This window comes from Marinilabilia salmonicolor, from assembly GCF_003003035.1.
Taxonomy (GTDB): Bacteria; Bacteroidota; Bacteroidia; order Bacteroidales; family Marinilabiliaceae; genus Marinilabilia; species Marinilabilia salmonicolor_A.
On the sequence record NZ_PVTS01000001.1, the window covers coordinates 1 to 57,671 of the forward strand.

The 57,671-nt window shown below is 43.6% G+C and carries 41 protein-coding genes (1 of these 41 running past the window's edge); 19 read left to right on the forward strand and 22 right to left on the reverse strand.

Features of this window, described 5'->3' with window-relative positions; translation table 11 throughout:
• Positions 1-224: 224 nt before the first annotated feature.
• The 5 genes from BY457_RS00005 to BY457_RS00030 all read right to left on the reverse strand — a co-directional run bounded on the left by BY457_RS00005 (position 225) and on the right by BY457_RS00030 (position 10,435).
• Positions 225-1,892, reverse strand: a complete 1,668-nt coding sequence (locus tag BY457_RS00005; RefSeq protein ID WP_106151295.1) for an arabinan endo-1,5-alpha-L-arabinosidase — start codon at positions 1,890-1,892, stop codon at positions 225-227.
• 84 nt (positions 1,893-1,976) lie between these two features.
• Positions 1,977-3,752, reverse strand: coding sequence for a RagB/SusD family nutrient uptake outer membrane protein (locus BY457_RS00010; protein WP_106151296.1), 1,776 nt, complete (start codon positions 3,750-3,752; stop codon positions 1,977-1,979).
• A gap of 23 nt (positions 3,753-3,775) precedes the next feature.
• A complete protein-coding gene (locus BY457_RS00015) occupies positions 3,776-7,012 on the reverse strand; it encodes a SusC/RagA family TonB-linked outer membrane protein (RefSeq protein ID WP_106151297.1) in 3,237 nt (1,078 codons plus the stop codon).
• A gap of 44 nt (positions 7,013-7,056) precedes the next feature.
• Positions 7,057-8,760, reverse strand: coding sequence for a hypothetical protein (locus BY457_RS00020; RefSeq protein WP_106151298.1), 1,704 nt, complete (start codon positions 8,758-8,760; stop codon positions 7,057-7,059).
• A 955-nt stretch (positions 8,761-9,715) separates the two neighbouring features.
• The gene (locus BY457_RS00030) at positions 9,716-10,435 is read right to left on the reverse strand and encodes an RDD family protein (protein ID WP_106151299.1); all 720 of its coding nucleotides are present in this window, start codon (positions 10,433-10,435) and stop codon (positions 9,716-9,718) included.
• Positions 10,436-10,655: 220 nt separating this feature from the next.
• Here BY457_RS00030 and BY457_RS00035 point away from each other — a divergent pair, with 220 nt between their 5' ends.
• The 6 genes from BY457_RS00035 to BY457_RS00060 are packed head-to-tail and all read left to right on the forward strand — an operon-like array spanning position 10,656 to position 16,767.
• Positions 10,656-11,648 carry a stage II sporulation protein M gene (locus tag BY457_RS00035; RefSeq protein WP_106151300.1) on the forward strand — a complete coding sequence of 331 codons (993 nt, stop codon included), beginning with the start codon at positions 10,656-10,658 and terminating at the stop codon, positions 11,646-11,648.
• Entirely contained in the window at positions 11,629-12,486 is an 858-nt protein-coding gene (locus BY457_RS00040; RefSeq protein ID WP_106151301.1) for a hypothetical protein, read from the forward strand. The genes BY457_RS00035 and BY457_RS00040 overlap by 20 nt, the downstream gene beginning before the upstream one ends.
• A complete protein-coding gene (locus tag BY457_RS00045) occupies positions 12,486-13,217 on the forward strand; it encodes a hypothetical protein (protein ID WP_106151302.1) in 732 nt (243 codons plus the stop codon). The genes BY457_RS00040 and BY457_RS00045 overlap by 1 nt, the downstream gene beginning before the upstream one ends.
• The gene (locus BY457_RS00050) at positions 13,214-14,416 is read left to right on the forward strand and encodes a DUF4350 domain-containing protein (protein ID WP_106151303.1); all 1,203 of its coding nucleotides are present in this window, start codon (positions 13,214-13,216) and stop codon (positions 14,414-14,416) included. The genes BY457_RS00045 and BY457_RS00050 overlap by 4 nt, the downstream gene beginning before the upstream one ends.
• A gap of 2 nt (positions 14,417-14,418) precedes the next feature.
• On the forward strand, positions 14,419-15,423 hold the full coding sequence (locus tag BY457_RS00055) for an AAA family ATPase (RefSeq protein ID WP_106151304.1): 1,005 nt from the start codon (positions 14,419-14,421) through the stop codon (positions 15,421-15,423).
• Positions 15,424-15,435: 12 nt separating this feature from the next.
• Positions 15,436-16,767 carry a DUF58 domain-containing protein gene (locus tag BY457_RS00060; protein WP_106151305.1) on the forward strand — a complete coding sequence of 444 codons (1,332 nt, stop codon included), beginning with the start codon at positions 15,436-15,438 and terminating at the stop codon, positions 16,765-16,767.
• 770 nt (positions 16,768-17,537) lie between these two features.
• Here the strand turns inward: BY457_RS00060 and BY457_RS00065 are convergent.
• The gene (locus BY457_RS00065) at positions 17,538-18,944 is read right to left on the reverse strand and encodes an amidophosphoribosyltransferase (protein ID WP_106151306.1); all 1,407 of its coding nucleotides are present in this window, start codon (positions 18,942-18,944) and stop codon (positions 17,538-17,540) included.
• A gap of 459 nt (positions 18,945-19,403) precedes the next feature.
• Here BY457_RS00065 and BY457_RS00070 point away from each other — a divergent pair, with 459 nt between their 5' ends.
• From BY457_RS00070 to BY457_RS00095, 6 genes are all read left to right on the forward strand, one after another.
• Positions 19,404-20,618, forward strand: a complete 1,215-nt coding sequence (locus BY457_RS00070) for an ATP-binding protein (protein WP_106151307.1) — start codon at positions 19,404-19,406, stop codon at positions 20,616-20,618.
• A 501-nt stretch (positions 20,619-21,119) separates the two neighbouring features.
• Complete coding sequence (locus BY457_RS00075) at positions 21,120-21,314, forward strand: hypothetical protein (protein ID WP_106151308.1); 195 nt, start codon at positions 21,120-21,122, stop codon at positions 21,312-21,314.
• Positions 21,314-21,586 (forward strand): type II toxin-antitoxin system YafQ family toxin, encoded by a 273-nt coding sequence (locus BY457_RS00080; protein WP_106151309.1) that lies wholly within the window; start codon positions 21,314-21,316, stop codon positions 21,584-21,586. Before BY457_RS00075 ends, BY457_RS00080 begins: the two co-directional genes overlap by 1 nt.
• A 963-nt stretch (positions 21,587-22,549) precedes the next feature.
• Positions 22,550-23,077 (forward strand): hypothetical protein, encoded by a 528-nt coding sequence (locus tag BY457_RS00085; protein ID WP_106151310.1) that lies wholly within the window; start codon positions 22,550-22,552, stop codon positions 23,075-23,077.
• A 22-nt stretch (positions 23,078-23,099) separates the two neighbouring features.
• On the forward strand, positions 23,100-24,911 hold the full coding sequence (locus BY457_RS00090; protein WP_106151311.1) for a tetratricopeptide repeat-containing sensor histidine kinase: 1,812 nt from the start codon (positions 23,100-23,102) through the stop codon (positions 24,909-24,911).
• Between the two features lie 3 nt (positions 24,912-24,914).
• On the forward strand, positions 24,915-25,673 hold the full coding sequence (locus tag BY457_RS00095; protein ID WP_106151312.1) for a LytR/AlgR family response regulator transcription factor: 759 nt from the start codon (positions 24,915-24,917) through the stop codon (positions 25,671-25,673).
• 95 nt (positions 25,674-25,768) lie between these two features.
• Here the strand turns inward: BY457_RS00095 and BY457_RS00100 are convergent, their stop codons facing one another.
• The 14 genes from BY457_RS00100 to lysS form a co-directional block, all read right to left on the reverse strand.
• The gene (locus tag BY457_RS00100; protein ID WP_106151313.1) at positions 25,769-26,365 is read right to left on the reverse strand and encodes an AidA/PixA family protein; all 597 of its coding nucleotides are present in this window, start codon (positions 26,363-26,365) and stop codon (positions 25,769-25,771) included.
• Positions 26,366-26,778: 413 nt separating this feature from the next.
• Complete coding sequence (locus tag BY457_RS00105; RefSeq protein WP_106151314.1) at positions 26,779-29,037, reverse strand: patatin-like phospholipase family protein; 2,259 nt, start codon at positions 29,035-29,037, stop codon at positions 26,779-26,781.
• 107 nt (positions 29,038-29,144) lie between these two features.
• Positions 29,145-29,672, reverse strand: a complete 528-nt coding sequence (locus BY457_RS00110) for a shikimate kinase (RefSeq protein WP_106151315.1) — start codon at positions 29,670-29,672, stop codon at positions 29,145-29,147.
• Between the two features lies 1 nt (position 29,673).
• Positions 29,674-32,319, reverse strand: coding sequence for a DNA gyrase/topoisomerase IV subunit A (locus BY457_RS00115; protein WP_106151316.1), 2,646 nt, complete (start codon positions 32,317-32,319; stop codon positions 29,674-29,676).
• A gap of 2 nt (positions 32,320-32,321) precedes the next feature.
• Positions 32,322-34,154, reverse strand: coding sequence for a DNA topoisomerase IV subunit B (locus BY457_RS00120; RefSeq protein WP_106151317.1), 1,833 nt, complete (start codon positions 34,152-34,154; stop codon positions 32,322-32,324).
• 173 nt (positions 34,155-34,327) lie between these two features.
• Positions 34,328-35,749: a rod shape-determining protein RodA gene (gene rodA, locus BY457_RS00125; RefSeq protein ID WP_106151318.1), complete on the reverse strand. Its 1,422-nt coding sequence runs from the start codon at positions 35,747-35,749 to the stop codon at positions 34,328-34,330.
• Positions 35,733-37,586 (reverse strand): penicillin-binding protein 2, encoded by a 1,854-nt coding sequence (mrdA, locus tag BY457_RS00130; RefSeq protein ID WP_106151319.1) that lies wholly within the window; start codon positions 37,584-37,586, stop codon positions 35,733-35,735. The genes rodA and mrdA overlap by 17 nt, the downstream gene beginning before the upstream one ends.
• A gap of 21 nt (positions 37,587-37,607) precedes the next feature.
• On the reverse strand, positions 37,608-38,126 hold the full coding sequence (gene mreD / locus BY457_RS00135) for a rod shape-determining protein MreD (RefSeq protein ID WP_106151320.1): 519 nt from the start codon (positions 38,124-38,126) through the stop codon (positions 37,608-37,610).
• Positions 38,119-38,949 carry a rod shape-determining protein MreC gene (mreC, locus tag BY457_RS00140; RefSeq protein ID WP_106151321.1) on the reverse strand — a complete coding sequence of 277 codons (831 nt, stop codon included), beginning with the start codon at positions 38,947-38,949 and terminating at the stop codon, positions 38,119-38,121. The genes mreD and mreC overlap by 8 nt, the downstream gene beginning before the upstream one ends.
• Positions 38,950-38,969: 20 nt before the next feature.
• On the reverse strand, positions 38,970-39,992 hold the full coding sequence (locus tag BY457_RS00145; RefSeq protein WP_010663400.1) for a rod shape-determining protein: 1,023 nt from the start codon (positions 39,990-39,992) through the stop codon (positions 38,970-38,972).
• Between the two features lie 14 nt (positions 39,993-40,006).
• The gene (gene purH / locus BY457_RS00150; RefSeq protein ID WP_106151322.1) at positions 40,007-41,533 is read right to left on the reverse strand and encodes a bifunctional phosphoribosylaminoimidazolecarboxamide formyltransferase/IMP cyclohydrolase; all 1,527 of its coding nucleotides are present in this window, start codon (positions 41,531-41,533) and stop codon (positions 40,007-40,009) included.
• A 173-nt stretch (positions 41,534-41,706) separates the two neighbouring features.
• On the reverse strand, positions 41,707-43,050 hold the full coding sequence (locus BY457_RS00155) for a glucose-6-phosphate isomerase (RefSeq protein ID WP_106151323.1): 1,344 nt from the start codon (positions 43,048-43,050) through the stop codon (positions 41,707-41,709).
• 70 nt (positions 43,051-43,120) lie between these two features.
• On the reverse strand, positions 43,121-44,116 hold the full coding sequence (locus BY457_RS00160) for an NAD(P)H-dependent glycerol-3-phosphate dehydrogenase (RefSeq protein ID WP_106151324.1): 996 nt from the start codon (positions 44,114-44,116) through the stop codon (positions 43,121-43,123).
• 125 nt (positions 44,117-44,241) lie between these two features.
• Positions 44,242-45,966: a lysine--tRNA ligase gene (gene lysS / locus BY457_RS00165; RefSeq protein WP_106151325.1), complete on the reverse strand. Its 1,725-nt coding sequence runs from the start codon at positions 45,964-45,966 to the stop codon at positions 44,242-44,244.
• Between the two features lie 749 nt (positions 45,967-46,715).
• Here lysS and lipA point away from each other — a divergent pair.
• From lipA to recJ, 3 genes are all read left to right on the forward strand, one after another.
• Complete coding sequence (lipA, locus tag BY457_RS00170) at positions 46,716-47,582, forward strand: lipoyl synthase (protein ID WP_106151326.1); 867 nt, start codon at positions 46,716-46,718, stop codon at positions 47,580-47,582.
• Entirely contained in the window at positions 47,582-48,289 is a 708-nt protein-coding gene (gene lipB, locus BY457_RS00175) for a lipoyl(octanoyl) transferase LipB (RefSeq protein WP_106151327.1), read from the forward strand. The genes lipA and lipB overlap by 1 nt, the downstream gene beginning before the upstream one ends.
• 121 nt (positions 48,290-48,410) lie before the next feature.
• Positions 48,411-50,129: a single-stranded-DNA-specific exonuclease RecJ gene (recJ, locus tag BY457_RS00180; RefSeq protein ID WP_106151328.1), complete on the forward strand. Its 1,719-nt coding sequence runs from the start codon at positions 48,411-48,413 to the stop codon at positions 50,127-50,129.
• Between the two features lie 217 nt (positions 50,130-50,346).
• Here recJ and BY457_RS00185 read toward each other — a convergent pair whose 3' ends face one another.
• Entirely contained in the window at positions 50,347-51,153 is an 807-nt protein-coding gene (locus BY457_RS00185; RefSeq protein ID WP_106151329.1) for a T9SS type A sorting domain-containing protein, read from the reverse strand.
• Between the two features lie 286 nt (positions 51,154-51,439).
• Between BY457_RS00185 and BY457_RS00190 the strand changes: the two genes are divergently transcribed.
• Together BY457_RS00190 and BY457_RS00195 are read left to right on the forward strand one after the other, a co-directional pair.
• Positions 51,440-52,279 carry a hypothetical protein gene (locus BY457_RS00190; protein WP_106151330.1) on the forward strand — a complete coding sequence of 280 codons (840 nt, stop codon included), beginning with the start codon at positions 51,440-51,442 and terminating at the stop codon, positions 52,277-52,279.
• Between the two features lie 139 nt (positions 52,280-52,418).
• Positions 52,419-55,547: an ATP-binding cassette domain-containing protein gene (locus BY457_RS00195; RefSeq protein ID WP_106151614.1), complete on the forward strand. Its 3,129-nt coding sequence runs from the start codon at positions 52,419-52,421 to the stop codon at positions 55,545-55,547.
• 279 nt (positions 55,548-55,826) lie between these two features.
• Here BY457_RS00195 and BY457_RS00200 read toward each other — a convergent pair whose 3' ends face one another.
• Positions 55,827-56,018 carry a cold-shock protein gene (locus BY457_RS00200; protein WP_010663389.1) on the reverse strand — a complete coding sequence of 64 codons (192 nt, stop codon included), beginning with the start codon at positions 56,016-56,018 and terminating at the stop codon, positions 55,827-55,829.
• A 250-nt stretch (positions 56,019-56,268) separates the two neighbouring features.
• Between BY457_RS00200 and BY457_RS00205 the strand changes: the two genes are divergently transcribed.
• Complete coding sequence (locus BY457_RS00205; RefSeq protein ID WP_106151331.1) at positions 56,269-57,129, forward strand: sugar phosphate isomerase/epimerase family protein; 861 nt, start codon at positions 56,269-56,271, stop codon at positions 57,127-57,129.
• Between the two features lie 143 nt (positions 57,130-57,272).
• Positions 57,273-57,671: the beginning of a Na-K-Cl cotransporter gene (locus BY457_RS00210; protein ID WP_106151332.1), read on the forward strand. Its footprint extends 1,764 nt past the window's final position; only the first 399 of its 2,163 coding nucleotides appear in the window; it begins with the start codon at positions 57,273-57,275; its stop codon lies off the right edge, out of view.

The following is a 57,671-nucleotide window of genomic DNA, read 5'->3' on the forward strand; positions in this document are numbered from 1 at the left end:
TATGCAGTAGAAATTACAGATCCCTTAACTGGCAATACTTACACAGAAACTTTACTCTTAAACGAGGAACAAAAAAGACTTGCAGATCTCTTTGGATTTTAATTTGGGTGTCCCAGTGCGGAACTCAGGAGACAATCTATATAATAAAAGTGGGGAGTGGTTTTCGTTCAACTGAAAACTACTCCCCTCTTTCTTTTGAGGTAACCTTTACTTTGTATTCAACATTACCTGGACTTTTTACCCCAGAAAGTTGCGTTCAGGTTTTTCTCTGTTCCTGCATAAACGAAAGTTACTCGTCTTGGGGTAGCTTCCCAATCCACTTCGCGTTCAACACAGACAATGACATTGCCCAGTGTGAGTTGCTTTTTTTCTTCATCGTAACTCCAATTTCCTGTTAGGGCGCCGGACATTGTGCCATCGGCATTAAGGGTGAGTGATGAGGCAGTGTTTTGTTGGGCGTATTTGTATTCAAGTTTGATGTGTTCCCATTTCCCAATTAGTGAATCTCTGGTTATGGTACCGTAATCAGGTACTGCAGCATAACGCTGAGGCAGAGCCAGGGGCCACAGGTTATCGGGCTCACTTGCAGAGGCCGGACACCATACAATCTTGCGGACGTGTCCCATCATTAGCGCGTTGGATGCAGGAATGCCCGGGACATCTTTTGGCAGTCTTCCCTGCGACATATAGAACCATTCATCCGTATCTTCATGTTGAAAAATGGCGCAATGTGAGATTCCTACCCATCCTGGGCTGAGATTGAATTTGTAGGGGTGGGTTACAATGGGGTAACTGTCTCCCCGTCCGTTGGTAAAGTTGCGCCCTGTAATGTCGTAATACGGGCCTTCTATGTTTTCGCTTCTGACCACGCGTGTATTGTAAGGTACATCAAGACCATCATAAGCCATAAACAAATAGTAATAGCCATCCTTGTAAATCACTTCAGGTGCTTCGCTGGCCTGCCAGCGCGAAGAGGCTGTACGCGTGCCAATTCTTTGTCCATATCGGGCTGTCAACTCACTTACACTGTTTGCATAAGGTGCACCCAAAGTGTTCAAGGGTTTTCCAGTTGTTGCATCTACTTCCAATAGTGCAAAACCACTGTGCCAGGAGCCGTGTATCAGGTAATGTTTTCCTTCGGGGGACACAATGTACGTTGGATCAATGGCGTTGTAGTAAAAATAAGCACTCCAGTCATTTGTGCTGGAGCGACTGTAGTCCAGACCAAGGTCAGAAGAGGACGTTGTAACAAACCCTTTGTCTTCCCATACTGCACCGGCCGGGTCGGTTGATTCGCACATTCCAATAAAGGCCCGTTCTGTCCAGCTTCCATCAAAAGCGGATGTTGTGGGATTTCCGGTTTTAATGTAATTATGAATAACGATGCTGTAGTACATGCGTAATTTTTCCTGACCACCTACATTGACTCGCCGGACAACCGGTGCCCAGTAACCGTATTGGATTTCTTCTTCGGGGATGGCATCCAATCCCATTCCTGAGCGTATAGAATTGAGGGAATCGGCTACCCAGGAAGGGGGATCATAGAATGGTCCGCCTACCCATTGCCAGTTTACCAAATCTTTGGAACGTTTTCCCTGAAAATGACCATGCCCTTCATGTTCATTGCCATATGAGGCATCAGTGCCATACATATAGTAGTAACCGTCGTAATAGGCAACGGAGGGGTCATGAACATTGGCCAGATTCCACTCACTTCTGTTCGCCCATGATGCTATTGGTGAATAGTCGTCGGCGTAAGTGGGGATGGACCATTCGGTTTCAGTCTCAGTCCCGTTTTCATCATCTCTGGGGTCCACTTCGTCGTCTTCGCACCCTGCAAATAACAGTGTCGTTAGGATGGCAGACAAAAACAGTAAATACTTCAATCTCATGATAAAATGTTTTTGGAAAAAAACTTCCTTATCAACGTTTACTGGTAAGTTGATAAGGAAGTTTCTAAATTAAGCAGATATTTTCTACTCTAACTCAACAACCGGTCGGATGTTGTATTTCTCTTTGAAGGCAGGTGCATTATCTACGCTCTTGTTTGCTGAGTTTCCTTCAAGATTTGGATTGGCATTGAGTATGTTTTGGAAAAGCGGGAAATATTCATGTCCCGGGTTGTAAGACTGGAATGATGAACCACTGGCTGTTTCAGCTGTAACAACATCTGTGTTTGCGATGATGTCGCCTGCTTCATTCTTTGGAGCCAGCATGTAATATCCATGTTCAATTAGTTGATTCAGTCTTGATTGATCGTAAAAGAAGCCCCAGCGGATCAAATCGATTCCCCGGCCGTTTTCGCAACCGAATTCTTTCGGTCGTTCTACGTTGGCTATTTGTTCGAACAGATGATCGGCAGATGGAAAATCTGACAGTTCAAGATCCGGTAAAGCTACGCGGCGACGAACCTGATTAATATAATCGATGGCTGTCTGTGTGGGGCCATTGATTTCGTTTTCGCATTCTGCTGCCCGCAACAGAACATCACTGTAACGCATCAGACGCAGGTTGACTCCGCACTGCAACCCGTTGGTAATGTTTGGATAGATATTGTTCCTTGCATTGGTCCATTTTGCGATGGAGATACCGCCCTGGGCACTGTTGGACAATGGCGTTTTGGTGATCTCTTCCTGATAAACAATATTACTGCGGGGATCTCCGTTGGGATAGGCATCGGTCGCCTGGTCGGTATAATTGCTGTACTCGTCTTCGTAGGTAACCAAAGTCCAGTATAATCGAGGATCGAGTCGGCCATCAGTGGAGGTTTCTTCTTTAAACAGATTGTACAACCAGGGAGATCCTGCCAGGTCACCCCAGCTACCCAGCTCCTGAGAAGCGTAGTTGCTTTCCACAGCATGCCCCTGAGTTGCTTCTGAACTGATATTTACCGGAGTCCATTCTTCGTCGGTACCTCCTGTCCCGAAATCCATAAACTGAACTTCGAAAAGGCTCTCAGCATTGTTTTCCGTATCTTCCTTGAAGTTGTCACCATAGTTGTTCATCAGCTCATAATGTCCATATACTCCGGCAATGATGTCTTGTAGTATGGGATATGCTTCAGTGAATTTGTGACGGAACATGAGAGCACGGGCCATATATCCTGCAGCGGCACCGGAGGTGGCACGTCCTTGAGCCCATTCGCCACCTTCATCGCGTGATGGCAGCATGTCCATTGCCTTTGAAAGGTCGGCTTCTATTTGGTCAAAGATCTCATCCTGAGTGCTGTTGGATGCAAACATGGTATTCATGTCTGAATAAGATTCATAGTCCGTAATCAATGGCACAGTCTGGTAGTAGGTGGACAAATGATAGTAGGCCAAAGCTCTGAGGAAAAGTGCCTGTCCGGCTATCTGATTATACGAATCTTCAGACATTTCAACATCATCAACCTTTGACAATATATAGTTTGTACGATTCACTACATGGTACCAGTCGCGATAGGGCCACATGTCACCAATTTCGTTAGTGCCGGGAGAATTCAGCCGGTCGTAGTCGATATACCATTGTTGAGAGGAATTCCAAACTTCGTCTCCACGCACTGCATCCAGTGTGTAACCGACACGGGCAAATGAGCCTTCAAGACGAATTCGGTTATAGGCAGCGATAACAACTTCCTGCAGTTCTGATTCAGAATCGCCAAAATCGACAGTTGTCTGTTCGTTCGGGTTCGTAACATCGAGCTGGTCATCGCAGGCTGTCAGTCCTCCGATGAGTGCCAATATTAGAATGAATATATTTAAATTTTTCATGTTGATCTTATTTTAGATTGTTTTTAGAAGGACAAGTTAACCCCAAACATAACGGTTCGTGGTGTTGGATAAGAAGCATAGTTGTAACCGGGCGTAAATGTTCCTCCGGCGAAATCAACGTTATATCCTTTGTATTTAGTTATGGTAGCCAGGTTTTGTCCGGTTGCATATACACGGACATTGCTGATATAACCATTAAACCACCTGTCCGGGAAGTTATATCCTAAAGTGACGTTAGCAATTTTCAGGTATGATGCATCCTGGATGAAACGTTCGCTGAACATATCATTGGTGATGGCAGCATCGGCATTGTATGCGACACGGGGCACATCGGTATTGGTGTTATCCGGTGTCCAGGCATTCAACAGGTCAACACTTTTGTTCAGTGTTCGGTAGGATCCACGCAACGTCATGTCAACAAAGTCCACAGCTTTAAACCCTGCAGCACCAAATGTGGAGATGCTCAAATCGAAATTTTTCCATTCAACGCGTGCATCCAGCCCGAAATTGACGTCCGGTAAGCCACTGCCAAGAATCTTACGGTCGGCATCAGTGATTTTACCGTCGGGAACCGGGTTACCGTTCTCATCTACGGTGCCATCCTCTGATGCAATATCAGCGTATATGACATCACCAGGTTTGGCGTCTGGCCGATTGACGAGTTGGCCTTCTGAATTAGTATAGTTATCTATCTCGGCTTGAGATTGATAGATTCCTTCATAAACATAGCCGTAGAATTCACCTACTTCGCGACCAACCTCTGTTCGGGTGTAGCCATCAATTCGGGATTCGCCTGAAACGCCCAGGTTTGTTACTTTGTTTTGAAGGGTTGACGCGTTTGCAGTAATCTCATACTTTACAGCATGTTGACGATTGCGATATGAAATAAGGAATTCAAGTCCTGAGTTTTCCATCGTCGCCGCGTTCATCTTTACAAATTCATTGGTTACACCGGCACTGAATGGAACTCTTACATCATAATGCAGGTCTTCTGAAGTTGATTTATACCAGTCGAAAGTAAATTCCAGTTTATTGTTAAACATGCCCAGATCAAGACCTACGTCAATGGTTTTCTTCTTTTCCCAGCGCAGCGTCGGATTAACATAGTAGGATACTGCAGAACCGGTAACTTTATTGTTGGCAAAACTATAGGTATAATCCCCTCTTTGCATCGTAGTTGCGTATTCGTAGGGACCTAAGTTTGTGTCATTACCGAGTTCACCATAACTACCGCGAACTTTAAACATGTTGATGATTGATTCATCAACAGGGAAGAAATTTTCACGCTCAATGCGCCATCCGGCAGATGCCGACTTGAAAAATTCCGAACGATCTACCGACAGACGGCTTGATCCATCGCGACGACCGGTTAATGAGATAAGGTATTTGCCGTCGAAATTGTAATTCACACGGCCGATATAGGAAGCCAGTAAGTCTTCTCTTTCGTAGGTTGAAGCCTGGGTGTCTGCAGCGTTTCCTACCTGCAGGAAGTATGGTTCAGGCATATTGTTGCCTATTCCTGTGAGCGTGTGTTCGGTGTTGCGCTCAAAAGTCTGACCAAGAACAGTATTTATCTGATGACGTCCAAAGGAAGCATCGTAATTGATATAGTTTTCGATAAGTGCTGCGCTATAGCTACGATATCCTTGTGTCAGAACTTCATTGCTTTTTGACAGATAGTTTGTAGTACTCTGAATAAATGCAGGTACAAAAGTAAAATCCTTTGCAGTGGTTTTGCTGTACGACACATTCAGGTTGTAGTTAAATTTGTGGTTGTCACTTTGACGCCCCAACATGTCAATCAGGTCAACTTTTGCAGATCCGGAAGCAACGAAACGGTCAACTACCGAGTTCCTCTCCAAAAGACCATTAGTAAGCAGAACGTTGGTAACCCGCAGGTCTCCATGTACATCGTCGTAGTAGGTACCATAACCAAAAGAGTCGTATCGGTATTGTGAAGCTGCCGATAATTTGTCGTCCAGCACCCATGTTGATTGATCGTAAGCTTTGATGGTTGGGGGGGTAATCAGCGCTGAGGCCATCACGGGAAATTGTTGACCATAGAGGCCTTCTACGTACTCATTGGCGTTACTCAGGGCCATATTGTCCTGGTTACTGTGACTATAAACTAAACTGGTCTTGATTTCGAGGAATTTAACGCTCATAGTATTGTTGGCGCGGGCAGTGTAACGCTCGAAGTTAGGTCCTGCTCCTTCAATGGTTCCTTCCTGACTGTAGTAATCAAGGGCTATGTTGTAGGTGTTGTTAGCGCCACCTCCCGAGAAGTTAACGTTGTGGTTCTGGCGAATCCCTGTTTTGAAGGCCTCGTCCTGCCAATCGGTGTTAACTACGTTGGGGTCAATGTATTTGGAGCTATTCGGGTCATATCCTGCCGGAACATCCATATTGCTGTTCCCATAAGCCATGGTTACGTATTCTCCATATTGTTTGGAGTCCATAACTTCATAGACTCCGTCTTCTACCTGGTCGATACCATAGTAGCCGCTGTAGTCTATTCTTAGTGGTTGCTCTTTTTTACCTTGCTTAGTGGTGATAATGATTACACCGTTGGCCGCACGTGAACCGTAAATAGCAGCTGCAGAGGCATCTTTTAAAACCTGAAGGCTTTCGATGTCATTTGGTGAGAAGTCGCGGATGGTAGTTCCCATGGGTACTCCATCAACAACATAAAGCGGATTGGAATTACCAAAGGTGCCGATACCTCGAACACGCACTGAGGGGTCTGCACCCGGTTGCCCGTCAGAAGTGATGCGAACACCGGCCACTTTTCCCTGTAGCATGGTGGAAATGTTTGATTTGGATACTTTTTTCATCTCTTCGGTATCCACAACGGCTACAGAACCTGTGAGGTCAGCTTTACGCTGTGTTCCGTATCCTACTACTACCACCTGATCGAGTTGTCTTATATCTGAAACCAATGTGATGGTTCCCATGTTAGTGGTCCCGTTTACGCTGATCTCAGTACTTTCAAATCCAATAAAGGAAATTTTAAGTGTAGCATCAGCAGGAACAGATAGTGAGAAGTTTCCATCAATGTCGGTAATCGTACCATTGGTGGTACCAGTTTGTTGTACGGTGGCGCCGGTAAGGGGTTCGCCTTCCTCATCAATGACTTTGCCCGTTACAGTTATATTGTCTGCCTGCAGCATAGCAGTCTGCTCGCTATCGCTGTTCCTTTCTGCGAAAGTGGCTGTTGAGAAGGCCAGCATTCCTAAAAGGATTAAAAAAATATATTTCATCAGTATATAATTTTGTTTATGTTTTGTTTTTCTTTTCGTAATGATTATTCAACTGATGCTATATCGATATAACATCCATCAATTGTGATTGCACAATTCAAATTTGAACTGTCTATGGTTATCCCCTCGTACAATTGGAAATGTGTATCGCCATTAGCATAAGTAACATCGTAACGAACATTTGCGGTTCCGTCTCCTGCGTTGGTCACTGTAACCTCTATGTAAGAACCATCCAGGTTTTCAGCAAACACGTCGAAATTCCAGTCATTGGTCGCCGTTGCTGTACTGTAACCGTCACCCCATCCGAAATTGTCCATCCGAACAACTGCATACTCTGTCAGGTCGGCTTTGCGAAGAACTATTATTGGAGAATTCCAGTTATTGGCCTCCGTTGAGTATAGGTCCATTTTGAATGTCTTTGATGAACCTGAAGCAACATTGTACTCATTTGAAAAGGCTGACCAGAATGCGGACGATAAGTCAGTAGCTCCTACTTGATTTGTTCCTCCCATTACATTGGTGATTGGAACTGTTGTTGTTACAGTGCTTGCTGCACCCACATAAGAAATAACAGCCTCTTGATCGCCGTCTGCTGCCGGAATTTCAAATTGAAGATTCTTATTTGTTATACTTCCTGTTGTTCCATCAGAATAGGTTGCTGTTACAACCATACCTGCAGGATTAAATACTGGTGCTGATGGCCCCGGGAATGTGTAGGTAGTTACATCCGGCATAGTTGTAACCTCAAGACTTGCTACTGCATTGATAACCTCCAGGTTGTAGTATGTTGATACCGCTTTGGTGTATTCGCCTTGTTTGGTTTTGCTATACGCTAAAATGACGGTCTTTTCTCCAAGAGTGGTCATGTCAGGAATAACGCTGAATGAAATATCTGCAGTATCCACCTGTTCGGAAGAACCGTCAGCGAAAGTAACAGTAGCGATTCCTTCACCCCAGAAGTCTTCGCTTCCTATTTCCACAAAATCGGGTGTTCCTTCAACTGCAATTGAGGTTGGCTCCACATCTTCTACAACAGTTATCTCAGATGGTAAAAGGTAAGCCTTTTTCATCTCCATGTAGCTGGCGTCTGAAATTAAGAAAGCTACAATATCTCCAGTTGCAGGCACCGGATGTTGATAAGTCATTATCAGTTCTGTACCGTTGGTTCCAACTGCAGTAGCTGTTATAAATGCATTTCCGGTAACCGAGTGGTCAATTTCGAGTGTGACATAGGCACCATCCATGGTGGTGCGAAAGTCGTTCCAGATATCTTCATCACCATCGGTGTCTGGGTAATTCTGTGATATCAATCCGAGATCAAAATCATCGTTTCCCCATCCATAAGCATCTGAGCGAAGTACAAAGTATTCTGCATAATTATCTGCATCGCGATCCGCTACATTGGCAATGGCAAGGTTCCAGTTGTTCCAGTTGTTTGCACTTCCTCCGTTGTGGTTTACAAACTCCAGCACCAATCGTTTATTGGCAGGAATGGTGAAGTAATCAGAAAATGCAGTCCACCAGGCAGAGCTGTAGTCTTCAGCACCAACACTTGCTGTTGCTATGTCGATGTAAGTAGTATCACCTGTGTCCACCGCTGCTTTAGCTGCAGCTATAGAATCTATTTCACTCTGCAGGTCAGAGGGGGCACTAATCGAATAGGTATCCAGCTCTTCGCACCCTGTTAAGGCAAAAATTGCCAAAACTGTTGCGAATAAAGCTCCTCTAATCAGTTTTGTTGTTTTCATAAATTTAGATTTAATTGTAATTGAATTCGTTTTTCATTTTCTATTTGATATAGAATTGGCAAAATTTTCTTCTGCTAAATTACTTCTGTCCTCTTTTTATAAGGTGGATTAATGGTTTTAAGAGGTGGATGCAGGGGTAAAATGTGAAATAAAATTAAAAATAGAAATAAAATCAGAAAGGGTTGTTACTCAGTTGTTTACTAAAGGGTTGTTTGTGGAAAAATCATTTGTCCTCATGCAGGGAATCATGTATCCTCCTAATTAAATGGCAGTTATTGTAAAAAAATGTTAGCGACCTGATGAGATGACTCCCTGCTTTTCCGGAATGAGTTTCACATGTCCAATAACTTAGGTGAAATTTAAATTAAACGAGCATGGCAAGGGATACCACAAAAGGCAGCGTATAAATTCCTCAAATGCGAGTTCTATCAAACCTATAATTTAGCTAAATTTTATGTGAATGAAAAGAGCATGGCAATGATTGCCTCAAAAGAATATGTATAAGTTCTTACATGCGAGTTCCATCCGACCTTGAAAAATTAATTTTATACGGATGAAAAGAGAAAGGAAACGATTGCCAAAGTAGAATGTGTATAAGTTGTTGCATGCGAGTTCTATCCGAACTTAATAAACAAATCTTAAACGAAACGAGCATGGCAACGATTGCCTCAAAAGAGATTGTTAACAATCAACCATGCGAGTTCCATCAGACCAATAACTTAGATGAATTATTTACTGATGAATGAAAAGAGCATAATATTTTTTTAAGCATAAATATCATCACCGAAAATGTGTAAAAAAATATTAGGCCAGAGCAAAGCAATTCCACCTGATCAGTAATTTTTGATCATCTTTTTATCAGAAGTTTACGAGACGTCTAATGAGCAGAACTATTTTTCTTATGAGTCAGGATAATCCGTAGGCAGTCAATGGCCACTATTGCTGAGAGCAACCCCTAACCTCTGTGACAAGCATTGTAATCCTTCACCATTGTCTGCAAATATTCAATGTCTGTTTGCTTTGCCATGGTGTTGGTCTTTTTTTCGATGGCTTCACGGGTATTTGTCAACAGTTTCATGTAGGTATCCGGCCGGTCATTGCTTGTGGTGGTATAGATTACTTCCTGTATGAGTTGAACATCCTGATCCGACAAAACTTCTGCTTCAGGGTAAAATGGCTCATAGTTTTCTTCAACTTCGGTCCATAAGGTTTGCTGAAAGGTATGTTTTCGGGAGGTTTTCAGAATGGTGGTTCCGGCGGCAATGTCACCCAGTCGCTGTCCTTTTCCATTAACAATGATGAAGATGGTGGCAAGCGCTCCGGAGGTGGCCGTAACATCAAATAAACGGAAGATCCAACGGACAAAACAACTCCCCGGGGTTAGTTGGGAGCCGTCGGCTTTAAAAACTTTTATTTTCATCATCTTTTTACCCGGACTCTGCCCCTGAAAAAGGAGCTCAAAGAGGAAATGATAAAAAGGGAGAGGAAGAAAAAACAGAAATAGCATTATATCTGCATCCATCTGTAGCCATACCACGAAAGTCAATACAATCGCCAAAGCGTAAACCCCCATGATTATTAAATCCAATGCATAGGCAAGAATACGATCGGCGACACTGGCAACAGGAAACTCCAGTGATACATTTTGGGTGGTGTTCAATTGAATTGTTTCCATATGGAAAAAGGGCAAAGTTGGTTCAACAAGTAAGCAAATATAATAATTTTCCCGGCTTGATACTTTTATTTCTCTTGTTTTGAGAATCGGTTGTCTTATTGTCAATTGTCATCAGGCTCTTGTTAAATTATTTTACTCCTCCTGTCAAAAACCATAAAGAAATGACTGATTACTTGTAAATTTTTAATTATTTTGGGCACAAAAATAACAAAAACCCTGCGTGAGAGAAGTAACCTTTATAAACCGAAACCGAAACCGCTGGCAGGATTTTGAGAAACGAATTTCTGATCCGCGGCGAATGAAACCCGATGAACTGGCTGACCACTATATTCAGCTCACGGATGATCTTTCCTATGCACGCACTTTTTACCCGGGATCATCGGTTGTTCAGTATCTCAATTCACTAAGCAGCAAGGCTTATCATTTGATCTATCAGAATAAGCGGGAGAAATCCACCCGTTTGGGGACTTTTTGGACCCGGGAACTTCCATTGGCTTTGTATGATGCACGTTCCAGTTTTTTGTTGTCTCTGATTATTTTTGTGGTTTCCATGTTAATCGGGATGGCTTCGGCCATGGAAAACAACGATTTTGCCCGGTTGGTAATGGGGGATGAATACATTAACCGGACACTGGATAATATTGAACGGGGGGATCCGCTGGCTATTTATGGTTCGATGGATGAGGTTCCTATGTTTTTGATGATTACCGGAAACAATATCTATGTTTCTTTTGTGGTTTTCCTTTTTGGGTTGCTTACCCCTCTGGGCACTGCCTTTCATTTATTTCGGAATGGACTGATGGTGGGTGTTTTTCAGACTTTCTTTTTTCAGCATTCGTTGCTTTCTGTTTCGTCGTTGGGTATTTACCTCCACGGAACACTTGAGTTGTCGGCAATTGTTCTTGCCGGAGGTGCCGGTATTGTGTTGGGCAAAAGTCTGCTTTTCCCAGGAACACTTCATCGAAAGACCGCATTCATGAACGGAGTAAAGAAAGGCACAAAAATCATGCTTGGACTGGTGCCGTTTTTTATAATAGCCGGCTTTATTGAGAGTTTTGTGACGCGTTACTACAATCAAATGCCGCTGACAGTAAATTTACTCATTATTATCTTGTCTCTGGCCTTGATTTTAGGATACTTTGTCTATTATCCTTTTTATATTCATAAACAATTAACCCAAAAAGAATTGAACGATGAACAAGCAGGAAATTGAATTGGTGAAATATCGTGATTTCAGTGATGTCTTTAATGGCTCCTTTGCTTTTATGTCCCAGGAGTTGAAACAATTAATCCGTGTCTTTGGCTTGTATGCCGGAGTGCCTGTAATTATTGCTGTTATTTTGAATGCACTCTATTTACAAGACGCTTTTTCCGTTATCCTTGAAATGAGTAATAGTGGTGTGGAGGCCATGCCTAATCCGGTGTTGATATTTCTTACCATCATCGTAAGTTTTGTAGCACAGGTATTTATAATGGGTCTTGTGCCGGCTTATCTGGGTGAGTACGAAGATAAAGGCCGCGACGGTTTTACAGCGGCTGATGTTTGGAATCGTTTTGCACGCCATTTTGGTGCCATTATCGGGTATAGCATTATTACCGGATTACTCATGTTTATAGGGTTTCTATTCCTGATCATTCCGGGTATTTACCTGATGGTACCATTTACGTTTGTGCTTTATGTGAAAGTTATTGAAGATAAGGACTTGGGAGATACGCTTAGTCGTTGTTTTCAATTGGTTAAAAGCAGATGGTGGGCTACTTTTGGGATTATTATTCTTGCCTATCTGATTATCAGTGTTGTCGGTTGGTTGTTTTCCATTCCCACTTTGATTGTTGCCGGGATAGAAGGTTTTACTGCTGTGTCGGGAGGAGAAGCAGTGGATGGAAGCTCTTTGGGTATCATTCTGAGTACTGTTTTTGCAGGTCTGGGGCAATACATTTTGTATCCGGTGCTTTATATCATTATTGCATTTCAGTATTACACACTCCGGGAGCAAAAGGACAGGTCAAGTTTGATGGATCGAATCTCATCTATAACAGAAGAGAAGTAATGTATAGGTTTCTACTGCTTTTTTTTATTTGTTTGTTGGGTATAGCAGGTCCGGATGCCCGGGCACAAACGCTACCTGATTCTTTGGCTGTTAGCCCGGTGGCAGCTTGGGACGAGGGACCGGTGAATTACCGTACTCCTCCCTACGAGCAAATTAAGCAGTGGAAAGCAGATCCTGATTATCTCTATGACAGGGGGGAAGGTCCAAATATTTTGAATTATCTGATTACCCGAATTTTCTATTGGTTGGGTTCGTTTGTTGGAAATCGTCCCTGGTTTTTTTATGTTATTCTGGTCTTGGCAGGTTTACTGGTGCTTTATCTGTTGTTACGCATCCTGGATGTTCCTGTGGCAGGCCTTTTTGTGGTATCGCGACAGGGCACCCAGTCAAATCTCAGGTTTTCTGATGATGCCCATGACTATACTACCACCAAACTCATGGAGATGCTGCGCATGTTTCGAAACAATAAGGCATGGAGGGAAGCTGTGAGAACGATGTTTCTGCTTTATCTCAGGGAACTTGATGACAAAGGTGAAATCACTATAAAACCATTTAAAACCAATCAGGAATATTATCGGGAGATTTCGGATTCGAAGATTAAGGAAGAATTCAGAAAACGCAAACGACTCTTTGATGTAGTGTGGTACGGTCATGTTGATTTGGATTCCGGCCAGTTTGTGGAGGTGGAGCGCCTTTTTGCCAATAAAGCAGGGAAGGAGGTTTCGGCATGAAAAAATCATCCAGTAAACACACCATCCTTACCTGGATTATAGGGTTGCTCCTTTTGCTTTTGGTTATTGCAGCCATATTTGCTCCGCGACCCATCGACTGGAGTTACAGTTTTTCCAAAAACGATGACATTCCTTTTGGTACTCGTCTGGTACACGAATCTTTGCCTTCACTTTTTCCCGAGCAGGAATTGGTAACTGCCTGGTTGAATCCAACCTCATTTTTCGATAGTAAAATACCGGTAAATACCAATTTCATATTTATTAACGGCCGGATAAGAATGGAGGATACGGATGCGCGGGCGCTGATAAAAGTTGTCTCGGAAGGAAATCACGTTTTTATTGCCGCTGAGCAAGTTTACGGAGTTTTGGCGGACACTTTTGAGCTTGATTTCAAACCCGAAATTGTTCCCGGGATGGACTTTTTTAACCGTGATTCTGTGGGTTTCCATTTTGCCAATCCCCGGTTGAAAAAGCAGTTTGGTTACTGGTATCCCAGATGGATGACCCGTTTTTACATTACCGATTATGACTCGACCCGCACTACCGTTCTTGGTCATGATCACATGGGTAAGACCAATTTTATCAGGGTTAAGCAGGGTAATGGTTTCTTTTACTTTAACAGCAATCCGTTGGCCTTTACCAATTATCATTTGCTTTCGCGCGACAATAGTGAATATATTTTCAAAGCTCTTTCATATCTTCCGGAACAGGCTACCGTATGGGATGAACATTACAAACCCTCTTCAATGCATCAGGAGGGATTGTTCGATTTTGTACTTAGCAACCGGTCTTTACGGATAGCTTGGTACCTCTTGTTTTTTGGTGTTTTGGTGATGTTTGTTTTTGGAGCCCGGCGAAAGCAACGAGCCATTCCGTTACTTAAAAGGCCGGAGAATACCTCCCTTAGCTTTGTGGCTACCGTAGCGAGACTCTATTTCAGCCGACGTGATCATCTGGATATTGCTCGTAAACGATATACCTATTTTCAGGAATTCTTGAGAAATCGTTACTATCTGGATACTGCCGGAGATGAAAGCAGAGTGATTGCTGAAGTGTCACGAAAATCAGGGGTGTCCGAGCGTTCGGTGGCTGCCTTGTTTAAAATGGGCAACCGGCTCGAGCATTTGCGACAAATATCCCAGGAAGATCTGGAACAATTTAACAGACAAATAGAATTTTTTTACAATAACTGCCGATAATTATGGAGTTAAACAATCAAACCAATGACGACGGTAAATCTCTGTTCGAGAACCGTCTCAACGTAGAGGAGCTAAACCACGCAGCGTTTAAGATCCGCAACGAAATCGGGAAAGTAATTGTGGGCCAGGAACGGGTGCTGGACTATCTGCTTACAGCTCTGCTGGCCAACGGGCATGTTTTGCTTGAAGGGGTTCCCGGTATTGCCAAAACAATGATTGCCAAATTGCTTTCCAAATGCGTGGATACCGGTTTTTCGCGAATTCAGTTTACCCCCGACCTGATGCCATCAGACGTGCTGGGTACCATGGTTTTTCATTCGGCCCGTTCCGATTTTGAATTCAATAAAGGCCCTGTTTTTTCCAATTTTGTGCTGATCGATGAGGTTAACCGGGCCCCTGCCAAAACACAGGCGGCATTGTTTGAGGTGATGGAGGAGCGTCAGGTAACCATTGATGGACAAACACATCCGATGGAGCGTCCTTTTATTGTGCTGGCAACCCAAAACCCGGTGGAGCATGAAGGTACCTATCGGCTGCCGGAAGCCCAGCTGGACCGGTTCCTTTTCAAAATTAAAATTGATTACCCGTCGGTGGATCAGGAGGTAACCATTCTCCAAAATACTCAGGAAAGGGGTGTCGCCATGGAAATGGATCAGGTCTCCCCGGTTATCTCAGCTGAAGAGATTGTGGATTTTCAACAATTGGTGACACAGGTGAAAGTGGAACATGATATTCTGAGTTATATTGCCAATATCGTTGAGAAGACCCGGAACAACAGTAGCCTTTTCCTTGGGGCCAGCCCCAGAGCTTCAATTGCTATATTGAAATCGGCCAAGGCGTTTGCAGCATTGGAAGGTCGTGATTTTGTTACCCCCGAGGATGTTAAAGAGATGGTGGTTCCCGTGTTGAATCACAGGGTTATTCTTACTCCGGAGAAAGAGATGGAGGGGCTGAAACCCGAAAATGTGATTAAGAGGATTGTGGATTCAGTGGATGTGCCCCGATAAATAAGTCTGTGGATGACCTTTAAAGCTATATATCTTCGAAACCGTTTCTATTACGGTCTTGCATTGCTGATTGTTTTGTTTTTGCTGGGACATTTCTGGCACCTTTTTTTTGTGCTTGGATGGGTGGGGTTTGCTGTGTTCTTGTCATTGATTGTCATAGACCTGATGATGTTGTTTCCCCGACGCAAAAGAATTCTTACGGGAAGTCGAAAGCTTCCTGAAAGATTTAGCAATGGTGATGCCAATCAGGTTTCGGTGGATATTGAAAACTTCTATCCTTTCAAATGCGGACTTGAGGTGATTGAAGAGTTGCCTGATCAGTTTCAAATTCGGGATTTTTATCGGCATAAACAGCTAAATCCCGGTGAGGCATGGTCTTTTACTTACACGCTGACTCCCGTTGAACGTGGCGAATATCACTTTGGCTATCTCAATGCTTTTATCCATACACGCCAGGGTTTTCTTGGTCGCCGGATTCGCCTTGCACACCCTGCCAAAGTGAAGGTTTATCCCTCATTTATTCAGATGCGTAAGTTTGAGATAATGGCCATATCGGATCGATTGAGTGAGGTGGGCATTAAAAAAGTCCGCAAGTTTGGTCATCAAATGGAGTTTGATCAGATAAGGGAGTATATCAAAGGAGACGACATTCGTACCATCAACTGGAAAGCTACTGCCCGCAGGAATCAGTTGATGGTGAATCAGTATCAGGATGAAAAATCGCAGCAGATTTTTTCTCTAATCGACATGGGACGCACCATGCAGATGCCCTTCAACGGTCTTACATTGCTCGATTATGCCATTAATACTTCGTTGGTGCTTTCCAATATTGCCATGCTTAAGCACGATAAGGCCGGGCTCGTTACTTTCAATGAAAAGATAAAATGTATGTTGCCGGCCCGGCGCGAACCCAACCATCTCCAGCTGATTATGGAGATGCTGTACAATCAGCAAACCGGCTTTATGGAGCACAATATGGAGGCACTCTATGCCATTGTGAGGAAGAAAATTCCTCAACGAAGTCTGCTGATCTTATACACCAATTTCGAAAGTCTGAAATCGGCCCGACGGGAATTGCCTTTCCTGCGCCGCCTTGCTGCGAGTCATTTGTTGCTGGTCGTGTTTTTTGAAAATTCTGAAGTCGGCAAATTGATTTTGAATGAGGCCAACGACCTCGAAGATATCTATCGTCAGACGATTGCCGAAAAGTTTATGTTCGACAAGAAAATAATCGTTAAAGAACTCGAACGCAATGGCATTCATGCCATTCTCAGTTCCCCCGGGAAGCTTACCGTTGCTACCATGAACAAGTATCTGGAGTTTAAAGCACGTGGACTTATTTAAATGGTTTCGGGTCGAGAGTTTTGGGTTTTGTGTTCTGGGTTTTGACGCGAAGGTTCTATCGGGGGGAGTTTTTTAAAGGTTTGATGGTGTAAGTGGGAGTTTTCAGAAGTTTTCCGGACTACCCCTCGTTTCCGCACGAGGGGGCTGTTTCCCGTCGTCTCTCACGACAAATTATCTTCTGCACCACCGCTACATACCTGGAAAAGCTTCCCTATGCTACGATTTGTTGGGTTGTTCAGAAAAGCCGGCTTGAAGCCGGCTACAGAAGACCCTCAAGCTCACACACAAACACCCGGCTAAACCCGGGGGCTATTCTCATGGGTGTCATTTCTCCTGTTTCTGTCCCCAATATGTGAGATTTGGGTTTTCCAATCTTGAAGGCAACCCCGACCTTGGCAGGTAAGCCTAAAAACAAGGTTGTTTCATCGAAAAATCGTCTTTGTTTGAATCTCACGCGCACAGCAAGTGAGATGAGTTTAGACGATTTCGATGGAAGAACCGTAGTTTTTTAGAGCGAAAGCTGGCTCAGTCTTGATCTTTTTTGCCTACTTTCTTGTATCAAGACAAGAAAGTAGGTCAGGGTTAAAGGGATGAAATCCCTTTTTGGAAATAAATGTAATTATTGCATTCTCCCTACATCCGGACTACCCCTCGTTTCCGCACGAGCGGGCAATTTCCTGTCGTCTCTTACGACAAATTAACCGGCCACAGAAGATCCTCAAGTTCACACATAATCATCCGGCTAAATCCGGGGGCTATTCTCAGGATAATTACCCTTCCCCGGACCCGTCCCAACAATGGGTACACAACTGCTCTTTTGGCAATCCGATGGCTTCCACCAGATCGTCCAGCTTCTGGAATTTCAGGGTGGTTAAGCCCAGATCTTTTCGGATTTGATCTACCATTTTATGGTAGTCCTCGCTTTCCGGATCGGTGTATTTTTCGAAATCGGTATCTTCCGTTCCTTCCAGTTTAAAGATGGCTTTGCGGGTAGCCAGTTCCAGTTTGGTGCGCGACTGGCTGAAGTTCAGGTATTCACAGGGGTAAATGAGTGGGGGACAGGCTATGCGCATGTGAATTTCTTTGATGCCTTCATTGTGCAGGTCTTTCACATTGTCAGTCAGCTGGGTGCCGCGAACAATGGAGTCGTCAAGAAATATCCCCGATTTGTCCTTGAGCAGCGCCGTGTTGGGGATCAGTTTCATCTTTGCCACCAATTCACGCATATTTTGGTTTTGGGGCATAAAACTGCGCGGCCAGGTAGGCGTATATTTGGCATAAGGACGCATAAGCGGAATACCTGCCTGGTTGCTGTAACCCATGGCATGACCAATGCCCGAGTCAGGAATTCCAGCCACAAAATCGGCTTCCTGATTGTCATTTTCGGCCAGTTTCTTTCCGCACCGGTAGCGGCATTCATCCACATTGATGCCTTCGTAAAACGATGGCGGATAACCGTAATAAACCCACAGAAACGAGCAAATCTGCATCTTTTCCGAGGGTTCACGCAATACAGAATGCCCATTGGCGGTAATTTCCACTATCTCTCCGGGTCCAAGATATTTGTCAATCTGATAACCCAGGTTTTGAAAGGAGCTGGTTTCACTTACGGCACAGTAGGCGTTATCTCTTTTTCCGATTACGATGGGCGTACGCCCCATTTTATCACGGGCAGCAATGATGCGGTCTTCGTGCAAAATTAGCATGGAGCAGGAACCTTTGATGGTTGCATAAACATGCTCAATGCCTTCTTTAAAACTCGATTTTTCGCAAATCAGCATGGCCACCAGTTCTGTGGGGTTGAAACCTCCCTGGCTGGTTTCCGAAAACATTTTGTGTTGCGACAGAAACCGGTCGGCCAGTTCCTCCAGATTGTTGATTTTGGATACCGTACACAAACCAAAGCGCCCTAGGTGGGAAAAAGTGACCAGGGGCTGCGCTTCAAAATCGCTGATGATGCCAATGCCCGATTTTCCTGCAAAGTTGACAATGTCGCCCTCAAATTTGTTGCGGAAATAACCATCTTCCAGACTGTGAATTGCCCTTTGGTAGCCATCGGTAGGATTGTAGAAAGCCATTCCGGCACGCTTGGTACCCAAGTGAGAATGATAATCTGTGCCATAAAATACATCTGCTACACAGTCAACTTTTGATGTTGTTCCAAAAAAACCGCTCATTGTAAATTGTTCTAATTTTTTTTCAATTATTGATTTCGGGAAGCCACAAAAATAGAAATATTGTTCGGTTCTAAAGGTAGTTTATCGGGTTTAATTGTGAGAATATGTTGGAATGAGATTGTCGTTTTGTTACAATTAATTCCAAATGTCGGGTGGAGAGTTGCAATTTAAAGTTTTTTGTGAGATTAGCACTATGTTTTTGTAAACTCCCCGTCTCCTGGAAACTTTGAGCAGATTCTTCCTCGTACCTCCTCAGAATATCTACTTCGGCTAAAACCCGCATGCTAATCCTGCTTCAGTGGGATTCCCTAAGCATTAATTTGTTGGCCTGTCTTGATCTCATATTATGTAATGAATTACAAAAAAAATAAATAAATATTGTAATGAAATACAGGAAAAGCAAAGAAAAATTGTAATTCAAAACATAATATGCTATTTTACAGATAAAACATAATTGCAATGGAGCAACTTTATGAAATTAGCAATCGAATGGTTAATTCGGTGAAAGAAGACTTTAAGCGAAGTCTTTTTTATAAAATTAATGAAGATAATCGCTTAACAGAAATTACTGGAGCACGAGGTACAGGAAAGACTACTTTGTTGCTTCAGATTGCAAAAAAGCTTGCAACCACGGGACGAAAAGTGCTTTATGTTTCTTTGGATGTGCCTTTCTTTTTCAGAAACAGCTTGTTCGATCTGGCCGAAAATTTCTATAAGTACGGTGGGGAAGTTCTTTTTGTGGATGAAGTTCATAAGTATCCCTTAAAGCATAAGGATAGTGACTGGTCAAGGGAGATGAAGGCAGTTTATGATTCCTTCCCATCACTACAGATTTTTTATACCGGCTCGTCTGTATTGGAATTGCATCAGGGGCAGGGCGATTTAAGCCGCCGGAAGGTCAGTTATTTATTACAGGGACTTTCTTTTCGTGAGTATATTCAGTTCTATCACCACTTTGAGTTTCCTGTTATTGAGCTGGATCTTATGCTGAACTCTCATCCGGAAATTTGTAAGGATGTAATGGATAAAATAAAGGTTCTTCCGGCCTTTGAGAAATATTTAAAGATTGGTTATTACCCTTTTTTTGCGGAGAGTCCTGAGAATTATTATAGCCGGCTTTCTGAAATTATCGGAGTGGTTGTTGATGTGGATATCCCGACAGTAAGCTATGTTTCTTATGAATCGCTTCATAAAATAAAGCAATTATTGGGTGTGTTGGCAACGACCGTTCCTTATACTCCAAATTTGTCAAAACTCACTTCAGAGCTCTTTGTGGCTGATCAACGTACACTTATTAAGTACATTAATTTGCTTGAAAAGGGCGATTTAATAAAAACCATAGGCGCACATGCGGTAGGAAACAAAATTTTGAATAAGCCTGCTAAAATTTATCTGAATAATACGAACCTGATGTTTGCTATCGATGCTGAAAATTTGCAGTCGGGTACTATCCGGGAGACTTTTTTTTACAATCAGGTTGGTTTTATTAATCGTGTTTCGTATCCACCAAAGAGTGATTTTCTTGTAAATGGAAAATATCTTTTCGAAGTGGGTGGAAGGAATAAATCGAACAAACAGATTAAGAATATTAGTGAGGCCTATATTGCCGCCGATAACATAGAAATTGGTTTTGGGAATAAAATTCCCCTTTGGCTTTTTGGGTTTCTTTATTGAATGGGAATGGAGCAAAGCAAGGTGGAAAGGGAGTAGCTGTTAGCTCATAGCCCCCCGTCGGGGTGGATTTCTTTGCAAGCAAAGCGGCAGAGCCGAGCGGTAATCCACTCCGTTTTCTTTTGCTGAATTTGTAATCCAGCAAAGTCAATTGCCTGTTATTAAGTTATTTGTAAGTTGGATAAATATTTGTTTTTAGCCATAAATCATTATTTGGCTATTCCAATTTCTATGTTAATTTATCCATGTTCTGTGTTTGGTAGCGGATTACAAATCCGCAAATAAAAAACCGTGTGGATTGCAAATCCACACGGACGTTCCGGTCCGACAGTAGTGTTTCACGGGAAATCCAACCGGACGAGAGTAGTCACTCAGAATGACATTCTACTTAGAACAAACCAAAGAGCTAACAGCCACAAGCTAACTCCGTCTGAAGAATTATTTCCTCTTTAAATTGCAATATTGTTTTAGTAACTTTGTAACAAAGCTTTTATACCAAACATTATGGCAACCTATACAATACACATCAACGAGCGCACAAAAACAGGCAGAAACCTGATTGAGTTTTTAAAGTCGCTTAAAGACATTGTTACTATCAGTTCGGCAAGTGGCATTGAAGAGTCGTTACACGATTTACGAACCGGGAAAGTACATAAAGCAAAAGATGCCAATAACCTGTTAAAAGAGTGTCTTAAATAGTGTACGCTCTTGAATATACCAATCGATTTAAGAAAGACCTGAAACGTTGTAATAAAAGAGGGTATAACCTTGGTGAGCTTATAAAAGTTATTGACCTATTACAGCGAACCGGAGAACTACCTGCTATGTATAAGCCACATTTGCTTAAAGGAAAATACACCGGCCTATGGGAGTGCCATATAAAGCCAGATTGGTTGCTGATTTGGCACCAAGATAACAGCAGCCTTACCTTACTAATGATGAATACCGGAACACATTCAGATCTTTTTTAAACAGAAACATATTCTTCGTCGTTCCCCCCGTTTATCTTCCCTGGATTTGCAATCCAGCAAAAGCAATTGTCTGTTATTTAGTTATTTGTGAGTTGGGTAGATATTTGATTTTAGCCATAAATTATTATTCGGCTATTCCAATTTCTGTGTTAATTAATCCATGTTCTGTGTTTGGTAGCGGATTACAAATCCGCAAATAAGAAACCGTGTGGATTGCAAATCCACATGGACGTTCCGGTCCGACAGTAGTGTTTCACGGGAAATCCAACCGAACGAGAGGTTTTTCAAGCTTGAAAGAAACTCCCCCTCCTTTCCGCACGAGGGGGCCGTAACCCGTCGTCTCTGACGACAAACGATCCAGCCAGCGACCTGTGCCCCACGCTCTATGGCGGCTAAACAAAGAAAAGGTGTCACCACTGCCGTGGCTCAGTCTCTATATTCATAAGGTTCCTTTTTACCATACTTCCGCCACTGCCGTGGCTGTTCCATTTTGATTAGTGGATGTAAATGTTTTCTCATTTTTACTAATGGTAAAGAAGATTTTCTTTGGTAATTAGCCCTCCCGATCTATATTTTCCAGCCCCCGGAGGCGGGCGACAGTATGGTAGAAGCGGCAGTGGTGACAGATGTGGATGTTTTTATCTTCTCCCGGATTCAGCTTTCATCCCTAATCTGTGAGGTTTGGGGTTTTTCAAGATTGAAAGATACACCCGCTTATGAAACACAAGACAGATTCTTCGTCGTACCTCCTCAGAATGACAATCAGTCGGGTGTCATTCTGAGCTTGCGAAGAATCTCCAACCTATAGCCTCCACCGTCCAACCTTTCCACCCTTTCACCTTTCCACCGCTTTCTCCCCCTTCCAGTCCATTCGATTAATCCGCCCGGAAATTTCATTTTACCATTTTATTTGATAAATTCACAATCGATTAACGCTCTATTCCTAACTTAAAATTATTTGCGATGAAAAAAAAGACAATTAAAATCACCGTTGACACCGACAGTTTGATTGATTTTTTTGGAAAAGATCCCACCTGGGGAACAGCTTCCAAGCCATTGGTAGCAGATGATTTTTGTAAAATTGATGCCCCCGACATTAAATGGGAAGGCAATAAAATTTTACCGTTGGAAGCCGATACCGAGTATTTGGTTACGCTTGTTTCCAATTCTAAAAAGCACCCTGTTACCCTTTACGACAAATCGACCGGCGAAATTAATGGGGAAATCAACATGGATTTGATTACGCCTACCATTACGAAAAAGAAGGAATGGGCCGAAATATTCGACCTGGATCGCACCTCATGCGAGGCTACTCTCGATGGCCATTTGATTGTTAAGCCTACGAAGGATGACAATTTTTCTGTTTTTACCCCCGAAAAAGTAAAACTGAAAGAAAATATTTTTTATCTGATTTTTTTCAGGATTGGAGGGGCTGATAAAATGGCGGTGATTGATCCGTTGATTAAGAATACTTCAGATCCTGGTGATTAAGACAAAGAGAAAAACTTTTGAAATGAGACAAATCCTGGTACTATTGTGCGTTTATCTTTTTTTTCTTCAACTTCCGTTGGAAGCCCAGGAGGAGGTGAAAAAGAAAGAAGTTGATAGTTTGAGAAATCTTCTAAGTTCAACAAAAAATGATAGTATCAGGATTCGATTATTTTTAAAGATTTCGTCATTGCATAGGGGTGAACCTGTCGAAGCGTTAAACGCATGCAGAAATGCTTTGAACATAGCTCGGGGAAAAGAGTTAGGTTTGCTTGAGGGCCTAATTTGGGAAAATATCAGCCTTGCTTATAGAGATCTTGGAAACTATTCTGAAGCAATAGAATCCTCATTTAGAGCTTTAAGAATTTATGATGAATTAAATCTTCCAGAGAAAACTGCTTCATTAGAACTACAAATAGGCAGCCATTTTACTGCTGAAAATAATTATCCTAAAGCCATAACCTACATCTCCCAAGCCCTGAATACCTTTCAACAACGCAAAGATACCGCTAACGTAGTGTTGGCCATGATCAATCTTGGGGAGACTTACCGTTTGGCTGGCAATGCTGACAGTGCTGCCATTTTGTTTCAGGAGTGCCTGGAGCTAAATCAAAAGTTAGATAATGATAATATTGAAATCGTTAAAGGCTATGCCCGGGGAAACCTGGGGATGGTATATGCTACTCAGAATAAAGAGGAAGAAGCCATCGAACTGCTGAAGTCTGCCATGGAGATTCTGGGTGAAATGGGCGACTATTACTCCACCTCAGTGTATCAGTCGGAATTGGCCCAAATTTACATCCGGCAGGGGCAAAAGGCGAGGGGAGAGGGACTGTTGCATGATGCCCTGCAAACGGCGGAGCGGGAGAAACTGAAAGAACAAATCCGGGACATCAGCAAAGATTTGTCCCTGTTTTACGAGCAAACCGGACGCTATCAGGATGCACTGGAACTGCGAAAGCAGTACGAAGTTTACCACGACAGTCTGGTAAATATCGAAAATGTCCGCAAAACGGAACAACTGGAGAGTCAGTACTGGCTCGACCGTAAAGATGCCGATATTCGTATTCTGGAAGTGGAGAATCAGAGTAAGCGGCGGACAGTTATCATTTTGTCTTTTGGGGCTGCTGTTTTGTTGATTCTGCTTTCCATTCTTTATCGCCTGCAGATTTTGCGCAAGCGGGCCTACAAAAAAGTGGCCGAACAAAAAGACATTATAGAAAAGCGTGAAAAAGAGAAAGCCCTGCTGCTGAAAGAGTTGAACCACCGGGTAAAGAACAACCTTCAGATGGTATCGAGCATGTTCTCATTGCAGGCCGCCCAGTTTAAGGGCGAACCGGCTGCCGATGCACTGGTGGCTTCCCGCCGCCGCATCGATGCACTGATGCTCATACATCAGAAACTATATCGCGAAGATGTGGATACCCACATTCGACTGGCCGATTACATCAAAGAACTGGTGGACAATCTGGTGTATGGTTTCGGCAAAGAAGTGGACTTACATTTAGACCTTTCTACGGCCAAATTGTACATCGATCTTGCCATTCCGCTGGGAATCATCATCAATGAGCTACTGACCAACTCATTGAAATATGCATCGGGCGAAAGCAAATTGCGCATTGACGTGGCACTTAAAGAAGAAAATGATAAATTGCGATTGATTATTGCCGATAACGGGCCGGGAATTCCCGAAGGGTTCGATTTCAGGAAGAGTCGCTCTCTGGGAATGAAACTGGTTCACTCTCTCATCAGGCAGTTGCAGGGCGAACTGACCCAAACCAATGACCATGGTTGCCGATGGGAGTTATCGATGAGTTCAGACAAACTACAGAATTAATGCATGAGCAACAAGATTAGTATTCTTATTGTTGAAGATGAATTTATGATTGCCGAAGACATAGCCATGCGCCTGGAGGACATGGGCTATGAGGTAGCCGAAAAAATCGACAACGTAGATGAAGCCATCGCCTGGCTTGACGAAAACAAGGTGGATATTATGTTGGTGGATGTGAACCTGCGGGGAACTAAAACCGGCATCGACCTTGGAAGGATTGTCAACGAACGGTTTCACATCCCTTTTGTTTTCCTCACATCGCTTGCCAATCATGAAGTGGTGGAGATGGCCCGCCAGGTAAATCCTGCAGCCTATCTGCTCAAACCGTTCAACGACCGTCAGGTAAAAGTGTCAGTCGATATGGCGCTTCAGAATTTTTATGGCGACAGTGGCCGGCAAAGTGGCGAACCCAATGAAGTAAATGATGAAAAAGAGGAGTACGTGTTGAAAATGCCCGGCTGCCTCTTTCTCAGAAAAAGCACCAGCTATCACAAAGTGAATTTCAGCGACATTCTTTGGCTCGAAGCAGAAAGCAACTACACAACCATCCATACCAAAACCGAGAAATACACCTACTCCGTGGTGTTGAAAAGTTTCGAAGAAAAGCTTTTGCCCAAAGATTTCATGCGGGTGCACCGTTCCTTTATTGTCAACCTCTCCAATGTAACGGGCTTTGAAGGCAATACACTTTTTATTGACAAAACGCGGATTCCTGTAACACGAGCCGCCCAGGAGAAGGTTTTTAAGCACTTCAGAGTAATATAGAAGTATTAGAAGTGACCTGCCAGCGCTTGACCAGAGCAGCTGACAGGTCTTTCTTCCAGACAAACTGAGATAGAGAGAGAAGTTAGGATTAACGGTTAAGATGCCTCCTGAAGTTGTATTTTTGGGAACCACCTGAAAATGCAGACAGGCTTTCCTTCAGGATGCGACTTATCTATTATTTGCAGATCTATGTGATAATCCAGATTTATGTTGGATGCATTGAGGTGTGTGTCTGCTTTTATTTGTGCGTGATATTTGTAATCGGCAAATGCAGCAGCCCAAAACAGATCTGTGCCTTTAAGACCGATGGCCCGGTTTTCCTCATTGCCAACCGGATGGATGCCGGGGGTGTGATGGAAAATATCCCGCCATTCGGGATTTGAATGGGGTGCAGGAGAAACTTCTTTAATCATTACTTCGAAGGGTGAATGCTTTGAGATGTTGGTTTCCCACCATCGCAATTCATCGCCGGGAGCCGCCTTTATGGTAAGGCTGTTGGTTCCCTGGCCATTTACCACATGACGACGATCTGCCATCATATAAATGAATGGAGAGAATTGATCATCTTCGTTAATGGTGAAAACAGGGGGCTCGCTGGTTGTTAAATCGGTGTTAACTAGGGCCTTAATCCGGGAGTCTTTCAGCAGGGCTGCAGAATCCACCAATACCATCATTCCAATCACATTGCTCATTTTGCCTGGTTTTAATTGTTTAACCAAAGGCCGGGGATATTCGGTTTTTTTATGGTCTAAAAAGGCTTGGGAGGTTAATCCAATGTGAATATAGTGGCAGTATTATGTGATTCCGAAAAGAATGAGTGAATGGAACAAAAAATTGAGTGAATGGTCGTATTTTTAGAGTTTGCTTCGGGAACCGTCCACTTTTTCCTCCTCCCTGCGGTGGGCATTGCGAGTGACTACCTCAAAAAAATTGAGGAATAATGGGTCTATGATAGAACAGGATCGTCCCCGAAGGGCAAACTAGAATAACCCCGGGTTCTCGACCCGGGGTAGGTTTTTGTTTATTACAAAAATCTGTCATTGGGAGGACTCAGCCCGAAGCAATCTGAGAATATATATACGCGACCATTTTTATATGGTTAAGTTTAGAAATTAAATCCAAAATTGAAGTACCATCGTAACCTGTGGTCGGTGTTATTGCTTCCGGCTCCTAATTGTAAGGGACCCAAAAAACTATCGTATGCCAGCATTAAGCCATATCCGTAAACGGTTTCTGTTTTGTCCAGACCAATGGGCTCAATTTGCTTGGGAAGATTTATGGTGGAAAACAGCACTCCTCCCTGGATGTTCAGATGGATTTGTTGAAGGAGGCGGTATCGAAGATCGATTTCCCCCAGGGCAAAATCTTCCACCAGCTTTTCCCTGAATGAGTAACCGATAAAGTGTACTTCGTTACTGCGGTTGTTGAATGGAAGTCCTCCGATAAATGTTAAGTCGAGCAACGGAGCTGCTTTGTTTGTAAATTGCCCGGATAATCTGATGCCTGGGGTGAATTTACGACTTACCGGGAAATATTTTTGCCAATGGCCCCCCAGAGAAAAATATTGCCGGTTGGGAATGTTGGTAAGGGGTGCTACCAATTCCTTTCCGTTGCTGCTGCCTTTGTAAAGCTCTTTGCCGTCAATGTTGAATCGGTAAAAAAGATTGATTTTGGAACCTCTGACCGGGAAATATCGTCGGTTTAATGAACTGTAATTGAAATCGAACCGGGTAGAGAGAAATGTGTTTCCGAACCGCTCCACTCCTGCATAAAAGATGTCTGAAAAGCCACTTCTGTTCTGCAGCGTTGAGTGTGTGTATCGTACCGAAGTTTCCATTTGCCAGTAGGTGCCCAGATTTGTCAGGAAACCGGCATATACGGATGAATATTGTTGTTTGAACGTTCCATATTTTGAGCCGTCATCCAGGTAAACCGGCAGGTTGTTGTTTTCGTAGGTAAAGCCTGTTTTGGCTGCAGCGATTTGTTTTTCGCCCAGGTAATTAAGCTGATATACATTAAAGCGGGGTGTTTCAGATATGTCGGTGGTCAGTGAGGTGCGCGAAGAGTTCCCAAACAGGTTTCTTACGGTCAGGTTGGCCAGCAGTCCTGCTTTGTATTCATTGTCGTAATGAACTGAAAACTTGGTTTTGGCCGGATTACTTTCTTCCACTGTTAAAACCAGGACATAGCCCTTATCCAAAGGGTCGAGGTGATAGGTGATGTTTTCGAAATGACGGGTTCCCATGGCTCTTTGGATGCCTGTACGGAGCAGTTCACTGGTAATGGTATCTCCGGGTTGCACCCGCATATTACCCAGCAAAAATTGTTGGGTCGTACTTTCCTGACCATGAATCTGAATTCTGGAGACGATCTTATTCTTTGCCTTCTTTTTATTCACTTTCGGAAAAGTCCGTGGTGCGATATGGTGTTCCGCCATGAGTTTTCTGAGGGAGTCTGTCTGTTCTCTGGCAGCTTCTTCTCCCAGGAGGATGATTTCTTTGGCATTTGAAAAGCTGGCGGTATTGTATTTTTCCAGTTGCGGCGAGATCAGTAAATCTGTTCTTCTGATGGCTCTGCGCATGGCCAGGTTTCCCCCTATTGTGGCCGATGCCATTAGTATTTCGGGAAGCGTCTCAGGGCCTTCATCGTTCGGTTTGTCTTCGAAGCCAACGTTGATACCAATAATAATGTCTGCCCCCATTCTTTTGCACAAATGAACCGGATAATTGTTAAGAATTCCCCCGTCCACAAGTAACATAGAGTCTAATCGTACAGGGGAAAATACCGAAGGAATAGACATACTGGCTCTGAGTGCCGTGGTGAGGTTTCCCTGATCGAATACATACTGATTGCCGCTGATAAGGTCGGCTGCTACACATCGAAACGGAATGGGAAAGTCATCGAACGATCGGATGTCTGCCATATGCCAGCTTAACCGGGATATCAGTTCACTGATTTTTTGTCCGCGAACCAGACCTGATGGTATTTCGAGTCCCTCCCTTGTAATGTTGAATTCTACCTGATATCGGTTGTAGTCTTCTTTTTCCTGAGGCGACACCGATGAGAGCGGAATCTGATCTGAAAGCAGACTGGTCCAGGATACGCTATTTACAATTGAGTCCAGCTCTTCGGCCGTATATCCGATGGCATAGAGTCCGCCTATGATACTGCCCATGCTGGTTCCGGTGATGTAGTCCGGAACAATTCCTTCCTCTTCCAATACTCTTAATGCTCCGATATGGGCCAGTCCTTTTGCACCGCCCCCGCTCAGCACCAGCCCTATTTTAGGGCGCTCCTCCTGAGCCTGAAGCAGAACTCCTGTTGACAGGAGTATCAGTATGATTAAAAGTAAGGATTTTTGCATCTTTACAACGGGATTTTATACAAAAGTAAAAGATTCCCGGTTACGGTGCTTGGTTTACAGGTGAATAATTGATTAAACTGAATCCTGAGCATCTGAACCGACAAGATTCAGGTGTGGTTCGATTGTACCGCCTGAAGAACGATTCTGACAGAGTCTTCGGGCGAGAGACTGGTGGTGTCTGCAGTCAGTGTAGCCATTTCGTAAAAGGGAGTTCTTTGTTGCAGGGTGGTTTTGATAAAGGCCAAAAGCTCATCTCTGGTTTTGCCAGCAATTAGCGGGCGATGTTCCCTGGCAGGCATCAGACGGTCGGTGAGGGCTTCGGGCGACACTTTGAGATAGATGGTCAGCCCGTATTTGTTCATAACTTCCATATTGTCGAAGTGGCAGGGAACACCTCCTCCGGTGGCAATAACGGCCTTCCCGGATTTTGTGCTTTCATGAACGGCCAGTCGCTCAACTTCGCGGAATGTTTCTTCCCCATATCTGGCAAATATCTCTGAAATGCTCTTCCCCTCTTGTGTTTCGATGTATTTGTCCAGGTCGATAAATTTAAAATCCAGTTCACGGGCCAGCAGGCGACCAAAAGTGCTTTTGCCGCTGCCCATGAATCCGGTAAGGTATATCGGGTATCGCATATTAAAAAATTGACATCTGGCTGTTGTCCTCTTCCTCCTCATCGCTATCGGGTTCCTCGTCTTCAGGATCCTCAGGCTTTGGTTCATCTTTAATGATGGGCTCCAGTTCCATTATTTTATGAATCTGATAGGTTGTAAGCCTCTTCCCTTTAGCTTTGTATCCTTTTATGTTGATAAATTCAGCAACTTCGACGATGACTTTCTCGCGGTCTTTATCTTCTCCGCCAAATTTTATCTCCAGTCGGGGGTAATCCACATGAGTCAACCGAACCAGATGTGATTTCGGGTTGTCTCCGATAAATCGCTGAGGTTTACTAACCTGTTCTGCCTGGAAGCGCTTCAGGTAGTAAAAGTCCTGATCTGCATCGTAGTAAACTGCCGACCATACAACTTCAGTATCAAATTTCTCGATATACAGGATATTGTCCTCATAATGATTGGCAAGGTCATAAGAGGTCTGGAAGAATTGGCCGTCTTTGGTCATTACCAAAATCTGGTCACCGCCGTGGAATTCGCCCAGATACTTGCCTCTTCCATCCACATTGAGACGAAGGATTTCCGGTTCAAACCATATTTTTCGGCCTCCCAGGGTACTTTCGCCTTTCTTTTTCAGCACAATCTTGTGAATGGCATATTTGGTCAGGATATTTCCCTGTGCACCACGTCCTTTAATGGCCTGTTCGGCCATGTCGAATTCAAATATCTGATTGCGCAAACGTGCACGCGGCTTCAGGGTGACTTTCAATACTTCCGCTTCGCCGTTGGGGTTTGCGCTGAAGTAGATTACTTCTGAGCCATCCTTTCCTTTGGTAAGGTTGTACTCCTTGTCGCGGGTAACTCCCGTTACAGCAAATCGTTTTATGTATGTGTTACCTTGTTTGCCATCGCGGTAAACCACGTTGTAAATGGTACGGGAATCGTTGCGTTTGAAAACAGCGATGTGAATGATGTTTTTTCCCACAAATGCTTTGTCCTGTACCTTTGTTATCAGGTATCGGCCGTCCTTATAGAAAATTATTATATCGTCAATGTCGGAACAGTTGCAGACAAATTCATCTTTCTTCAATGCTGTTCCCACAAATCCATCCTCACGGTTGATGAAGAGCTTTTCGTTTTTCACCACGACCTTGGAAGCTTCGATGTTTTCAAAACTTCTGATTTCCGTCATTCTCGGATAATGCGAACTGTATCTTTTCTTCAGCCCTTTGTAATATTCAATGGCAAAAGGTATAATGTTGTTGAGGTTGTACTCCACCTGTTCCAGTTCTTCTTCCAGCGAAGCGATGTATTCGTCGGCTTTTTTCGAGTCGTATTTTGAAATTCTTTTAATTCGAATTTCCATTAGTTTGAGAATGTCATCGCGGGTAACCTTGCGTCGCAGAAGGGATTTGAAGGGATCCAGTCCGTGATCAATGGTTTTGATGATGGCCTCATAGGTCTCACAATCTTCAATGCGCTGGTAAATCTTATTTTCAATGAATATTTTTTCCAGCGATGACATGTGCCATGCCTCTTCCAGTTCTCCTTTTCTGATTTCCAGTTCCCGGGTCAGCAAGTGAACGGTGTGGTTGGTGTTGTGTTTCAGGATTTCACTAACTCCGAGAAATGCGGGTTTCTCATCACGAATTACACAGGAGTTGGGCGAAATAGACAATTCGCAATCGGTGAAAGCGTATAGCGCATCAATGGTTTTATCGGGCGAGGTATTGGCCGGAAGGTGCACCTGAATCTCTACCTTTTGGGCTGTGTTGTCATCAATTTTTTTGATTTTTATCTTACCTTTCTCATTGGCTTTCAATATTGACTCAATGAGGGAAGAGGTATTTCTTCCAAAAGGAATATCTGAAATAACCAGGGTACGGTTATCCAGTTTACTGATTTTGGCACGTACTCTTACTGCTCCACCACGCAGACCGTCGTTATAGCGCGATACATCCATCATTCCGCCTGTCGGGAAATCGGGGTATAACTCAAAGGATTGCCCTTTAAGATGTGCAATGGAGGCATCAATGAGTTCGGCGATGTTGTGTGGAAGGATTTTGGAGGCCAGACCTACGGCAATTCCTTCCACCCCTTGAGCCAGCAAAAGGGGAAACTTAACCGGAAGCGTTACCGGTTCCTGGTTACGGCCATCGTATGAGGGTTTCCATTCGGTGGTTTTTGGATTAAATACCACTTCCTGGGCAAATTTGGTCAGTCGGGCTTCTATGTAACGGGGGGCTGCAGCACGGTCCCCGGTAAAGACGTTACCCCAGTTTCCCTGCATGTCAATCAGCAGATTTTTCTGACCCAGCTGAACCAGCGCATCGCCAATGGAGGCATCACCGTGCGGGTGAAACTGCATGGTAAAACCAATGATATTGGCCACTTTATTGTATCTGCCGTCCTCCATTCTGCGCATGGCGTGCAGAATACGTCGTTGCACAGGCTTTAAACCGTCATTGAGATGAGGTACAGCCCGTTCCAGAATCACATAGGAGGCGTAATCCAGAAACCATGTGCGATACATTCCCTGAAGGGCAGTGACTTTTACTTCAGGTTCTGTTTCTGCCGGTGAAACGGGATTATCGGAATTGTTGACTTCTTCTTTGTTTTCCTCTTCGGGCTCTCCTGGTACTTCAGGATATTTATCGTTTTCGTCAGTCATTTTTATAGCATTTCTTCGTCAACCACAAGATTGTCAATGATGAAATTTTGTCTGTCGGGAGTGTTTTTTCCCATGTAAAAATCCAGAACATCCTTAAAAGCATCTTCTTTCTTCATTTTTACGGGCTCCAGGCGAATGTCTCTGTTAATGAAATGAGTAAATTCATCCGGAGAAATTTCTCCCAAACCTTTGAATCGGGTAATCTCGGCATTCTTACCCAGCTTTTTCATGGCTTCATAACGCTCCTGGTCATTGTAGCAATAAAAGCTCTCTTTTTTATTCCGAACTCTGAACAACGGGGTCTGCAAGATGTAGAGGTGACCGTTTTTTACCAGCTCGGGGAAGAACTGCAGGAAAAAGGTCAGCAGCAGAAGGCGGATGTGCATTCCGTCCACGTCGGCATCAGTAGCGATGATGACCTTATTGTATCGCAGGGTTTCAAGTCCCTCCTCTATATTCAAGGCTGCCTGCAGCAGGTTGAATTCTTCATTTTCGTAAACCACTTTTCGCGTGAGGCCGTAGGTGTTCAGAGGTTTACCTTTAAGACTGAAAACTGCTTGTGTACCAACGTCCCGGGCTTTGGTAATTGACCCGGACGCCGAATCGCCCTCGGTAAGGAAAATGGAAGTTTCCATTTTTCGCTCATGGTTAGAGTCGAAATGGATGCGGCAGTCGCGCAGCTTTTTGTTGTGCAGGCTCACTTTCTTTGCCCTTTCACGTGCCAGCTTCTGGATGCCGGAAATGGCCTTGCGTTCTTTTTCCGATTCGAGAATTTTTTTGTGGATGATTTCGGCTATTTCCTGATTTTTGTGCAGGAAGTTGTCCAGTTTTCCCTTTACAAAATCCAGAACATAATTGCGAACCGATGTCCCGCCCGGGGACATGTCCTTGGAACCTAATTTGGTTTTTGTCTGTGATTCAAAAACCGGTTCTTCAATTTTGATACTCACCGCTGCCACAATTCCGGAGCGAATATCGGCTACATCAAAATTTTTGTTGAAAAATTCCCGAATGGTCTTTACATATGCTTCGCGGAATGCGATCAGGTGAGTTCCGCCCTGGGTAGTGTGCTGGCCATTAACAAAAGTGTAATATTCCTCGCCATACTGGTCACAATGGGTTACAGCCACTTCCAGATCGTCGTCTTTGAGAGAGATAATCTTATACAGGCCGGTTTCGGTCATCTGCTCGTCCAACAAGTCCAATAATCCGTTTTCAGAACGATAGACCTCTCCGTTGAAGTGAATGGCCAGTCCGGCATTGAGATAGGTGTAATTCCTCAGTAAAGAACTAATGTATTCTTCTTTGAATGCATATTCCCCGAAGATTGATTCGTCGGGAAGAAACTCCACAAACGTGCCGTTGCTTTCTTTGGTGGGCTCTACGGGAGATTCTTCCACCAATTCTCCTTCGCTAAAGACAACTTTTTTGGTCTGACCGTCCCGAAACGCTTGTATGACAAACCTGGAAGAGAGTGCGTTGACTGCTTTGATACCAACCCCGTTGAGTCCTACCGACTTCTTAAATACCTTACTATCATACTTGGCACCGGTATTCATTTTACTGGCTACATCAATCACTTTTCCCAACGGAACGCCCCGGCCATAGTCACGAATAGCCAGGCGTTTTTCGTCCAAATCAATTTTGATTTTTTTGCCGAAACCCATCATGTATTCGTCAATGGAATTGTCCATGACCTCTTTGATCAGTACATAAATTCCATCATCGGCAAAGTTACCGTCACCGAGTTTTCCGATGTACATACCCGGACGACGCCTGATGTGTTCTTTCCAGTCAAGTGTGCGTATGGTATCTTCAGAATAGTTTTGCAACATTGTTTGTTACCTCTCGTTTGTGTGCATTAATGTTTTGTGTGTTGGGTTAAGCGGATGTTTTCTAAAAAATCATCCAAATATAACGAAAAGGAAAAATCTTTCGTAATCTGATTTTTCGATAAAATTTTCTTTTGATGCAAATCAGCGGGTTGCCGATTCAAAATAAAATCATTCTATCGAATTAATTCAGCTCTGTTGGTATCCAGTTTCAGGAAGATGAATAACAGGATGGTAAAGCCCCAGAATGAAGAACCTCCATAGCTGAAAAATGGTAGGGGAATCCCGATTACAGGGGCCAGACCAATGGTCATACCAATGTTAATGGCTATGTGCATGAAAAAAATGGCAGCGACTCCGTAACCATAAATCCTGCTAAAGGCCGAATGCTGTCGCTCGGCAAGAAAAATGATTCTTAGCAAAAGAGTCAGAAACAGAAGAATTACAAAGGTGGTTCCGATGAATCCCCACTCTTCTCCTACGGTACAGAATATAAAGTCGGTGGTTTGTTCCGGGACAAAATCAAATTTCGTTTGGGTGCCCTGGAGGAATCCTTTCCCGTAAAACCCTCCCGAGCCGATGGCTATTTTTGACTGATTAACATTATAACCGATTCCCTGTGGGTCATTTTCCAACCCCAGCATTACCAGTATCCTGTTCCTTTGATATTCCGATAAAACAGAATCGAAAAAATAATTCGTCGAGTAGGTATAGGCGGTCAAACCCCAAAGTATGATTAAGGCAACACCAATCTGGGGAAGTCTCCTGATTAATACTTTGAATCCCAAAAACAAGCTTGATGCGGCGATTCCTGCAATCAGAGGAATAACCAGCCCTGTGTCCCATCCAGTAAGTTTTCCGGCACTGTAAACAATCAGAAAACCTCCGGCTGTTATGGCTGATGTAATTACTGCCAGTCGTTTTTGTTTGGATAAATAGATGTAACCGGCAAAAAGCAGGAAGATTCCTAAAATGAGGTAAATGATGGGGTAGAGCAATGATGCAATAAGGATTACTGCTGCGAGTGCGATGAGAAAAAGAAAAACCGGCGACATTCCTTCCCGGAAGAAGACCAGGAAAAAGGCTGCATAAACCAGAGCGGAACCGGTGTCGTTTTGCAACAAAATGATGATGGCCGGAAGAAAAACGATTACGCCCATTTTCAGGATATAGCGCAGTTTTGACATATTGAAATTGTATCTGCTCATCACTCTTGCCAGAGCGAGGCCGGCGGCCACCTTTGTCATCTCGGCCGGCTGCAACCGGATGGAGCCTATTTTAAACCATGCCTTGGCTCCGTTGATCTCGACTCCAAATAACAGTGCCATAATTAATAACAGGATAGAGATGCCAAAGAATATATAAGCAAACTCCACAAAAAACTTACTGTCAATAAGAAAAAGAACACCAATCATTATTATCGACAGACCAATCCAGATTAATTGTTTGCCGGGCTCGGAGGCAAGTGTAATTCCGGAAATATCCTCAGGGTCAAAATTGGCGGCATAGATGTTTACCCAACCAAAAGTTACCAGCAGGGCATAAATGACCACTGTCATCCAGTCAATGTTCTTGTATGATCTAATCGTTGCTCTCATCCTTATTTATCAGGTCTGCATCCAACATTCGTTGTTCTATCCATTTTCGTGAGCGGTGTATCTCTTTGTTTAAGTATTTTTCAATAATCAGGCTGGAAATGGGCGCTCCGTAGGTGGCTCCAAATGTGCCGTTTTCCACATAGGTGGCCACAGCGATTTTGGGATTGTCTTTGGGAGCAAAAGCAATGAAGATACTGTGGTCGTCTCCATGAGGGTTTTCGGCTGTTCCTGTTTTTCCGCAAATGGTAACTCCCGGTATCTGGGCTATGCGTGCTGTACTCCCTGCTCCGCCCCAGATGGCTTGTTCCATTCCGTCAACTACCGGAACAAAATGCGCTGAATCAATTCCCACATAATGGGGCTTTTTGAATTTTGTGGGAATGGTATCGTTTTCAATTTCCCGGGCTACATGGGGGATGTGCCAGTACCCCCGGTTGGCAATGGCAGCTGTCATATTGGCCATTTGGATAGGTGTAGTAAGCAGCTCACCCTGACCAATGGCCAACGAAATAACTGTAAGTGAAGCCCAACTGCCTGAGTAAATCTGATCGTAATAGTTGCTGTTGGGCACAAACCCTCTTCCTTCATTGCTCAGATCGGTCCCTAAACGGTAGCCAAATCCAAAATTTACCAGATAATCTTTCCATTTGTCAAGACCAGTTTTGGGAGAGCCATATTCGGGATTGTCCAGTACATTTCTGAAAACATGACAATAATAGGCATTACAGGACATCTGGATGGAGGCCTCAAGATCCAGGGGACTGGGGTGTGAGTGACAACCTACCGAAAGGGCACGGGTATGATAGCCCATTTGGCAGCCAAAGCGGGATGCCGGGGTTATTACTCCTTCCTGCAGGCCAATGAGGGCCATAATGGTTTTAAAGGTGGATCCCGGAGGGTAACCCGATTGCAAAGGTCTGTTAAACAAGGGGTAGAGTGTGTCGGTTGCCAGTTTTGGAAAGTTTTCGTTTCGCTCCCGTCCAATAAGCAGTGAGGGATTGTAAGATGGTGAAGAAACCATTGCTAAAATTTCACCGGTGGATGGCTCTATGGCAACAATGCTTCCCACCTTATTCTGCATGAGTTTTTCTCCGTACAATTGTAGTTCATGATCCAGTGTCAGAGTCAGATCTTTACCGGATACTGCCGGTTCATCATGGTCTCCGTCGCGAAAAGCGCCTTTTTGCCGGCCATGAACATCCACCAATACATAACTGGCCCCTTTTTCTCCGCGAAGTGCTGCTTCGTATGTTTTTTCAACGCCGCTGATGCCCCAGTAGTCACCCTGGGTGTAATAGGGGTCTTTCTTTAATTGCGATTCATTTATTTCACCCACATAGCCCAAAACATTGGCTGCTGTTTCATGTTCGTATTTTCGGACAATCCTTCGCTGTCCGTAGAATCCTTTGAACTTGAAGAGTTTTTCCTGAAAAGCTCCGAACTTCTCTGCTGGCATCTGCTTGTAAAACACGGATGGCTGAAAGGATGAAATCTGACGTTGTCTGAGCCGGTTGCGCATTTCACTAAACAGATTGCGAACTTCGCTCAGCTCAATCCCCATGCTGCGAGCCAGCTCCAGGGTGTCCAGAGCTTCCGTTTCGCGGGGAACAACCATGATGTCATAAACTGCCTGATTGGAAACCATCAAGGCTCCGTTTCTGTCGTAAATCAATCCCCGGGAGGGGAATTCCGTGATTTTACGACGGGCATTGCTCTCCGCCGAAAACTTGTAAGACGGGTCATACACCTGCAGCATGAAAAGCCTTACAATGTATATAAGACTTAACAGCAAAACTATCAAACCGATGACGATTGTTCTGTTATTGGTGTTTCCCACTTACGCTCTGTTTTTAAGAGGTTACAATGTGTTGGAATCTCGTTTGGCAAAAAGCATGGCAATTAAAACAAACAATACCGTAACCAGGGTACTTACAATGCTTTTTGACAAGGTGGCCATAAACAATTCTTTATCAAAAGCTTCAACAAAGAAATAAAACAGATGATGCGTGGCCACCATTATGCCCATATATTTGAAAAACCATCCAAATCCGTAGTCCGAAGGTACAGGTCTGGTTCCTACTTCATAGCCGTCCCTGGGAGAAAAGGAGCTGAGTATGAAAGGCCTCAGAAAGGCCATGAAAACCGTGGCTGATGCATGAAGCCCCAGCGTATTCATGAAAATGTCGATGATGAGTCCTGTGATAAAACCAAGCACCAGCAGCAACCACTTTGGGGTGCTGAAGGGAAGTGTGATGATGAATAAGATGTATAGATACGGATTTACATAGCCGCTAAACTGCAGGTTGTTTAGCAACAATACCTGGAGTAATATCAGTATTACAAAGTTAAACAGATATCTTGGCAGCAGATTAATCATCTTCACTTAGTTTTTCCAGTTCCAATCGCTCCTGAGCTTCCAGTTTTTCAACGATGTGAACATATTCCAGATTCTTAAAATCAACAGATAACAATACGCGTATCTCGTAAAATCCCTCTCCCTGGTCAATGGTTACCTTGTCGATGGTTCCAATCAGCACGTTCTCAGGGAAAATCGAGGAATAACCACTGGATACTACTGCGTCTCCCACAAGCGGGGTGGCATGAGCAGGAATTCCGCTCAGCGTGGCATACCTGTAGGAACCTGCATCCCAGTAGAGTGATCCAAAGAAGCCGGTCTCACGCAACCGGGCCGAGATTCTGAGCCGCGTGTTGAGGACCGAAATAACAGTGGAGTAGTTTTCCGATGTGTTGAGCACTACCCCCACCAGACCTCTCGATGAGATGACTCCCATGTCAGGGGCGATGCCATCCTTCCGGCCTTTGTTTAGTGTGAGATAATTAAAGTGTTTGTTTACTGAGTTGTTGATTACCCGGGCAGCAGAGTATCGGTATTGCTGAGCTGCCACTGTGTCCACTTCAATCTCCGGAAGCATTGGGGCATAAAAAGAATTCTTATCCAGTTGATTGCGTAATTCTGCATTTTCTCTGGCCAGCTCTTCGTTGGTCCTTTTCAGTTCAAAGTATTGTATTACTGAACTGAATCTTTCGTACAAATAGCCTGATACCTGATTGGATGAACTCAGATATACCTTTCTGTGATACTGATTGTAATTAAATATGAAATAGAAGCTGACTATCTCCAATAACAGAAACAGCAGCAAAAAATGGTTTCGAATGATGAAACGGATGAAGTTTCTCATCTTGTGTTTTTAATTCGGGTCTATCTCATCAGGAACGAGAACTTGTGACGGTTTTTAAGGGCAATGCCGGTTCCGCGGGCCACTGCATGCAACGGGTCCTCTGCAATGTGGAAAGGAATGTTGATTTTGTCGGTCAATCGCTTGTCCAATCCTCTGAGCAATGCACCTCCACCTGCCAGGTAAATACCATTGTTTACGATGTCGGCATACAATTCCGGAGGTGTTTGTTCCAGCGCATTCAGGATGGCGGTCTCCATCTTGGAGATCGATTTTTCCAGACAGTGCGATATTTCCTGATAGGAAACAGGAACCTCGATGGGTAATGCAGTCATCTGGTTGGGCCCCTGAACAATATAATCTGCCGGAGGCTCATCCAATTCGGGAAGTGCCGATCCTACTCTGATTTTAATCTCTTCGGCAGTTCGTTCTCCGATTTTTATGTTGTGCTGACGACGCATGTATTCCATAATGTCTGCCGTAAGGTCATCCCCGGCAATGCGGATTGATTTGTTGGTTACAATTCCGCCCAGCGAGATCACGGCGATCTCGGTGGTACCTCCACCTATGTCCACCACCATGTTGCCTTCGGGGGCCTCCACATCAAGCCCGATTCCCAGAGCTGCTGCCATGGGTTCATAAATCATATAAACTTCCCGTCCACCGGCATGTTCCCCGGAGTCGCGTACAGCACGAATTTCCACCTCCGTACTACCCGATGGAATACAGATTACCATAGTCAGTGACGGAGTGAAAAGCTGTCCCTTTTTGTTGATCATTTTGATCATGCCCCGAATCATTTGTTCGGCAGCATTAAAGTCGGCGATAACGCCATCGCGAAGAGGACGAATGGTGTATATATTGTCGTGTGTTTTCCCATGCATCTGGCGTGCTTTCTCACCAATAGCTTCCAGCTTATCGGTACGCCGGTTTAATGCAACAATACTGGGCTCATCCACAACTATTTTGTCGTTTTGTATAATGATGGTGTTGGCGGTTCCCAGGTCCATGGCCAACTCTTGTGACAAGAATGAAAATAATCCCATTGTATTTGGTTTTGTTAATGTTTAAAATGACGGGTGCCCGAAAACACCATGGACATATTGTGTGCATCACAGAAATCTACGGAGTCTTTGTCACGCACGGAGCCTCCCGGTTGTATTACGGAGCTTATTCCTGCTTCCCGGGCTATTTCCACCGAGTCGGCAAAAGGGAAGAAGGCATCAGAGGCCATTACAGCTTCTTCCATGTCAAATTCAAAAGCCTGTGCTTTGGCAATGGCCTGTCTGAGCGCATCAACCCTGGAGGTTTGGCCTATGCCGCTGCCTATGAGTTGTTTGTTTTTTGCCAACACGATGGCGTTCGACTTGGAATGCTTTACTATTTTATTGGCAAATAATAAGTCCTCAATTTCTCTATCGGATGGTGCCTTGGAAGTTACAGTAGTCAGATCTTCATGAGTCTCAGTTTTATTGTCTTTATCCTGCACAAGTACACCGTTTAGAAGCGTTCTGGCATTGAAAGTGTTGAGTGAGGATGGTTTTTGAATCAGAATGATCCGGTTTTTCTTTTGCTGCAGGATGTCCAATGCTTCCCGGTCGTATGCGGGTGCAATGATTACTTCGAAGAATATTTTGTTGATTTCGCCGGCCACATCGGCTGTAACTTCTTTGTTGGTTATGATGATTCCGCCAAAGGCAGATACCGGATCTCCGGCGAGAGCTTCTTTCCAGGCTTCGGAAAGCTGATCTCTGGATGCCAGTCCGCAGGCATTGTTGTGTTTCAGGATTGCAACTGTGGTCTCATCAAATTCTGAGATAAGTGAAATGGCGGCATCAATATCCAACAGGTTGTTGTACGATATCTCTTTGCCATGCAACTGTTCAAATAAATCCTCAAATTTTCCGAAGAATGTTCCTTTTTGATGCGGGTTCTCCCCGTATCTCAAGGGTTTGCTTTCGTTGACAGCCTTTCGGAAAGCGGGGAAAGATTCATCGCTGTTGAAATAATTGAAGATGGCGGCATCGTAGCCCGAAGAAACGGCAAAAGCTGCTGTAGCAAAGGATTTTCGATCTTCGGTATTTGTTTCTCCGTTTTTGTTGACCAGTACATCGTGCAGTTGTGCATACTGGTCTTTGGAAGGAACAATCACTACATCTTTGTAGTTCTTGGCGGCGGCTCTGATTAAAGAAATTCCGCCAATGTCAATTTTTTCAATGATGTCTGGGTGTGACGCTCCTGATGCAACAGTGTCTTCAAATGGGTACAGATCCACAATGATAAGATCTATTTCAGGAATTTCATATTCTGACATCTGTTTCCGGTGGTCTTCATCATCTCTTCGTCCCAGGATCCCACCGAATATTTTGGGATGTAGTGTTTTTACACGGCCTCCGAGAATGGAAGGATAACTGGTGAGTGACTCCACGGATTGTACTTTTACTCCCAACCCTTCGATGAAAGACTGTGTTCCCCCTGTGGAATAGATGGTAACACCTAGTTTGTCCAGCTGTTTTACAATGTCATCAAGACCGTCTTTATGAAAAACTGAAATTAAGGCAGATTTTATCTTTTTTGTGGCTGTCATTATTTTAACAATTTTATTCGGGAATTGACGCAAAATTAAGAAAAAGAGAACATTTAACAACACCTGATCTTTAATTTGTGTACCGCGGTGTGAATTTAATAATTATTGGAGATGATGAGGAGCGTTAAAATAAAAAAAGCTGCCTGAATGTCAGACAGCTTTATGTTTAAAGGTTACAGCCTTTTTTTTATGGCTTCGGTTTCCTGCTCAAATCCCGGTTTACCCAGCAAGGCAAACATGTTTTTCTTGTAGGCTTCCACACCCGGCTGATCAAAGGGGTTGACTCCTAACACGTAACCGCTGATGCCACACGCCTTCTCGAAGAAGTAGAGCAGTTGTCCCAGGTAATACTCGTTGAGTTCGGGGATTTCAACCCTGATGTTGGGGACTCCTCCGTCGGTGTGAGCAATGCGGGTACCCAATTCGGCCATTTTGTTCACTTCATCAATGCGTTTTCCGGCCAGGTAGTTGAGCTTGTCCAGGTCGGCTTCATCACGTGGAATCAGGACCCGGTGTTTGGCAGCGGCGACAGAAACCACCGTTTCAAAAATTGAACGCTCTCCTTCCTGAATCCATTGTCCCATGCTGTGCAGGTCGGTAGTGAAGTCAACTGCAGCAGGGAAAATTCCTTTGTGCTCTTTTCCTTCGCTTTCGCCATAAAGCTGCTTCCACCATTCGGATACATAGTGCAATTTGGGCTGATAATTGACCATGATCTCAATTTTCTTCCCTTTTTGGTATAACAGGTTTCGGGCTGCGGCATAAACAGCTGCAGGGTTTTTATCGAAAGGAATATCGGTACCTGTGAGTGCCTTCATCTCTTTGGCACCTCTTACCAGTTCACTGATGCTGTATCCGGCAACGGCAATGGGAAGCAATCCTACAGGTGTAAGAACAGAGAACCGTCCGCCCACATCGTCGGGGATAACGTATGTTTCGTAACCTTCCTGCTCCGCCAGGGTGCGCAATGCTCCTTTGCTGGCATCGGTAACTGCCACAATGCGTTCTTTTACTTCTTCTTTATCGTATTTGGTCTCCAACAGTTCCTTTAGCACGCGGAAGGCAATGGCCGGTTCGGTGGTGGTTCCAGATTTGGAAATGACAATCACACCAAAGGATTTGTCTTTGAGCAGATCCAGCATTTCGTAGGTGTAATCTTCTCCAATGTTCTGACCTGCATAAAGAATGGCAGGGTTTTTCCGGTCATCTTTCAGTTGATCAAACGAGTCGTTCAGAGCATCGATAACCGCTCTTGCTCCCAGATAGCTTCCGCCGATACCCACTACTACTACATAGTCGGCTTTTCCGCGGAGTCTTGCGGCTGTCTTTTCGATGGACATCACCTGATCGCCGTCAATGTTATCGGGAAGGTCAAGCCATCCGAGAAAGTCATTACCTTTCCCGCTCTTGTCGGTAAGGGTTTTAAGTTGTTTCAGGATGTTGTCCTGTTCTTTGTTTATCATGTCCTGGGTTACTTCCGGCGCAACCTGTGACACATCAATGGTAAGGTTCTTCATAGCGTTATGTATTTATCTTTCTGTTTTTATCTTTTTAAAACTCAACCCTCATCTCTCAACCCTGTTCTTTTTATCTCAACTGATCCGTCAGTAGTTTAATCTCAATGGCGGGTGAGATTTTTTCATAAATTATATTGTGAACAGCTTCGGTAATGGGCATGTTCACTTTATATTTCTTATTTATCTCCACAATGCTTTTTACTGCATAATAACCTTCGGCAATCATCAGCATCTCCAGTTGCGCACTTTTTACCGAATAGCCTTTTCCCAGCATATTCCCGAAAGTACGGTTTCTTGAAAACTGAGAGTAGGCAGTCACCAACAAGTCACCCAGATATGCAGAACTTTTGATGTCGCGTGTGATGGGATGAACTGTATCCACAAATCGCTTTATTTCCTGTATGCCGTTGGAAATAAGTACTGCCTGGAAGTTGTCTCCATATCCCAGGCCGTGGCAGATACCAGCGGCAATGGCCATCACGTTTTTTAGTACGGCTGAGTACTCAGTGCCGTATATGTCATCAATTACGGTTGTCTTGATGTAGGAGCACGCCAGACGGGATGCAAACACCCGGGCTTTTTTAATGTCCTGGCAGGCAATGGTCAGATAAGAAAGTCTTTCCAGAGCTACCTCTTCTGCGTGACAGGGGCCCGAAATAACTGCAATAGAATCAATAGGAACCTCATAGTGTTTGTTGAAAAAACTGCCGATGATCAGGTTCTCATCGGGGACAAGCCCTTTAATGGCAGAAACAATAAATTTGTCTTTCAGTGGGGTCCGAAGCGATTCCAACGACTCTTTAAGAAAAGCCGAAGGTACAGCAAAGATGAGCACATCCGAATTCTCTACAATCTCATTGATGTCAGTGGAAAAGAATATCTGGTCGGTGTCAAAATCCACTGATGTGAGGTAATTTGGATTGTGATCCATCTTACGAAACCGGTCGATGTGCTCTTGCTCACGGAAGTACCAGTTCAGTCTGTCTGAATTATTCAGTACCATCTTGGCAATAGCGGTGGCCCAACTACCACTTCCTATAATACCAATGGTCGATTCTTCATCCATGCCTGTCTGTTTTGGTTTCTGCAAATTTATTGATAGACAGGAACCGAAAGCAACGACAAATGTCATTGATTTGGTTCCTTTGGTTTGTTTTGTCTGAATTAATCAGTTTAACGGACTGGGATCTATTAATGCTCTACCCAGTTTTTGACTTCATCAGGTTTGGGATTTTGAAGGCCCAGTTTGTGCTTTTTGTTGAGCCCACATAATTCCTGGTGCAACTTATTGGGATTGCTCTCTTTTAAATTTTCAACCTTGAGATATCCGGCTTTGTGAATGACGGGCACCCATTCTGCAGGTACCCCAATGGCAGTAAATTTCTCCTCTCCGTCGCGCTCCTTTTTCTTTTCGGGACGCATCTGAGGGAAAAACAGTACTTCCTGGATGGTGCTCTGACCGGTCATCAACATTGTCAGTCGATCAATGCCAATTCCCATTCCTGAAGTGGGAGGCATTCCATATTCCAGCGCACGTACAAAGTCCATGTCTATAAACATAGCCTCGTCGTCTCCTTTTTCCGAAAGTTTTAACTGATCCTGGAATCGGGCCAGCTGGTCGATGGGGTCGTTCAACTCCGAGTAAGCGTTGGCCAGCTCTTTACCGTTAACCATCAGCTCGAAACGCTCAGTCAACTCCGGATTATCTCTGTGTTTTTTGCACAATGGGGACATCTCCACCGGATAATCGGTAATGAATGTCGGCTGAATGTAAGAGGCCTCACATTTTTCACCGAAGATTTCGTCAATCAGCTTTCCTTTACCCATCGATTCATCATATTCGATCTCCAGTTCATCGCAAACCTTGCGTAACCCGGCGATATCCATTCCGGTAATGTCGTAACCTGTATGTTCTTTGATGGCGTCGAGCATACTGATGCGCTTGTAGGGACGTTTGAAGTCGATTGTTTTGTCTCCTACCTGCACTTTGGTAGTGCCATGGAGGTCAACTGCCACCTTTTCGATCATCTCCTCGGTGAAGTCCATCATCCATTTGTAATCTTTGTAGGCAACATAGATTTCCATCACGGTGAACTCCGGGTTGTGGGTGCGATCCATACCCTCGTTGCGGAAATCTTTTCCGAACTCGTAAACTCCTTCGTAACCGCCTACAATCAGCCTTTTGAGGTATAGCTCATTGGCGATGCGCAGGTAAAGTGGCATGTCCAGCGTGTTGTGATGGGTAATGAACGGACGTGCCGCAGCACCACCCGGAATGGATTGAAGGATGGGGGTCTCCACCTCGAGGTAATCTTTTGCATTAAAGAACTCACGCATGGAGTTGATGATGCGGGTCCTTTTTCTGAAAGTGTCACGCACCTGGTCATTAACGATGAGGTCCACATACCTCTGGCGATAGCGTTGCTCAGGATCCGAGAAAGCATCGTAAACTTTTCCGTCTTTTTCCTTAACCACCGGCAATGGCCGCAGAGATTTGGCCAAAACAGTCAGTGAGGTTACATGAACCGAAATCTCGCCCATCTGGGTTTTAAAAACAAACCCTTTGATGCCGATGATGTCTCCGATGTCGAGTAATTTCTTAAATACGGTGTTGTATAATGTTTTATCTTCCTCCGGACAAATGTCATCACGACGAAGATATATCTGAATCCGCCCCTTCTTATCCTTTAGTTCTGCAAAAGAGGCACTTCCCATGATGCGTCGGCCCATGATGCGACCTGCAAGACTCACTTCTTTGAAATCATCAGGATTTTCTTCAAATCCCTTTTTGATGTCTTCGCTGTAATGGGTTACCGGAAATTCTTCCGCAGGGAAAGGATTAATTCCCAGTTTTTCCAATTCTTTCAGACTTTCCCGTCTGATAATTTCCTGTTCGCTCAGTTCCAGTTGGTTCATAAATTCGCGTATTGTTTGTCCTTCGGAAAATTTCCTTTTTTATCGATTCATCCGGCACGGGTTTTTGATGGTGTTGCCCATTGCCGCTAATAGCCTGTTTTTTAACACAGGGGATGAACCCTGGTGAATGAAAAAAACAGCACAAAGATAGTGATTACCTGTGAAAACCAATTCCCGGCCTGTTAACTTCTTAGAATTTGTCTTAATTGGGAGTTAAAAATGACTTTTTAACACGAATGAAACGAGCATGGCAATGATTGCCTCAAAAGAACATGAATAAATTCTTGCATGCGAGTTCCATCCGACCTTAATTAATAAATTTTATACGGATGAAACTTTTCTGTTTTCAAACACTATTGTCCGGAAAAAACTATTATTATGAAAGTAGATTGCTTCGCTCTGCTCGCAATGACACCGTCTTAATCCTCTGCAAAGCCCCGTCATTGCGAACGTAGTGAAGCAATCTCAAATTTTAAACCGGACACCAATGGTTTTCAAACTGTTTAATTTGCTCCAATTCTTTGACATTCAGCCCCTGGTAAATGGACTGTGAAAAACTCATTGTTATTTAAAATCATTTTAATTAAACTTGCAGGTTATATTAGATCGTTAGATTTTTAGAAGTTAGCGATTAGAAAATTTTTATAATATTGACATACTGAATTTTATCTAAAACTTTTGTTTAAGTATAAAGGATTTGTCCTCATTGTCCGGGACGAGTTTCATCAGACCAATAACATATATTAAGTATGAATATAGTATCTGAACGAAAAAGGAAGCCTGCGTGGCTGAAAATTCAATTACCCAATACAAGCGACTATAACTGGATGAATAAGACCATCCGGGATCATAAATTGCATACCATTTGTACCAGCGGAAAATGCCCCAATTCAGCAGAGTGCTGGGGCAATGGCACTGCCACGTTTATGATTCTGGGAGATATTTGTACCCGTTCGTGTAAGTTCTGCAACGTAAAAACCGGAAAACCCGATGCGGTGGATTTTAAAGAGCCGTTCCGCATTGCCCGCTCTATCCAGATAATGAAATTGAAGCACGCCGTTATTACTTCTGTTGATCGTGATGATTTGGAGGATGGTGGTGCCGGTGTTTGGGCAGAAACCATTCGTAAGGTTAAAGAGATGAATCCGGGCATCACACAGGAAGTGTTGATTCCTGATTTTAACGGGCTCAAACATCTTATTCAACAGGTTATTGACGCCAAACCGGAAGTGGTGAGTCACAACCTGGAAACCGTACGCCGGCTGACACCTCAGATCAGAAGTAAAGCCAAATACGATTTGAGTCTGAAGGTGCTGGAATACATTGCATCTACAGGGGTGGTGCCCAAATCGGGGATTATGGTCGGGCTCGGAGAAAAACCCGAAGAAGTACTGGAAACCATGGATGATCTGATTGCTGCCGGAGTGAAGGTGCTGACCATTGGGCAATATCTTCAGCCTTCGCCCAAACACCTGGAGGTGGTGGAGTATGTGACACCGGAACAGTTTGCAATTTACGAAGAGGAAGGCCTGAAGAGAGGGTTCAAATATGTGGAAAGCGGTCCGCTGGTTCGTTCTTCCTATCATGCCGAAAAACATATTAATGCATTAAAATAATGGGGGAGTCGTTGACCATATTTGAAGATCTTGGAAAGATTGACTATAAGAAAGCCTGGGATTACCAGGAAGAGCAGTTTGCCAGGGTTGTTGACAGTAAGCTTTTTAACCGGGAAAATCCTGAAAGCCGGAAAACAATTGAACACCATTTGATTTTCTGTGAGCATCCGCATGTTTATACCCTGGGAAAAAGCGGGCAGGCCAATAACCTGCTGATTCAGGACGATTTTTTGGAGAAAATTGACGCCCGGTTCTATAAAATTAACCGTGGAGGGGATATAACTTACCATGGTCCCGGTCAGCTTGTGGGCTATCCGATTTTTGACCTGGAGCAAATGGACCTTGGAATCAAGGAATATATCCACAGACTTGAGGAGGCCATTATTCTTACCGTGGCGGAATACGGAATTGAGGCTGCCCGGCTGGATGGGGCTACCGGAGTGTGGCTGGATGTCAATACGCCCGGGGCTCGAAAAGTATGTGCCATCGGAGTGCGGGCCAGCCGTTATGTATCCATGCATGGTTTTGCCCTTAATGTGAACACCAATCTTGAGTATTTCAACCATATAAATCCTTGTGGGTTTGTGGATAAAGGGGTAACATCACTTCAGAAAGAGTTGGGCCGGGAGGTGGATATGGCAGAAGTGAAGACAAAATTAAAAGGTCATCTTCAAAAGGTCTTTGGCTTAAGTTTTGTTGCATTGTAGTAATGGATTAGCTTTTATTCTCTGTTGTTTGTTGATAATTTTTCGGATTATAAAAGCCGGAATAGTTTGAAAAAATGTATTTTTTGAGAAAATTTACTGTCTCAAAAGTGAGTGTGCTGAAATGGAAAAAAGATGGAGCATAAAAGAGAACCCCGAAAGTGAAATTGAAGCAGAGCTATCTGCTTTTGAGGATATAGGACCTGCTTTAGGGCGATTGCTTGCTTTACGCGGTGTGAGAAACAGTGAGGAAGCACGGACTTTTTTCAACCCCAGCCTTTCAGATCTCCACGATCCTTTCCTGATGAAAGATATGCAGGAGGCGGTGGATCGTATCCAAAAAGCTATTTCTGCAAAAGAGAAAATTCTTGTATATGGCGACTACGATGTGGACGGAACCACCAGTGTGGCGCTTGTCTATTCTTTTCTGAGACAATTTGTTCCCGAAATCAGCTACTACATCCCCGACAGGTATGAGGAGGGATATGGTATTTCTTACAAAGCCATTGATATGGCAGTGGAGGAGAATACCGGACTGATCATAGCTCTTGATTGTGGCATTAAAGCGGTGGAGAAGATTGAATATGCCTGTGGAAAAGGGGTGGATTTTATTATCTGCGATCACCACACTCCGGGTGATGTTTTACCTAAGGCTGCTGCCTGTCTGGATCCCAAACGACCGGATTGTTCTTATCCCGAAAAGAACCTGTCTGGTTGTGGTGTAGGTTTTAAAATGCTTCAGGCCCTTTGTCAGCAGCAAGATATTGATAATGAGTCTCTTTTTCAGTATCTCGACCTTGTTGTGGTCAGTATCGCTTCTGATGTGGTGCCTATTATTGGTGAAAACCGGATTCTGGCAGATATGGGACTCATGAAACTGAACAGAAATCCCGGAGTTGGTCTTAAAAGCATCATCAGAGTGTCAGGAATGGCAGGCAGGGAACTGACCATTAGTGACATTATTTTCAAGATCGGTCCAAGAATCAATGCTGCCGGACGCATTGAATCCGGCAAGGATGCCGTAGCCCTTCTGGTAAGTGAAGATGAGAATAAAGCTTACGGCATGAGTTGCACCATCAATGAGTGCAATGAAACCCGTAAGGATCTGGATCGAAATATTACCCGTGAGGCACTGGCTTTGCTGGAGGATAATGTGGCCCAAAGGGAGAAGAAAACCACGGTTCTCTTTCATCCTGAGTGGCATAAGGGGGTTATTGGCATTGTTGCATCCAGGCTTACCGAGAATTATTATCGTCCCACGGTGGTGCTGACCGAGTCGAAAGGGATGATTACCGGTTCAGCGCGTTCGGTGGATGGCTACGATCTTTATCATGCCATTGAAGCCTGTCAGGATTTACTCGAAAACTTTGGCGGACATACCTATGCAGCAGGATTAACACTCAGGCCTGAGAATATCAATGCTTTTATCGAAAAATTCGAGAAAATTGTTTCAGAAACCATTCGACCGGAACAGTTGGTGCCCCAGATAGAGGTGGATGCGGAGATCGGATTGGGAGACATCACTGTTGAATTTTTCCAAAACCTGAAGCGGTTTCGCCCCTATGGCCCCGGGAATCTGAAGCCTGTGTTTGTAACCCGAAATGTTTATGATTTTGGCACCAGCAAAGTGGTCGGAAAGGAAAAAGAGCATCTGAAACTGGAAATGATAGAGAGTACTTCGCCCAAAATAATCAAAGGCATTGCGTTTGGTAAGGGCCATCTGCTGGAGAAAATAAAACAATCTCAACCATTCAATATCTGCTATACTATTGAGGAAAGTCTTTACGATAATCATCAGCCCTTTCAGCTGATGGTGAAGGACATTAATTTCAGAGAAGAATAAAAAAAATGAAATCGGCAAGGCATGTCTCAAATAAGCATCTAATAATCCGCATTCATGCGAGTGTCATCAGACCAATTAATCGTAAATGAGTATTTTCGGGCAAGCGTAACACAGTAAATGGTTCTTTATGGACAAACACTAAATTATATACAAAAAAAGAGCACCCGGCCGGGGGGCGGGTGCATCTTTGTTTTGGGTAAGGTTGTACTTCGGTGAGTTATTGAACCACTACCTTGGTGGTTGTATTGTCCACAACTACTATGTATAAGCCCGGGGCTACATTTACTGAGATATTTCCTCCTGCATTGTCCTGGTTGAACACTTTAGCACCTGAAAGAGAGTAAATGGCAATATTGCTGCCTGATTTTGATGCAATAGTTACATTTCCTGGAGCTGTAGAAATTTCAGCGTCTGCTTTTATTGTTTTGGTAAAAGTGGATACATCCGGACTTAAAGTTATGTCATCTGCATACCAGACTGCATCTTCAGCTGCTGGATTATCTGACATTGTTCCGTTGGCACTAATCCCGAACGCAATGTAAATAGTACCTGATAATGTTTCAGAATAAGTGTCGTTCTGATTTATGGGAATATCAATTGCCTCCCAGCCTGAGGATTCCCCTTTTGCTCTTTCCCACTCTCCCAGTCTCACATTTTCGTCATTTGCAAATTGACCGGTTGGCACGGAGGGGTAAGCTTCCACATAAATGGTCTTCCACCCAATGTCGCCTGAGGCAAAATAGCCTTGAAATTGTAATGAATTGTAATCAGACAATGTGGTTCCCGCTTCAAGTGTTATTTCCAGGACAGGAGCAGCATTGTAGTTTGCTGTTGTTACTTGTAGCACATTGCCCTGGCTTCCACTAAATGGATTGGCAACAATTTCTGCAGTGATATGATCGGGGCTCCACCCAATGCCGCTAAGTTGAGTATTGATGCTCATGTCCTCAAAGTCTTCTGTAATCTGAGCGGATAGTAATCCAAGACAAAATAAAAATGCAATCAAAGTGTAGATTTTCTTCATAACAATTCGTATTAAAGTTTGATAAAGGTGCGTTAAGTAATTTTAACAAAAATACAGAACAGGACGGAAAAGAACAAGTGTTGTGTGTGAATGACATGCTGTATTTTATGGTTTTGTTTTAGTTCTTGATGAAGCAGGTTGAATAAGATGTGAATGGATAGATTTAACAGATAAAGTGATTCTGTTTAACAAAACGCAAAAAGCTTAATAATTATCTCATCTTAAGCATTCAAAAATCTAACGATGTGTTGTATATTTGTACAAAACAAAAATAAAGCGATTAACTATGAGAAATTTGCTTAGCCAACCATTGATTGCCATTGTTTTGTCTTTAGCACTGGTGTTTTCTGCCTGTCAGTCGGGTCAGAAAAAGGATGATAAAGGAGAAAATAAATCTGTTAGAACTCAGAAAATTGATAAAGAGGAGATTGAGCAGGATGTGCGGGAGTTTGTATATCCGCTTCCCACTTCTTTTGAAGTAACTGAGATGCTCAACAGAATCGGAGCTTCTTACATTCTTACTTTGTCGAACTCTGCCGAGAATGTGGACAAATATCTTACGGAAACAAAACAGGCTCTGAATCTTGGAGTGTATGGTGCCGATTTGAGTTATGCCAGTACCTATAACCAGAAGCAGCAGATTGTAACTTATATGGAAGCATCCAAGAAGTTGATTGATGTTTTAAATATTACCGGTGCACTGCCCACCGACATTCTGGATAAGATTGAGCAGAATGAAGACAATAAGGATGAATTGGTAGAAATTATTACCAATACCTTTTACGATACCTATGAGTTCCTGAATGTTAACCAGCGTGGTTCGGTGAGTATGCTGGTGCTGGCAGGAAGCTGGGTTGAGGCTCTTTACATCACAACCAATATTTCTGAAGATACCTATCAGAATAAGGAGATGGTGAAAATAGTAATGGAGCAGAAATCTTCATTGAATAAGCTTTTGGAGATCATGAAAAAATATGAGTCAGACCCTGCAGTGGCTGCTGTAATTGAGCAGTTGACACCTCTGGCTGAAATCTACAATATGGTGGAAGACAATGCCATTTCTGAAAAGCAAATGAATATGATTATTCAGGAAGTGACCATGGTCAGAAATGATTTTGTGGAATAGTCTGTTCTACTTCCGAAAATAAAAAATGGCCATTCTGAAAAAACGGAATGGCTTTTTTTTGATATCGCCTGTGTCTTTCGGGAATCTCTGGGTTGGCGAAAATTTTTTTGTATCTTCACATGAATAAAGTATGCCTGCAATGGAACAAACAATAAGTGAAGCTCTGCTGGAGTCATTGATGAAGCTTTTTGCGCTGCTTACCGATATTAAAACCGAGAGTAAAACCGGAAGAGCCCGGTTTTTGGTGGAGGATTTTCTGGGGAGGCATTTTAATACCGAGTACGTGCAGCAATATCTGGAGAAATTTGATGAATTTCTGTCCAGATATCATGCACATATAGATAGTGGTAATCAGGAACTTCTTGAAAAGCAGTCGTCGGATAATCAAACGCGGATTCTTAATATTTGCAACCAGATCAACCAGGAACTGGAACAGGAGCCAAAGATTATTTTGTTTGTCCAGTTGCTGGATTTCCTCAAAAAAGAGGATACCATCAGTGAAGAGGAGCATTATTTTGTTGACCTGTTGGCCGAAAATCTGAAAATTGATGCTCAGGATTATGACAACCTGAAAACCTTTATTCTCGAATCCCCTGAAGCCGTTGAAGATAAAGGTTCTTTGTTGTATATCAGCGGAGACAAGGATGCGCCCGATCCCCGGGTTAAAAACATCTACAATCCTAAACAGCAGGTAATTGTCTGGGTGCTGCGCGTGCGAAGTACCAAAACGTTTATTTTCCGGTATTCCGGTTCGCGAAACCTCTACCTCAACGGCCATAAAGTTGAGCAGAACAGAACCTATATTCTTGCCGTTGGAGCCGTGATTAAAACCTCCCGGATGCCTCCGGTTTACTACGGCAGGGTGGCTGAAAAGTTTATCCACCGCATCGACAAAGCCCGTATTATCTACAGGGCAGTGGATGTCTCTTATAAGTTTAACAACAACCAGATTGGGATCCATCGTTTCAGTTTTACCGGACGATCAGGCCAGTTGGTTGGTATTATGGGGGGGAGTGGAACAGGAAAATCCACTTTACTCAATGTGCTCAATGGAAACTATAAACTGAGCAACGGTAAGATTTCCCTGAATGGCTACGACCTTCATGCGGATAAGGAACATCTGGAAGGGGTGATTGGTTATGTGCCACAGGACGATTTATTGAAAGAGGAACTGACTGTTTTTGAGAACCTCTATTTTAATGCCAGACTGTGCTTTAGCGATCAAAGCAGAGAAGAGATTTTGAGGAGGGTGGACAATGCTCTCCAGGATTTTGACCTTGTGGAGGCCCGCGATCTGGTGGTTGGAAATCCGCTTAACAAGATTCTCAGCGGCGGTCAGCGGAAGCGATTGAATATTGCTCTGGAGCTTATTCGTGAACCTTCTGTCCTATTTGTGGATGAGCCTACTTCCGGCCTTTCATCCATGGACTCGGAGAAAGTGATGTCGTTGCTTAAACGGCAGGTCCTGAAGGGAAAACTGGTGATCATCAATATTCATCAGCCATCATCTGATTTATATAAGATGTTGGATAAATTGCTGATGATTGACAAAGGCGGTTACATCATCTTTAACGGCAACCCGATGGATGCCATCGTCTATTTTAAGAAGATGGCCAATTATGTCAATCCGGAAGAACGCGAGTGTTATGTGTGCGGCAATGTGAAGTCGGAGCAGGTGTTGCGCATTGTGGAAGCAAGAATGGTGAACCCCTATGGTAAGCTGATTCGTAAACGGAAGGTAAAACCGGAAGAGTGGTACCGTTACTATCTAGAAAATTTTGAGAGTAAGTTTCAGTGGAAGTCCAAACGAAAAATGGACCGAAAGGAACCATTGCCCGACAACCTCTATAACATTCCTAACCGAAGGCGGCAGTTCTGGATTTATACCCTCCGCGATGGTCTCTCCAAACTTAAGGACCGTCAGTATATGCTCATTAATTTCCTGGAGGTTCCGGTGCTGGCACTTATATTGTCCTTTTTCACCAAGTATCTTGTCGGAACCGGAGGTGATACATCAGCATATGTATTTGCGGGGAATGTAAATATTCCTGCTTACCTGTTTATGGCGGTGGTGGTATCCCTCTTCATTGGTATGAATGTTAGTGCTGAAGAAATAATTAAAGACCGGAAATTGTTGCAGCGGGAGTCATTTTTGAATCTGAGCCGTTTCAGTTTTTTAAACAGTAAGATTCTCATACTTTTTGCGATTTCAGCTCTTCAAACCCTGATGTTTGTGTTGGTCGGTAACAGTATTCTTGAAATACAGGGGCTTACCTGGAGTTACTGGCTGATACTTTTTTCCACGGCTTGTTTTGCCAATATGCTTGGACTGAACATCAGCAGCGGGCTAAACTCGGTGGTTGCCATTTATGTGCTGATACCCCTGATCCTGGTACCCCACCTCCTTTTCAGTGGTGTGATTGTCAATTTCGACAAACTGCATAAATCCATTGCCAATGAGCGATTTGTCCCTCGTATTGGGGATGTGATGGTGTCGAGGTGGTCGTATGAAGCACTGGCGGTAAACCAGTTTAAAAATAACGACTTTGATGCACTGTTTTTTGATGCCGAACAGGAGATGAGCAATAATTCCTACTATGCCACGACTTTGATACCTGAGTTGCTTACAAGTCTGGAGGCAGCTAAATGGTCGGCACGGCGTAATGATGATGAACAACAGATGGTCTATCAGCAGAAGGTTTACATAGCTATTCAGCAATTGCATGAGTCTTTTCCTGACCTGCTGCCTTCAGAAGCGGTTCCTGCTGCAGACGAACCGTGGTCTGAAGAGATTTTGCATCGGGCAGAGAAAGTTTTGGTTGATGCAAGAGACTTTTTTAACCGGGAATATCAACGGTACAGTCGTCAGCGAAATGCAATTATGGAGGACTTAATTGAGGAATATGGAAGTTCGGAAGCCGTACTTGCTTATAAGGAGGATTATCATAACGAGGCGTTGTCGGATGTTGTATTGAACAAGAAGAATGTTGAGCAATTTGTCTTCTCAGATGGTAAAATGGTAAGAAAAAAACATCCGGGATATATGGTGCCTGAAGGTGACTGGGGACGGGCTCATTTCTATGCTCCCTCCAAAAAGCTGGGTAATCTGAATATTTCAACCCCCTGGTTTAATATGTTGGTTGTCTGGATGGGTGTTGGAGTGTTGTATGTAACGCTTTATCTGGATGTATTGCGTCGTGTAATTCGCTACTTCGAGACCTTTAAGCTCCGTCGTCTGAATCGTCGTTTACAGAAACTCGGAACCTGATGAAGTAGGTTGAGGGACAATGAATTATATAGAGTCCGTCTATAAATAAAGCAAAGTTTGTTTTTAGTCCTGTTCCTGATAATAAAGCGTCAAATGCAAGGCGGGCGATGACTGAAAAACAGGAGTTTACTTTTCGTAAATGACTGTTTTTAAGGCAAGCTCAACGCAGCAATTGTCGTTTTTTTGCAGGCGCTATTATATAAAGAAAACGGGCATTCCGGTTAAAGGAACGCCCGTTTTTTTAAGCTTAATGTAATCTGGTGTTGAAATATATATATTCTAAACCAATTTAACATCAACGGCATTGAGGCCCTTACGACCCTCTACGAGTTCGAAAGTAACGTCGTCATCTTCTTTGATTTTGTCGATAAGACCTGAAGCATGAACAAAGTACTCTTTTTCTGACTCATCTTCTTTAATGAATCCGAAACCCTTGGTTTCATTAAAGAATTTTACTTTTCCTGTTTTCATTTTAAAAAAAATTAATTTGTTATTCATTTCATGAGAAGTAAGATACTCATGGGGTTCTTTTACCTCCTTGACTATCAAATTCCTTCATGAGGTTCAATTATGATACAAATAAAAGAACATTCCCGGACTTTTGCACACTTTTTTGGAAGAAAATGTTCATTTTGAATGTTTTTATCTCATTGGTTTTATTATTTTTAACAATGTTTTCTTAATATCGGAAGTAAAAACACACACTTAAAACTATAAAATCATGAAGAAAACAATTATCCCGTTGGTGGTGGTTTTCATCGCAACAACATTTGCTATGTGTACAACCAAAGAAAAAAAAGAAATCGGGCTGCAGCTTTATTCTGTGCGTGATGCAATGAAAGAGGCTCCTGTGGAGACCGTTAAGAGTGTAGGCGAAATGGGCTATACTTTTGTGGAGGCAGCCGGATACGCCGATGGTAAATTTTACGGAATGGAACCGGCCGAATTTCAGTCACTGGTGGAAGAAAGCGGAATGACTTTTCTGAGTTCGCATACAGGGCAGGCAGTTCCCGATTCTTCCAACTGGGAATCGACCATGGCCTGGTGGGATCAATGTATCGACGCGCACGTTGCTGCAGGGGTAAAATACATTGTTCAGCCATGGATGGGTGAGAAAGGCTACAACTCTCTTGCCGGACTAAAGCAATATTGTGATTACTTTAACGAAGTTGGGAAAAAATGTCGTGAGAAGGGGATTGTTTTTGGTTACCACAATCATGACGGAGAGTTTGCGGAACTCGAAGGAGAGACTATTTATGACTTTATGCTGCGGAATACCAATCCAGAAAATGTGTTTTTTCAGTTAGATTTATATTGGATAAAAGAAGGCGGGAAGAATGCGGTGGATTATTTCAATAAATATCCCGGCCGCTTTAAGCACCTCCATGTGAAAGATGAAAAAGAACTGGGAGCAAGTGGGGAGATGGATTTCGAATCTTCTTTTGCCCTGGCTGACAAAGCAGGAGTTGATTATCTGATTGTGGAGGTTGAGAAGTATGATTTTGACCCGCTGGTGAGTGTGGAAAAAAGTCTGGAGTTTTTGGAAAATGCTGAATTTGTACGAAATACATATGCTGATTAATCCGGGATTTTGAAATTTGTTGAGCCGTGACAACCTGTTGTCACGGCTTTTTTTATCTTTGAAAAGGTTTTATCTGTATTTTATTTGTTGGTCGCATCGCAACCAATAATGATACGGGGTCGTTGTTATATTAGATTTGAAAAATGAATAACAAAAAACTTGGGACCTTCGGAGGTGTCTTTACGCCCTCAATCTTGACTATTCTCGGTGTTATTATGTACCTGAGGTTTGGATGGGTGGTTGGCAATGTAGGGCTTATCGGCACTTTACTTATTGTTACCCTCTCCACCGCTATTACTTTTCTTACTTCGTTATCTATTGCATCCATCTCAACCAACACTCAGGTTAAAGCCGGTGGAGCTTATTATATGATCAGCCGTTCGCTGGGGGTGGAAATTGGGGGAGCTCTGGGGATTCCGCTTTATTTGGCACAAACACTTTCTGTAGCTTTATATATTATGGGTTTTGCAGAAAGCCTGGTGGCTATTTTCCCGGCGTTGAATATTAAAGTTGTTGGAATAGTCTCTACGCTGGCTCTTGGC

Coding starts and splice junctions, on each gene's coding strand:
- BY457_RS00005 (WP_106151295.1), bottom strand. CDS start 1,892: ATGAGATTGAAGTATTTACTGTTTTTGTCTGCCATCCTAACGACACTG.
- BY457_RS00010 (WP_106151296.1), bottom strand. CDS start 3,752: ATGAAAAATTTAAATATATTCATTCTAATATTGGCACTCATCGGAGGA.
- BY457_RS00015 (WP_106151297.1), bottom strand. CDS start 7,012: ATGAAATATATTTTTTTAATCCTTTTAGGAATGCTGGCCTTCTCAACA.
- BY457_RS00020 (WP_106151298.1), bottom strand. CDS start 8,760: ATGAAAACAACAAAACTGATTAGAGGAGCTTTATTCGCAACAGTTTTG.
- BY457_RS00030 (WP_106151299.1), bottom strand. CDS start 10,435: ATGGAAACAATTCAATTGAACACCACCCAAAATGTATCACTGGAGTTT.
- BY457_RS00040 (WP_106151301.1), top strand. CDS start 11,629: ATGAACAAGCAGGAAATTGAATTGGTGAAATATCGTGATTTCAGTGAT.
- BY457_RS00045 (WP_106151302.1), top strand. CDS start 12,486: ATGTATAGGTTTCTACTGCTTTTTTTTATTTGTTTGTTGGGTATAGCA.
- BY457_RS00050 (WP_106151303.1), top strand. CDS start 13,214: ATGAAAAAATCATCCAGTAAACACACCATCCTTACCTGGATTATAGGG.
- BY457_RS00055 (WP_106151304.1), top strand. CDS start 14,419: ATGGAGTTAAACAATCAAACCAATGACGACGGTAAATCTCTGTTCGAG.
- BY457_RS00060 (WP_106151305.1), top strand. CDS start 15,436: ATGACCTTTAAAGCTATATATCTTCGAAACCGTTTCTATTACGGTCTT.
- BY457_RS00065 (WP_106151306.1), bottom strand. CDS start 18,944: ATGAGCGGTTTTTTTGGAACAACATCAAAAGTTGACTGTGTAGCAGAT.
- BY457_RS00070 (WP_106151307.1), top strand. CDS start 19,404: ATGGAGCAACTTTATGAAATTAGCAATCGAATGGTTAATTCGGTGAAA.
- BY457_RS00075 (WP_106151308.1), top strand. CDS start 21,120: ATGGCAACCTATACAATACACATCAACGAGCGCACAAAAACAGGCAGA.
- BY457_RS00085 (WP_106151310.1), top strand. CDS start 22,550: ATGAAAAAAAAGACAATTAAAATCACCGTTGACACCGACAGTTTGATT.
- BY457_RS00090 (WP_106151311.1), top strand. CDS start 23,100: ATGAGACAAATCCTGGTACTATTGTGCGTTTATCTTTTTTTTCTTCAA.
- BY457_RS00095 (WP_106151312.1), top strand. CDS start 24,915: ATGAGCAACAAGATTAGTATTCTTATTGTTGAAGATGAATTTATGATT.
- BY457_RS00100 (WP_106151313.1), bottom strand. CDS start 26,365: ATGAGCAATGTGATTGGAATGATGGTATTGGTGGATTCTGCAGCCCTG.
- BY457_RS00105 (WP_106151314.1), bottom strand. CDS start 29,037: ATGCAAAAATCCTTACTTTTAATCATACTGATACTCCTGTCAACAGGA.
- BY457_RS00110 (WP_106151315.1), bottom strand. CDS start 29,672: ATGCGATACCCGATATACCTTACCGGATTCATGGGCAGCGGCAAAAGC.
- BY457_RS00115 (WP_106151316.1), bottom strand. CDS start 32,319: ATGACTGACGAAAACGATAAATATCCTGAAGTACCAGGAGAGCCCGAA.
- BY457_RS00120 (WP_106151317.1), bottom strand. CDS start 34,154: ATGTTGCAAAACTATTCTGAAGATACCATACGCACACTTGACTGGAAA.
- rodA (WP_106151318.1), bottom strand. CDS start 35,749: ATGAGAGCAACGATTAGATCATACAAGAACATTGACTGGATGACAGTG.
- mreD (WP_106151320.1), bottom strand. CDS start 38,126: ATGATTAATCTGCTGCCAAGATATCTGTTTAACTTTGTAATACTGATA.
- mreC (WP_106151321.1), bottom strand. CDS start 38,949: ATGAGAAACTTCATCCGTTTCATCATTCGAAACCATTTTTTGCTGCTG.
- BY457_RS00145 (WP_010663400.1), bottom strand. CDS start 39,992: ATGGGATTATTTTCATTCTTGTCACAAGAGTTGGCCATGGACCTGGGA.
- purH (WP_106151322.1), bottom strand. CDS start 41,533: ATGACAGCCACAAAAAAGATAAAATCTGCCTTAATTTCAGTTTTTCAT.
- BY457_RS00155 (WP_106151323.1), bottom strand. CDS start 43,050: ATGAAGAACCTTACCATTGATGTGTCACAGGTTGCGCCGGAAGTAACC.
- BY457_RS00160 (WP_106151324.1), bottom strand. CDS start 44,116: ATGGATGAAGAATCGACCATTGGTATTATAGGAAGTGGTAGTTGGGCC.
- lysS (WP_106151325.1), bottom strand. CDS start 45,966: ATGAACCAACTGGAACTGAGCGAACAGGAAATTATCAGACGGGAAAGT.
- lipA (WP_106151326.1), top strand. CDS start 46,716: ATGAATATAGTATCTGAACGAAAAAGGAAGCCTGCGTGGCTGAAAATT.
- lipB (WP_106151327.1), top strand. CDS start 47,582: ATGGGGGAGTCGTTGACCATATTTGAAGATCTTGGAAAGATTGACTAT.
- recJ (WP_106151328.1), top strand. CDS start 48,411: ATGGAAAAAAGATGGAGCATAAAAGAGAACCCCGAAAGTGAAATTGAA.
- BY457_RS00185 (WP_106151329.1), bottom strand. CDS start 51,153: ATGAAGAAAATCTACACTTTGATTGCATTTTTATTTTGTCTTGGATTA.
- BY457_RS00190 (WP_106151330.1), top strand. CDS start 51,440: ATGAGAAATTTGCTTAGCCAACCATTGATTGCCATTGTTTTGTCTTTA.
- BY457_RS00195 (WP_106151614.1), top strand. CDS start 52,419: ATGGAACAAACAATAAGTGAAGCTCTGCTGGAGTCATTGATGAAGCTT.
- BY457_RS00200 (WP_010663389.1), bottom strand. CDS start 56,018: ATGAAAACAGGAAAAGTAAAATTCTTTAATGAAACCAAGGGTTTCGGA.
- BY457_RS00205 (WP_106151331.1), top strand. CDS start 56,269: ATGAAGAAAACAATTATCCCGTTGGTGGTGGTTTTCATCGCAACAACA.